We start from the raw sequence: 56,703 nt of genomic DNA, 5'->3' as shown, positions 1-56,703 counted from the left end.
CGGCGGAGGGCTTCAAAGGCGGTATCGAGTTTGGGGATCATGCCTTCGTTGATGACTCCCTGATCTTTGAGCCGGTCATATTTTTCCCGGTCGATCTGCCGAATCCAGGAGTCGTCATCCTCAACATCCAGCAGAACCCCGGGCTTCTCAAAGCAGTAGGTCAGGTGTGTGTGGTAGTATTTGGTCAGGGCGATGGTCAGCGCAGAGGCGATGGTATCGGCATTGGTGTTTAACAGCTGTCCCTTACCGTCATGCGTGATTGCCGGGAAAACGGGAACCACCTGCTCATCCAGAAGTCGCCTGATAAAGTAGGTGTTGATGTCCTCGGGCTGTACGTCCCCCACAAAGCCATAGTCTACCCGCGGATGCTGTCGCTTTTGTGCCGGAATCATATTGAGGTCAGCCCCCGAAAGTCCGAGTGCATTGCAGGAAAGACTCTGAAGCTTGGCCACGATTGTCTTGTTAATGAGTCCCGCATAGACCATAACGGCCACATCCAGCGCCGGTTTGTCGGTGATACGGCGTCCTTCTTTCATTCGGACCGGAATGCCGAGCTTATTGCACAGGTCAGTAGCCGCTGTCCCCCCTCCGTGAACGACGATTTTGGGCGTGTCCATACCTGAAAAGTTTTTGAGGAAGGTGGTTAAACGGCGGTCGCTGTTCGCAATACTTCCACCGATTTTAATGATATGTAACGTCTGCATTATAAAGTCTCCATTAGGTTGTGCAGCACGGCTTGTGCTGCAAATTCACGATTCTTGGCTTGCCGGTAGACCAGCGAGCGGTCAATGACGCTGTCCGACGCCACGACATTGCGCCGGATCGGAAGGCAGTGCATAAACTGCGCCCGGTTGGTAAGCTCCATCTTCCCGGCCGTGATGGTCCAGTCCCCGTCTACAGCAGGGGTCTCTCCGTAGGAGGTGTAACTGGACCAGTTTTTGGCATAAATAAAATCGGCACCGGCGAAGGCTTCTTCCTGGTTGTGGGTGACTGAAATGTTCCCGGCAAACGTATCGGAAAGCTCGTACCCCTCGGGATGGGCCAGCACCACATCGGCATCGATTGCGGGGGTCCACTGCAAAAAAGAATTGGCCACGGCCTGGGGCAGGGCTTTGGGGTGCGGGGCCCAGCTAAGAACAACTTTGGGCCTTGTAATGCCTGATGCGGCGATCGTCGCCATATCGGTAAGGGATTGCAGCGGGTGCAGGGTCGCCGATTCCAGGCTGATGACCGGTACCGACGAGTAGGTCAGGAAATTGTTTAACACGCGCTCTTCATAATCTTCCCGCCGGTCTTTCAGGGTTGCAAAGGAGCGTACGCCCAGGATATCGCAGTAGCTGCTGATGACTTTGACCGTATCTTTGATATGTTCCTGCGTGTCGCCATTCATGACCGTCCCGTCCTCGAACTCGACTTTCCAGGAATCCTTGTTGATATTGAGCACGATAACGTCCATTCCCAGGTTCAGCGCGGCTTTCTGCGTACTGAGCCGGGTTCGCAGGCTGGGATTGAAGAATATGAGTCCCACGGTCTTCTGTTTTCCTCTTTCAGAGAACAGCGGATTATTTTTCAGCTCAATAACCTGCCGGATCAGTTTCTGCGGATGTTCGACATCCTCGAATGAAGTAAAATGGTTCATGATACTTTGCTAAGTGAGAGTGCGCTTTTAAGTGCGTTTATAAAGATCGTTACTTCCTTGCTCGTGATGGTCAGTGGAGGAAGCAGTCGCAGGACGTTGGGGTCGGAAGATACACCCGTCAAAATATGTTCCTCCTCAATGAGGACCCGGCGAAGCTCTTTTACGGCAAACGGAAATTCCATGCCGATCATCAATCCCCTTCCCCGCACTTCCCGGGGTTCGGGAAGCGTCGACAGGCTGTTCAGCAGGGTGTTGCCCAGCTGTGTTGCCCGGTCCATCAGGTTTTCGCTTTCGATAACGTCCAGCACCGCTGATGCTGCGGCACTGGCCAGATGATTGCCCCCGAAGGTAGACCCGAGCTGCCCGTAAAAAGGTTCGATGTCCGGGTGTATGATCGTACCCGCCACCGGAAAGCCGTTGCCCATGCCTTTCGCGACCGTAACGATATCCGCCTTGATGCCGGCATGCTGGTGGGCGAAAAAGGCCCCCGTTCGGCCGTAGCCCGATTGAATTTCGTCACATATCAGCAGGGTACCGGTTTCGGTGCAGCGTTCTCGGACGAGCCGCAGGAATTCATCATCGGGAATATTGATGCCCCCGATGCCTTGTATGCCTTCGATCACAACGGCACAGACGTCGTCCTGCTCTAATTCTTGTTCCAGCCCGTCACTGTCATTTAGCTCGAGAAAGGTGACTTCACTTCCCTTGTTGATCGGGGCGGAGTATTTATCGCCGTCGGTGATGCTGAGCGCCGCTGACGTTCGCCCGTGAAAACTGCCTTTGAACGCAATGACTTTCGACTTTTTAGTATGGAAGGAGGCTACCTTTAAAGCGTTCTCGATGGCTTCGGCACCGGAATTACTCAGGAACAGCTGATAATCATCGTAACCGGAGATCCGCCCCAGTTTTTCAGCCAGCTTTTGTTGCAGGGGATTTTTAACAGAATTCGAATAAAAGCCGATATCGCGAAGCTGGTTATTTACCTCATTGATATAATGGGGATGGGAGTGCCCGATGGATATGACCCCGTGTCCGCTGTAAAAGTCGAGATACTTGGTCCCGTCTGCCGTAAAGACATAGTGGTCCTGTGCTTTTACCGGTTCCAGATCAAGCAGGGGATAGACGTCAAAGAGTTCCATATATCATATTCTATATTAAAAGTTTGAGGGTTTGAGCTGGAGGCCCATGGTTTCGTCGAAGCCGAACATCAGGTTCATATTTTCTACCGCCTGTCCGGAGGCTCCTTTAAGCAGGTTGTCGATGATACAGGTGACAAGCAGCTTGTCTTCCTCCTTTTCCAGGTGAAGCAGGGCCTTGTTCGTATTGACCGCTTGCTTCAGGTGCAGGGGCGCATCGCTGAGGTGCACAAAGGAGGAGTGCTGGTAATAATTTTTATAGAGCGACTGTGCTTTTGCCAGTGAAGGGTCCCATTTGGTATAGGCCGAAATAAAAATGCCCCGGGTAAAATTTCCCCGCACGGGAATGAAATTCAGCTCCCTGTCAAAATCAGGGAATACCTGCTGCAGCTTTTGGCGGACTTCACCGGCATGCTGGTGACGCAGCGCCTTGTAGATAGAGACATTGTTGTTTCTCCAGCTGAAATGCGTTGTTGCGCTTGGTGAACTTCCTGCACCCGTGGATCCGGTGATGCCGTGGATATGCACATCGTGCTGCAGGTTCCCGCTGTGAGCAAGCGGCAGCAGGGCCAGCTGTATGGCAGTGGCAAAGCAGCCGGGATTTGCGACATTCCCGGCGTTTTTGATGGCCTCCTTCTGCAGCTCCGGGAACCCATAAATAAAGGAACGCTCGCCATACGTCTGATCGGGCGCGAGACGAAAGTCGCGACTCAGATCGATAATACGGGTTTCGTCCGCAATATCATGAGCCTCCAAAAAAGCATGTGAGTTACCGTGTCCCATGCACAGGAACAGCAGGTCGATATCGGGATCCGGTTCATGGCTGAACGCCATCTCCGTTTCCCCGATCAGATCCTGGTGCACCGAGGTAACCGGTTCGCCCGCTTTGCTGGTGCTGTATACGAAGCGGATTGCTGTTTTGGGATGATGAAGCAGAATACGCAGCAGTTCGCCTGCTGCATATCCCGTACCCCCGACAATACCTGCGTTAATCATAATTATTCACGGATTGATGGATATTAATCTGGTTGGATAATATTTTGGAAAACCCTTTCACGTCCTCCCCGCTCCAGGCCTTGTTCATCTCTCCATAGTCGCCGAATTTGGCGTTCATCAGGTCATTGGGAGAGGATATGCCCTCGATGTCGAACCGGTAGGGCGAGAGCTTGAGAAAGACGCTCCCGTTAACCGTCGATTGGGTATCCGAAAGAAAGGCTTCGATATTGCGCATGACCGGGTCCAGGTACTGTCCCTCATGGAGCATCATACCGTACCAGTCGGAGAGTTGATCCTTCCAGTAAAGCTGCCATTTGGTCAGCACGTGTTTTTCCAACTGCTCATGCGCCTTGATGATGAGCATGGCTGCCGCCGCCTCAAAGCCCACCCGGCCTTTGATGCCGATAATCGTATCGCCCACATGAATATCACGGCCGATGGCGTAAGCCGAGCCGGTCTCATCCAGCGTTCGAATCAGTTCGACGGGATCATACTCCTTCCCGTCGATGCTAACCGGTTCTCCCTCTTCAAACGCAAGGCTGATGGTTCTCGGCTCTTCCTCACGGAGGGGACTTGGCCAGGCTTCATCGGGCAGCGGCTGGTCGGACGTCAGGGTTTCCGCTCCCCCCACGCTGGTGCCCCACAGGCCCTTGTTGACGGAGTATTTAGCCTCGCTCCAGTTCATGTCGACGTTGTGTTCTTTCAGGAAAGCGACCTCTTCTTCGCGCGTCAGCTGCTGATCGCGGATGGGGGTAATAATCTCCAAATCGGGAGCTATGACATTAAAAATAAGGTCAAACCGGACCTGGTCGTTTCCCGCTCCCGTACTGCCGTGGGCGAGAGCGTCGGCCCCGGCCTCCAGCGCATATTTGGCAATGGCAACCGCCTGAAACACCCGCTCGGAGCTTACAGACAGGGGATAGGTATTGTTTTTCAGGACATTTCCGAAGATCATAAAACGAACAATCTTTTCATAATAGTCGTCTGTCTTATGAAGGGTCTGGTGCGTATCACTGCCCAGGCTGTAAGCGTGCTGCTCGATATCCGCCAGTTCCTGTCGGTCAAACCCGCCGGTATTCACCAGCACCGTATGGATTTCAGCCTGATGCTGCTCCTTAAGGTAAGGCACGCAATAGGAGGTATCGAGTCCCCCGCTAAAGGCGAGGACAATTTTCTTTTTCTCAGTCATTATTTTTGCTTGTTAGATTTAAAAGCTGTTTGGTTTTTCGTTGGAGGTTTCTCTGGTGCAGCCGGAGAAATCGCTTGAATCGCTTCCACCGGGTGCGTTTATCCGCCGTTTCCTTGTTCTTTTCCTGTTCGGGGTCGTACAGCATTCCCGTACAAAGACAATCCTTGCGATTTTCATTGGTAAGGATATCGTAATTGGGACAGCTTTGACAGCCTTTCCAGAACTCCTCATCTTTCGTCAGCTCCGAAAAGGTAACCGGCTTGTACCCCATATCCGAGTTAATCTTCATGACGGCCATACTTGTCGTGATGCCAAAAATTTTGGCGTTTGGGTACTTGGACCGCGAAAGCTTGAAGATCCTTTTCTTGATGCGCCTGCCGAGCCCCATTTTGCGGTAGTGCGGGTGGACAATCAGTCCCGAGTTGGCAATATATTTCTTGTCGTCCCAGCTTTCAATATAACTGAACCCGGCAAGATGATTGCCTTCGGTGTCGATCGCTATGACCGCCTTGCCCTCTTCCATTTTGGCCTTGATATACTCAGGCTTGCGCTTGGCGATACCGGTGCCGCGCTGTTTGGCCGCTTCTTCCATCAGTTTGCAGATCTCCTCTGCGTGAGCAACATGCTGTGAGCCAGCGACGGTTATGCGAATATTCATACTACTATAAAAGTTAGTGTTATATCAGACAGCAGCAAACAAAGAATAGTTGCTGTTAAAAGTGAGTTGTTAATCGGTAAGGTGAGATTGCGGATGAGTAAAGACATGATGCACCCTCCGCAAAGAAGATGTTTATGAGCCCGGAAGGGCCCGCGGCCGCCGCCGAATCGGAAACACAGGAAAGGCATCAACAGGTGGCCTGTCGAAGAATGAAGGGGTATATGTTCCGCTTGCTTTCATAGAGGGTAATAATAATGTCTTATAGAAGAAAAAACAAGATTTTTTTAATCTTTTAAAAAATAGCAGATGAAGTGCTGGGTTATAATCCGGCATGGATTATTCATGAATAATATGGAATGATTCGTTATCCTGTTATTTTCTAAAACCCTGGCATTTAATAAGGTCTTTTTATGAACTATTGAAATAATGGCTGCGAAATTTGCTCCTGTGCTGCGTTGTAATGAAAAGGGGGTACTCAAGGCAGGAAAGTATCTCTCCGCATCCATTTTTATTCCGCCTTGCCCAAAATCAGATTTCTTTGTGAATAATCCAGGCCGGACTTTTCAGGGTACTTATTTTAAACGTAAAGTATTCAACGGTATTTGATGAGCAGTGAACAGATGGCGAAAGCCCGACATATCCTGCAGCAAAAATGGGGCTACCCCACCTTCCGAGAAGGGCAGGATGTGGTTATTAATGCTGTCCTGGAGCGAAAAAATACCCTGGTGCTCTTCCCCACCGGGGGGGGCAAGTCGCTTTGTTACCAACTGCCGGCCGTTGTCTTGGAGGGATTGACGATCGTCATTTCACCCCTGATAGCGTTAATGCAGGACCAGGTTCAGCAGCTCCTGGAACGGGGCATCCAGGCAACATTTATCAATAGTACGATCTCTTCGCGGGAGATCGAACAGCGTCTTGCGAATGCGCGAAACGGGATGTACGACCTGCTCTACTGTTCGCCGGAACGGCTGGGGACCCCGATCTGGGAAGCCGAGCTATCCCGGCTGGATATCGATCTGATTGCTATTGACGAGGCGCACTGTATTTCGGAATGGGGACATGATTTTCGTCCAGCTTACCGTGAGATTCGTCCAGCTTTTGAATCCATTGCCGATTCGGTGACCTGGATTGCACTGACGGCCACCGCCACCCCGGAAGTGCGCAGGGATATCCGGGAAACCCTCGGTTTTGAGGATCCGGTTATTGTGTCAAAAGGATTTGAACGGCCTAACTTCAAGTGGTGGGTGACGCCCACCGACCAGAAGGAAAAAAAGTTGCTTGAGGCTGTAAAACGGGCGGGAGATATGGGGTCCGGACTTATCTATGGGGGTACGCGAAGAAACTGTGAAACACTGTCTCAAAAGATTGAGCAAAGGGTGGGCATTCGGACCAGGCCCTATCATGCGGGCATCGAAGCGGGGGCAAGGCAGCGCATTCAGGAGCAGTGGATCGGGGGAGAGCTGCCCCTCGTCGTCGCCACGAGTGCCTTCGGGATGGGCATTGACAAGGCCGATTGCCGCTACGTCATCCATTATGTGATGCCTTATACGCTTGAGGCGTATTACCAGCAGGCGGGAAGAGCGGGCCGGGATGGCATAGAAAGTTACCCGCTGCTTCTGTTCAAACCGTCCGATTTGACGGTTGCCGGGCAGCGCATTAAAGAATCGTATCCCGGAAGAAAGCAGCTGCAGCATCTGTACGATGTGCTCTGTGACAGTTTTGAATTGGCTGTCGGGGCGGAAATGGAGAAGATGCGGGAAATTTCGGTAAAAGCACTGGCGAAGCGTTCAGGCTTTTCACCCCGTATCTGCCGCTCGGCGCTGAACGTGCTCAACCAGCTGGGGATCCTCCGGATGGTCGAGCATGTGACACCACAGATCGGGATTCGATTTATAGCAAGCCGCGATTATATCCGGGAGAGGATCAAGTCCCCGGGTAACCAGCGAAAAGCACTTTTTTTAGATACGCTGCTCCGCCAGTACGGGGCCGAAGCTTTTGGGGAGATGAAATTTTTAGATTTCGATTATCTGCGGAAGAAGCTGGATATCTCACCCAATGCCGTCAAAAAAGGCTTGCAGGTACTGCAGGATCACGACCAGATGTTGAACTACACCTTTATCGGCGAATCGCCGCTGGTTAAACTGGTGGACGAGCGGCAGTCGTCCCTGCGATTAAGCAGAGAGCAGCTGGAAGGGCACCGGAATACCCTGTTGAAGAAACTGGATTATATGCGGGGATATATCCGGACTGAAAACTGCCGGGAAGCCTATATCCGACGTTATTTCGGTGAAGAGAGAGTGTCAGCTTGTGGTCATTGCGATAACTGCCTGAGCAGGGAGAAGCCGGTCCGGTACCTGGAGGATTCTGACCTGCTGACGATCAAGCAGTCCCTGAAAAAAGGGGGGAAGACACTGGGACATCTTTGCCGTCAATTCGGCTGGAGTAAAGACCGCGTCAAGAAGTCGCTCAGTCACCTGATTCGCGAGCAAAAGGTGATAACGGATGCTGAAAAGTATGTCTGGATAGAGGAGGCCAGCGATTAATCCTGTTCTTCCGACGGGCGCCCCGGTTCTTCCATGCGATCTTTTCGGAGCCGCTCGATAGCCTCTTCCACCCGTTTTTTTTGATCCGCTGGAAATTGCTGGTAATATTTATGGCTTTCCCAGAAAGCGCTGTCGGGAACACCGTATTCCCGGAATATTGTATCGCGAAGCGAATCCGCCGCCGCTTCATCCATGCGATCCGTTTCAGAATAGGTGCGGACCAGCTGGAGCTCAACCAGCAAAGAGATATAGGTATCTTCATCGATAAGCATTTCAGGCTTTTCCGGCGATTCGCTGCACCCCGCAACGAGGCCTGATAACAGGATGACAAGGCAGTACCATCTGACCATAGGTTATTGCTCTGTCGGGTGTTTGGGGTTTAGCGGACGCATGGTGATGTCGTTGATCAGAAAATTATCCGGTGTTTCCAGCACATTGATAAGCACCCCGGCCACATCCCCGGGCTGCATCATATTTGCGTGCGATTCGGAATTATTGGCGTCACTAAAAAAATCGGTTTGTATGGAGCCCGGATAAAAGCAGGTTACCTTGATGCCGTCGTAGCGCAGTTCCTGAAACAGCGCCTCGCTGAATCCCCGCACCCCGAATTTGGAAGCATTGTACCCCGACATTTGCGGATTACTCACCTTCCCCGCGATAGACGCGATATTGATAATATGGCAGCTGTTTTCGTTGTCCTTCATGAGAGGTACCACCTGGCGGCACATATAGAAGATGCCGGAGAGGTTGGTGTTGATCATGGCCTCCCAATCCTCGAGGGGCAGGGAGTCCACATCACCGAAGCGCCCCAGTCCCGCATTATTGATCAGTACATCGGGCAGAAGGTCATCGTCAAACGTCTGTTGAATCCAGCGGTCAATGGACTCGTGGTCGGTGATATCCAGTGTTACGGGAACAAACTGATCGCCCAGTTCCTGCTGACGCTGTCCCAGTTTATCAGCGCTGCGGGCCAGGCCGTATACGGTAGCGCCTTTGTTAATCAATGCCTGGCTGAAGGCGGCTCCAATGCCGCCGCTTGCTCCTGTTACAACTGCAGTCTTTGATGTTAAATCCATATAAATAAATTATTGGCTTGGATGTTCCAATGCTAATATTTAACCCTTTGCAAATTAATATAAGGCGAGTAAAGCAAAAAACATACCCTTCGGTTAATTCAGGTGATCCTGGATAAGGGCATTGACCATATCCAGCGCCACTTTATTTTGTCCCCCGCGCGGGATGATAATATCGGCATATCGTTTGCTGGGTTCCACAAATTCGAGGTGCATGGGTCGCACAAACTTTTTGTACTGGTGGAGGACGTTCTCCAGTTCGCGGTCGCGCTCCACAATGTCACGCTGAATGCGCCTGAGCAGGCGGATATCGTCGTCGGTGTCCACATACAGCTTAATATCCATTAGCTCGCGGAGCTCTTTTTCATTAAAAATGAGAATTCCGTCGATGAGGATAATATCCCTTGGTTCGACCAGCCTTGTCTCATCTTTCCGGATATGGTTGGTGAAATCATAGATAGGGATTTCGACCTGATAACCTTCTTTTAGTGCCTTGATATGGCGAATCATAAGCTCCGTTTCCAGGGCAGAAGGGTGATCAAAGTTTTGTTGGGTCCGCTCACTGAACGGAAGATGTTTCAGGTCCCGGTAGTAGGAGTCGTGCTGCAGCAGGAGGATACATTCTTCTCTGAAGGTGTCGATAATATGGCGGACAACCGTCGTTTTACCGGCTCCGCTTCCACCTGCCACGCCGATAATTAATGGTTCCAAAAGAGATGCTTATTTTGTCTGCAGTTGATAATTTCGCTCGTACTGCTGCTTGTAATTCCGGATCGCTCTGAAAATGGCCGAAGCGATGATGTTTTGTCCGTATTCCGAGGTAAGGTACTGTGCTTCATTGGGGTTGCTGATAAATCCTGTTTCAATCAGAACCGCAGGCATGGAAGCATGATATAGCACGACAAATCGAGCCTGTTTGACCCCCCGTGACCGGCGCTGGGCGCGTTCACTGAACTGGTGCTCAAGCATTCCGGCGATGCGTTCACTGGTCGATATATACCCGCTGTTGGCCAGTTCGTAGATCAGCAGTTCTTCCTGGCTGAGCTGTTTCTGTTCAACATTGCTGTTGGCGCGTACCACTTTGTTTTCGCGTTTCATCACTTCAAGGGCTGTTTGACTTCGTTCCAGCCCGAGAAAATAGACCTCCGAGCCGTAGGGTTGTCGCGAGTGGTTGGAATTGCAGTGAATGGAGACGAAAAGATCCCCCTCCTGGCGATTGGCTATGCGTCCGCGTTCTTCAAGCTCGATGAAACGGTCATCATCACGCGTATAAATTACCTCCACATCCGGCAGATGTTCATTGATGTAGCCGCCCACTTTTTTGGCAATCTGCAGCACAACCTTTTTTTCCAGCACATTATTATAGCCGATGGCACCGGTATCATGTCCGCCGTGTCCCGGATCAAGGACAACCACGTCAAACTTCATCTTATCTTTCACTTTGTCGTAATTGGTGTTTTGCGGCAAAGGTTCCTCTTCCGGTTGCAGGCTGTCGGGAGGAAAGGGAGACTCCGACCATCGAATGGCTGCCAACCCCTGTGTCTGCTGTTCCAAAGCCTGGCGATCGGTATGGGTGAGTCCCAGCAACAAATCATCACTTTTCGCATCCGGATAGAACTGGCTGTCGTAATAGTTATCCGGGTTAAGCCGTATATCCACGCCGATACCGTTGGGGATGTCGTAAAACCGGACATCTTCCAAGAGAGACGACTCGCCCGGGGCGGCAATATTATCCGAATTTATCTTATCGTTAAAAATGGCAAGCTGGATAAGATGGGGTTCGGGCTGGTATACCCGAAAGGAATCGGCCGGCTGCTGCATATTAAATCGTACGACCTGCCCCTTCCCGTCGCTGCGAACGGCCGTGGAAATGCGGGTTAGTGAATTGTCAGCATTCTTCTGGGCTTGTGAAAGCGTGTTGCAGCCTGTTAAAAAAAGACAACTTAGTATAACTACTAAAAAAAATCGGCCATAAAGACAGCCATCATTTCCGGAGCCAGTAGCTTGTAGAGTCACCGTACCTCGTATTGGTTATAGAATGATAATCCTTAAGGCTTGAAATTAAGTAATATTTACACAAGAAAAAAAGAGAGAAGCACAAGGGACCGTATGGCAAGGCTATGGCTGTTGGGCTGCATGGTTGGGCCGGTGGATTCCCGGAAACAGGACCTTTGGGGCTCGTGGAGCTATTGAAACCGGTGGCTTGCCGGATTCCGGTTGCAGCTGGAGGGGACCTTTTTTCCATTCCTGCCAAAAAATCCAAATACTCCCTTCAAAAAGTTGATTATGGCTATTTTATCAATTACAATAACACTACATCCTACCTACTAAACTATAGAAACGGAGGTTTATTTATGGAAGAAAACGCCTTTCTGGAAGCTGCGGAAAATGGAGATATTGAAGCAGTAAAGAGACACCTCTCGGAGGGAACAGATGTTGACACCAGTGATGAGCATAAACGAACGGCTCTCATGAAAGCAGCCAAGCACGGACATACTGAAATCGTGAAATGCCTGCTTGATGAGGGAGCGGATGTGAACGTGCGTGATAACCGGGGAACCAGCGCTCTTTACTGGGCGTCAAGTAACGGTCATCATGAAATTGTGCAGCTTCTGATCAAGCATCGCAGTGATGTGGAAGTGCATGACGACCGGGGATGGTCGGCTAAAGACCAGGCCAGCTATCACCAGCATGATGACATTGTGCATATGTTGGAAGAGGCCGGCGCCCGGTAAAACGTTTCATTTTTTCAATCCTGAAAATACGGAACCCAAAAAATGATGAGAACAACCAATCCGATGACGGGAGGCTTAAGAAGATAAGAGAAAAATCGTCGGTTCTTTATGTATAGCGGGAATCGACCCCTGCTTCCAGTGACGGACAGGCTGAGAGATGATACGCTCGTCGGGCAGCGTCAGGTTCGTAGCCGTACAGAAACGGGTGTCGTCTCTGCAGTGGGCGATAATATTTTTAACGATCGCATCATTGCGATGGGGCGCTTCCATAAAAATTTGGGTCTGCGCACTGTTTCGGGCTTTTTGTTCCAGCTTCAGCAGGGCCTGACGCCGTTTATTCCGGTCGATAGGCAGATAGCCGTGAAAGGCAAACTCCTGGCCGTTAAAGCCCGATCCCATCAATGCCAGCAGGATCGAAGAGGGACCCACCAGCGGTGATACGTGAATATCTTGCGCATGAGCCATCTTTACCAGCTCTGAGCCGGGATCGGCAATCACGGGACACCCCGCTTCGGATAACAGTCCGGCATCGCGTCCCTGTTTCAGCGGATCCAAAAAGGAGGCGATTTCATGCACCGGCGTCTTTTTATTTAGCAGCAGGAAGTCAATTTCATAGTCGGGGATGGTGTCTCCCACCCACTGCAGGTAACGCGAGGCCGTCTGGATATTTTCCACAATCAGGACATCCAGCCGGCGTATGATATTAAGCACGTATTCGGGAATGGTGTTGTTCTCGGGTGTTTTACCAAGTGTATTGGGGACGAGGTAGAGGGTCCCCCGAGCGGAAGAAGAGCGGTTGTTCTTCATGGGAGTCAGTGATCGATTCTTTCTATTTCAAGTTGTTCTGACCCTTCCCGTGCCTTTTTGCCGGCATAGCGATGCACTACCACGGCAATGATCAGGGTAATGATCAGGGCTACGACCGCCATGGCCAGATTGGTCAGTACCAATCCCTTCTGGGTTCCATAGGTAGGCATAATTACAATTTCCTGGAAGGCACCGGCTTGATAACGGATGGGTACCACCCTGATCTGCTGCAACTGTCCCGCCATTTCCACCGGCAACGACAGTTTTTTCTGTATTAAACGGTCCTGTTGATCCTCAAAGCGCAATACGATATAACCGTTGGTTTGAGCGGCTATCTGTTTCAGTTCATAGTCGACGACTTCCGCAGTGTAGCTGTTGCCGTTTTCGTAGGTATCAATGATACCGTACCAGACCATGCTCTGGTGAAGGCACAGGAAGATAAAGGCGGCTGGAATCAGCCATACAAGGTAAAGATATTTATAAGAGTCCATGCGTGTGCAATCCGGTGCATTAGTAAAAAAGGGCGTAATAGAGAACATAGAACCAGCTCAGTAAGCCGTGTATAATCGCCCAGAGAATGGACTCATTGACCGACCACGATATAGCAATGGCCAGTGCCGAACCGAGAGTGATGCCCCCGCGAACAGATTCCGTTACTTTATTGGTTGAGTTTGCCATAGCAGTTGTTAGTTGATATTAGGAAGAACAGGAAACCTAAAGATAGCCAAAATTCAGTTATCAATATTAGAGCGCTTTGCAAAACTATTCTTTTGGCAAATCACTGAATTTTCACGGATTCAACATCCTCACATATGTATGTTTATATATCATATATGCTGTGTTTTCAATAAGCTCAGGCTTTGATATTGACTAAAATTCCTGGTTTTTCAAAATTTCCTGTTAAGCTGCCGCAGGGTGGTCTCGCGCAGGGCCGGATCCCACATCAGGCGCTGCTGGTAATCCTGGTGCATCAGGTTACTGCTCATATGAAACCAGAGGCCAACCTGTAGGGAATCGAAGAAGACGGCCTGACCGAACGGCTCCTGCGAGTAGGTCGAAGCGCCGTAATCCAGTCCATTAAGCAGTCCCATCCGGTTATCGTAAATGGCCCCGTAGAATTCAAAGTCGTTGTTCAAGCTCTGCCGCTCCAGGGGCCAATCCATAATATCCCTGATTCGCTTTGAAACGGCCGGTGAAAGGAGCTGGTCTTGTTGCAGCCTGATCATCAACCCGGAGAGCTCGCCCGCGGTTGACTGGGGGAAAAAGGTCAAGGCATCCCGGCGGTCGGTAAATTGCATCGCAAGTCCCTGCGAAGCATTGAAGAGTTCATCAATACGGTTGCGGAAAGCAGTATCCGACTGGTATTTTTGAGCATTGGTCAATACCATGTCCCGGAACTCCTGGCCTGACAACCTGTCGAGATACTGCAGGTGAGCCTGGGCTGTGGTGTCGTGCGTGGCCGGATTGATGGTTATGTAAAGCCCGGAGAAGGGGAGGGGCCGGTCGGTATGCCGGAGCTTCAGTTGTTCATAGGTATGGCTGATGGCCTCTTCTCCCAACCGGTAATACAGGTAATCGGAAATCGCCAGATCATTAAAAATGATGCCCGCCTGAATAAGGTCCCCCAACGCAACTTCGCTGTCGGAAGTGACAGCGCCTTCGCTGCGGAGCGCTGTTTTGGCATCCTCGTGATTGGTGGCATCGATATAGGGAAGCTGGTAGGCATCCACCTCTTTCAGGGGAATAGGCTCACCGGGATCGAGGGAATCGTTTTCCACCAGGCGGGCGTAGGTTGTAATCAGGAGAAAATTCGAGAGCGTGCCCATGGTATGCGGCTGACCAGCCCCGTATGAGATGACGGTGTCCGGGTTGGTTGCGGAACGCGAGACCACAGCGGCAATACGGGGATGTTCGCCAATATATTCGGTGAGTCCTTTCAGCGAGGTGGTCTTCGATACCCATTCCTGTCCCTCTTGCAGGTCATCACTGTTCTCAAAAAGGGTAAAGAGGGCATTCGGGTTAAAGCCAAAGACGATCAGGAAGACCAGCAGCAGGGTACCGACGGCGACGCCGATAAATTTCAGGATGCGCATGAATAAAATAAATGAAGCTTTAAATATGAGAGAGGTCTGTGAAACCGCTCTTGTAGCCAATCTGTGTATTTTCTTTGCGCATTCAAAACCTCCGCATATGCCTTATGTGTATGCGGAGGTTTTGAATGCGCTCAGGCTTTTGATATTCAGGCTTTGATAGGGACCAAAATTCCAGGTTTCCCAAAGCCTTTTTATGAATACGAAAGATAAAGATCCTGGAAATGGAAATCAGGCCTAAATAGTAAATAGTAGAAAGTAAAAAGTAGTAGGTGGAAAGCATCGATATATCTTCGAGTCGTTCCTCTGTGATTATTCGTCGACATAATGTATATATTTTTTGTCAACCTATTTTAGGGTGAGTCCAAGCCCGTGAATTTAATACTTTTACTTTCTACTTATTACTCATTACTCAGCTTAGCTCACAAACTGCATCATCAGCGCGCAGAGGTAGGCTGCATAGGTGCCGAGGGCATAGCCCAGCACCGCCAGGAGAACGCCTACCGGCGCCAGGGCGGGATGGAAGGCCGAGGCCACAATAGGCGCCGAGGCGGCACCGCCCACGTTGGCCTGGCTGCCTACGGCAATAAAAAAGAAGGGAGCATTGATAAGCTTGGCGACCAGGAACAGAATGAGCACATGGATCAGGATCCACATCAGCCCGATCAGGAAAAAACCCGGGCTCTCTAAGATCGCCAGCACATTCATTTTCATCCCGATCGTAGCGACCAGTACATACAGAAAAAGGCTTCCCACCTTGGAAGCCCCGGCCCCCTCCAGCTTCCGCGCCCGGGTGAAAGAGAGCAGCAGTCCCCCGGTGGTGGCAATGACGATAATCCAGAAAAAGCGTGAATCGAGGCTCAGCTGACTGAGTTGCGGGGCATTCTCGGCAATCCAGGGGGCAATAGCATCGCCTCCGAGATGCCCGATGGCCGTAACCACAAAAGCAACGGCCACAATACTGGTCAGGTCGGCCAGCGTGGGTATTTTGGCAATACTCGCCTTATAGTTCTCGATTTTTTTTCGCAGCTCGGTGATGGGCGTGGCATCCGCATTAAACCAGCGGTCGATACGCTCGGAAATGCCGGCTCCATAGAGCAGGAAACCGAGCCAGATGTTGGCCACGATGATATCCACTGTAACCATGGCTGAAAACAGGTTGTCGCTGGGATCGAAAACTTCGTACATGGCCGTCTGGTTGGCTCCGCCCCCGATCCAGCTGCCGGCAACCGTTGAGAGTCCGCGCCACAGGGCATCCGGGCCTTCCCCGCCCACCAGTTCCGGCGAAAAATAACCGGCCGTCAACACGGCCAGGGGTCCCCCTGCAACGATACCCAGCGTTCCGGCCAAAAACATGATAATGGCCTTGGGACCCAGACCGATGATGCCTTTGAAATCTATGCTCAGCGTTAACAGCACGAGGCTTGCCGGCAGCAGGTAGCGTGAGGCCACAAAATAGAGATTGGACTCTTCACCGGAAATCAGTCCCAGGGAATTAAAGATGGAAGGAATAAAATAGCAGAGCAGCAGGGAGGGGACAAACGTATAAAATTTTTGCCATTTGGGGTTGTCGCTGCTGGAAGTAATGAAAATTAAAGCCAGTATAAGCAGCAGGATACCTAAAACCACTGCATCGTTGGTAAAGACCGGAGCAGCAAAAAATGTATGCATAGTTTCTTTTATTTAAATAAAATAGTTAGCCCGTATGTCTCCTGGCGAGGCCCTCGAACTCTCGAACGGCGAACCGTTCTTTTGGCCAATGTCGCCGTTACCGGCCGGTTGAAATCCTTACATATGGCAATATGTTGCAACGGCAATCCCCCGTTGGCCCTGGCTTTGAACAAAGGCCCTGGTATTCAAAAGCCTCTTAAATAAGTTAACTTTACAAATTAAAAAAATGGAATATCGTGAACTTTCTGAATGAAAAGAGTTAAAATAAAAATTATTGGTAAAAATGATATCTTACCCTCGCTGCCGGTCCCTGACCTGCGTTACCCTCTCGGGATGCTGGTACGCCACAGGCTTCGCAGCTCAGATGTAGATGTGCGAAACGTCCGCCCATTCTTCGCATGCAGAAAACATTCGTAATATGGAGGCCTTGGCCCGTACTCCCCGGAACTTTGGGAGTGAGAAATCTGGATTAGGCCCTGAATCTACATTATATTTGGGGTTTTGCGCAAATGGTATGAAAATAGAGTTTGAAAAGGTTATACTTACCACTCTATTTTTATTTTAATCGAACATTTTTTGGGGAATGACAAAATTTGCTGTTATTGGAACCGGAAGGACCGGTGGAAAAGTTCTTGATATATTAGATGACGAGCAGGTGGTCGGACCTTTTAACTCTTCGGAGAAGCCGACGGCCGAGGCACTGCAACAAGCTGATGTCGCTATTCTTTTTGTGCCGGGTGCCGCCGTCGAGGATCTGGTTGAGCCGCTGATGAGCTCGGGTATTCCTTCGGCGTGGGGGACCACCGGCTATGAATGGCCGGAAGATCTGGACAAGCGCCTGCGAATACAGGGTATAAAATGGTTGCAGGCTTCGAACTTCAGCCTGGGCATGAGCATCGTACGCCGCTGCCTCAATGTCATTGGACAGAGTTCTTCGGTGTTGACGGAGCCCTCATTCCATATTCATGAGATCCATCACATTCATAAACAGGATGCACCCAGCGGTACGGCCCTGTCGTGGCAGGAGTGGCTGGGCCGCGAGGCGGAGATTACCTCCGAGCGGAAGGGGGATATCAAAGGCATCCACCGGCTTGAAGTGAAGACGGATACCGAATCCATCCGGCTGGAGCACCGGGCCCGCGACCGTGAGATCTTTGCCCGGGGCGCCGTCTGGGCAGCGGAACAGCTGGTAAAACCGGAGATTGAGCCCGGGTTTCACGATTTTTCCACTATTTTTGATTTTATAATGCAACAGTCATGAAGATTACAGATACACAAACCTGGACCGCGGTAGTCACACCGATGCACGAAAATGGCGAACTTAACCTGGAGGATTTGGCGTCGCTGATCTATAAACAGGATGAGGCCGGTAATGGCGTGCTGGTGTTAGGAAGTACCGGAGAGGGACTGGCCCTGGGCCTGGAAGATAAAAAGCAGGTCGTCAAGACCGCCTCGAGCCTGAATATTGAGATCCCTGTGATGGCCGGTGTGGGGGGCTTTAATCTCCGCCATCAGCTGGAGTGGATAGAATATTGTCACCAGTTTGAGATCGACGCCTTTCTGCTGGTCACACCATTGTATGCCAAACCGGGTGCAAAGGGACAGGTCCAGTGGTTCAAGTCGCTTTTGGACGCCGCTGACAAGCCCTGCATGGTGTATAACGTCCCCTCTCGAACCGGTGTCAAAATGAGTGTTGAAATGCTGATGGAGCTGAAGGGACATCCGAATTTTGAGGTGGTGAAAGAGGCCAGCGGAAGCATAACCGATTTTCAGAGATACCGCGCAAGTGCGCCGGAGCTGGCTTTCTACAGCGGCGATGATGCCCTGACGCCCTTCTTTGCGATGGCCGGTTGCACGGGGCTGGTCTCCGTAGCCTCGAACGTGTGGCCGAAGGCCGTACACCGCTATGTACAGTGGTGTATGGAGGGACGCGGGCCGGAACTGCTCCCGCTCTGGCAGGAGTGTGCGGATGCGTTGTTTGAAGCACCCAACCCTGTGCCGGTCAAGCTGCTGCTCAAAGAGAAAGGATGGATTTCTTCCTCTGCGTTGCGTCCCCCTCTGACTGAAGATGAACTGGCCGATATCAGTTTGTTGAAAAATGCAGATCAAATGATCCGGGACTGGTACGAGGAAACCGGCAGCGACTGACCGAATCGATGCAGCAGCGTGTCATACGTCTAAGGCAGACATCATCACTGGCTTTATTTATTTGAAAAAAATATCTAACTGACAAATAAAATAGTACAACACCATGAGTGACAGTAACTGGGAAATCATTTTAGATCAGCTTGAAGAGGGCGAAGTCCGCGCCGCAGAACCCAGAGGAGACGGATGGGAGGCTAATGTAGAAGTAAAAGAAGCCATCCTGGCTTCCTTTGGCGCCGGCGAAAACACCGAATATTCCGGCATTTACGATGGTTTTGTTGATAAGCAGAACCTCCCCCCCCGGCGGTTTACCGTGGCCGACAACGTGCGGCTGGTTCCCGGTGGATCGTCCGTTCGCCGCGGCGCCTATGTCGCTCCGGGCGTTATCATCATGCCCCCGGCCTATGTGAATGTGGGCGCTTATGTGGATGAAGGGTCGATGATCGACAGCCATGCTCTGGTAGGCTCCTGTGCCCAGGTGGGAAAGAACGTTCATCTTTCCGCCGGCGTGCAGCTGGGAGGCGTGCTTGAGCCTGTGGGACTCAGTCCCGTGGTGATCGAAGATGATTGTTTTGTCGGGGCGGGGGCCGTCATTGTGGAGGGCATCCTCGTTAAAAGGGGAGCGGTTATCGCTCCGGGGGTCACCTTGTCCAAATCGATCCCCGTGTACGACTGCGTAAACGAAGAGATACTTAAAAAGGGAGCCGCCATCCCCGAAAGGGCCGTGGTCATCCCCGGTACGCGTCCCATGAGCGGCAGCTGGGCCACCGAACAGGGACTCAGCATGGCCTGCCCGATGATTGTCAAATATCGTGATGCTCAAAGCGATGCCTCGCTTGAGTTGGAAGACGCACTGCGCTGATGGAATACATGAGCACGACTGACTTGTTCATAATGCAGTCTACAGCCTGAATCAATAGATATATTTTATATTTAAATTAACGAAATGCGCATTTTAAAGTTCGGCGGTACTTCTGTGGGATCAGAAGATGCCATCAGAAAAGTTCTAAAACTTATTGCCAGGAAACGGGAAGAAGGCCGCATACAGGTGGTTGTGTCCGCTTTCGGGGGGGTGACCAACACATTGCAGCAGATGGTGGAGGATGCTTCTGCCGGCAACCAGTCCTACCGGGAACAGCTCAAGGCTATTGAAGACCGCCATATTGATATCGTACGCAAGCTTATCGGTGTGAAACAGCAGAGCACGGTATTGACCGAACTCAAAGTGCTGCTTAATGAGCTCGATGATGTGCTGCATGGCGTCTCTCTCACGCACGAGCTTACCGACCGCACCCGTGATTTTGTGCTGGGCTTCGGGGAACGCCTCTCGGCCTATATCCTCAGTAAAGCATTGGCGAGCAGCGGCATAGAGGCGGAATATATTGATGCCCGGGAGCTGATAAAGACCAACGACGATTTCGGAAACGCCCGGGTGCTGGTTCCCACAACTTACGAAAATATCCGGGAACGGCTCCAGGAAAGTGAGTTTGTGGGTATTGTTACCGGTTATATCTCATCCACGGTAAACGGCGAAACGACGACTCTCGGTCGGGGCGGGTCGGATTATACCGCCTCGCTCATCGGGGCCGCCCTGAATGCGGAAGCTATCGAAATATGGACGGATGTCGAGGGGATCATGACGGCCGATCCCCGCAAAGTAGGGCGTCATCTGCCGATCGGAAGGCTCTCCTACGAAGAGGCTATGGAGCTCTCTCATTTCGGGGCCGAGGTCATCTACCCGCCGACCATCCACCCGGCGATGGAGCAGGCAATCCCCATCTTTATTAAAAATACGTTCAAGCCCGAAGCCAAGGGCACGGTCATTACCCGGGAGGTGCAGGATGACAAGTCGAGTGTCAAGGGGATCTCCTCCATTGACCATATCACCCTTATCACCCTGAAGGGAAGCGGCATGGTGGGCGTCAGCGGATTCGCCGCGCGTATTTTTTCGGCGCTGGCCGATGCCGGAGTCAACATTATCATGATTACCCAGGCGTCGTCGGAGCATACGGTGTGTTTCGCCGTTCTGCCCGGCCAGGCCGCTCTGGCCATGCAGGCGCTGGAACGTCATTTCAAGCGGGAGCTTGAGGAAGGGATTATTGATGAGATAAAAGAGGAGCCGGATTGTTCCATCGTGGCCGCGGTCGGCGAAGGAATGAAACGGACACCGGGGATATCGGGACGCTTTTTCCGATCGCTGGGACGCAATGGCATTAATGTGCGCGCTATCGCCCAGGGCTCTTCGGAGCGGAATATCTCAATCGTCGTCCAGGAGGATGACCTGGCTAAGACGCTCAACACCATCCACGATGCTTTTTTCCTGAGTGAGATAAAATCCGTCAACCTGTTCTTGATCGGCATCGGGCTGATCGGAAGCAAGCTGCTCGACCTGTTTGACAAGCAGGCCAGTCTCCTTTTTGAGAAGCATAATATAGAGCTCAAGCTATGCGGTATTGCCAATTCAAGATATTACAAGATCCGTGAAGAGGGAATGCCGTTTACGGGCTGGCCGGATCGTCTCGAAGAGGAAGGAGAACCGATGAGCCTTCAACAGTTTTTGGAGGAGGCTGACAGGCTGAACCTTCCCAACAGCCTGTTTATCGACTGTACGGCCAGCGAGGAGGTATCCGATTTTTATCCCGAAGTAATGAAGGCCAATTTTTCACTGGTTACTGCCAACAAGAAAGCTAACTCGGGTACGCTGAAGCGTTACCAGGAGCTGCAGGAGCTGGCGCTCGAACATAATGTAATGTATCTCTATGAGACGAATGTGGGAGCGGGATTGCCGGTCGTAAAAACGCTGAAGGAGCAGGTGCTGGCGGGCGATGAAATTACCAAAATAGAGGGCGTGCTCTCGGGAACGCTGAGCTATATATTTAACACTTATGACGGAAAAACGCCCTTCAGCCAGGTCGTCAGGAATGCATTGGAGAAAGGATATACCGAGCCCGATCCGCGGGAGGACCTGAACGGCAGGGATGTGGCCCGCAAGCTGCTCATTTTGGCGCGCGAGGCCGGCATTGAAGTGGAAATGGGGGACCTGGAGGTACAAAACCTGGTTCCCGGTCCGGCCCGGGAGGCGGACAGTATCGAGGACTTTTTTGAGAAGCTGGCGGAATTTGACGACGATTTTCGGCAGCAGTATGAGCAGGCGGCCTCCAAAGGGCACCGCCTCTGTTATATTGCCCGGTACGAACAGGGCGATGCCACAGTGGCACTGGAGGAGATCGGTTCCGATCATCCTTTCAGCGGACTCTCGGGCAGCGATAATATCATCGCTTTCCATACCAAACATTACCGGGACACCCCATTGGTGGTAAAAGGTCCCGGCGCCGGTGCAGAGGTCACGGCCGGCGGCATACTGGCCGATATCCTGAGGATCAGTAATGTACCCTCCTTCAGCAATAAAATCGTATAGCTAATGAAATCAACATATGAACACAAGGAAGTCCGTGTATTTGCCCCGGCCAGCGTAGCCAATGTAAGCTGCGGTTTTGATGTCATGGGGTTTACCCTCGAAGCCCCCGGCGACGAGATTGTTGTTAGGCCTGCAGACGAGGGGCAGGTTGTGATCAAATCCATTACCGGTGACGATGGATTACTGCCCAGTAATGCCCTTAAAAATACGGCCAGCGTGGCTGTTCAGACGCTGCTCGACCACCTGGGATTTGAAAACGGCATCGAAATTGAGGTGCACAAGCAGATGCCGCTGGGGAGTGGACTGGGTTCCAGTGCAGCCAGTTCGGCGGGTGCGGTATTGGCGGTCAACCGGCTGTTGGGCGAGCCGCTGGGCCGCAAGGAGCTGCTGCCCTTTGCCGCGGAAGGCGAGCGCGTGGCCTGCGGGACCGCCCATTACGATAATGTGGGCCCCTCCCTGCTGGGTGGTTTTGTGTTTATCCGCAGTTCCGACCCGCTTGATATCTTTAATCTCCCTTTTCCCGAGTCACTCTATGCGGTTATCGTACACCCGCAGATAGAGATCAAAACCGAGGATACCCGCCGGATCCTCCGGAACGATATCTCACTCGGCCAGGCGGTCAGGCAGTGGGGCAATGTAGGGGGACTGGTGGCCGGGTTGATCAACAAGGATCTGGATCTGATTGCCCGTTCCATGGAAGACGTTATTATTGAGCCGATCCGGTCGGTCCTCATCCCGGGCTACGATGCCGTCAAGGAGGCTGCTCTCGAGGGTGGGGCAGTGGGAGCGGGAATCGCCGGTTCGGGTCCCTCTATTTTTGCCCTGACGCCCGACCGCGAGACGGCGCTGAACGTCAGCAATGCCATGAAATCGGAACTGGACCGGATCGGCCTGCCCTCGGACGAATATATATCCCGCATCAATACCAAAGGAGCAAAAGTAATCGATGTCAAAGACTGAAACCATAGCATTCATCAGCACCCGGGAAAAGACCCGGCCGGTCAGTTTTTTAGAGGCCATGGAGAAGGGACTGGCGCCGGACGGGGGGTTGTATGTCCCCGACCGGTGGCCGGACCTGACGGACCCGTTCTGGAAGAATATCCAGGGAAAGTCCCTGCAGGAAATCGGCCTGCTGCTGTCCCGCACCTTTATCCCCGAAGTCGCTGCCCGCGAGCTGCAGCCGCTGGTCGAGGATGCCCTCTCTTTTGAAGCCCCGCTTGTTCACCTGCATGACGACAGGTATATTTTGGAACTGTTTCACGGCCCCACCCTGGCGTTCAAAGACTTCGGTGCGCGCTTTATGGCCCGGATGATGAGTTACCAGGCCCGCCGGAAGGGAGAGCAGATGGTGATCCTGGTGGCGACCTCCGGGGATACGGGCAGCGCCGTGGGGCGTGCTTTTGAAGGGGTGGAAGGAGTGGACGTATGCCTGCTGTATCCCAGCGGCAAGGTGAGCAAGCTGCAGGAACAGCAGCTGACGACTATCGGGGGCAATGTCACGGCACTCGAGGTTGAGGGAACGTTTGACGACTGCCAGAAGATGGTTAAAGAGGCCTTTTTGGACGAGGAGCTGCGAAAGGATATAACCCTCAGCTCGGCCAATTCCATTAACATCGCCCGGCTGCTGCCCCAGATGTTTTATTACGCGGCCGCGCTGGCGCAGCTCGAAGAAAAAAGCCCCGTACATTTTTGCGTACCCAGCGGTAATTTTGGCAACCTCACGGCGGGAATGATGGCGGGGAAAACCGGCATGCCGGCAGGACAGTTTGTGGCGGGAACCAACGTCAATGATGTCGTCCCGCTCTTTTTGGAGGAGGGAGACTTTGTGCCCAGGCCCTCCCGGGCTACCATTTCCAGCGCCATGGATGTCGGTAACCCCAGTAACCTGGAGCGCATCCGAGCCCTTTACCCGGGAATGGCGACGCTGAAACAGCATCTCTGGGCCGCCTCCTTCGACGATGATCAGACCAGGGATGCGATCCGGGAAGTCTACAGCAACTACGATTACCTCCTCGACCCGCATACGGCTGTTGGTTACCTGGCGGCCCGGCAGTACAAGGACGAGCGGAAAGGGGATCGGGATCCCGTCATTATCTTGTCAACCGCCCACCCCGCCAAATTCGGCGACATTATCGAGCCGGTTATCGGCCGGCCCGTTACCATGCCCGATCGCCTGGCCGAAAGTCTCCGCAGAGAGAAGAAAAGTATCGGGATGAAAGCGGAATACCCGGCTTTTGAAGCGTTTTTGAAGGAGAGTTATGGGTCTTGAACCCAACTCAGCAGGAATCTCATTCTTTTAGTGCAGTAGTTTTATTTGACGAAGAGACAGGGGAAGTTTGCCCGACCAAGTTTCACTGTCTCGGGATTTTGATAAAATTCATTTTCACTGACCTCATCCAGGTATTCTTCATAGCCTCATCGTGTGCCTGTTCTTGATGATCAAATATCTTCTCTAAAAATAAAAAAGCAGCCACATCAAATCTTGGAAGTTCAATGAAAATGAATTCATCTATATCATGAAAAAAATGGAAGTCAGGATTCTTAGTTTTAAAAACCAGTAAAGAGTTTCTTTGAGAGTGTTAATAAAAGCAGAACAATTTTCGGTATTATTACAGGTTAACAACAGGTTGAAAACATTAAACGTTATGGAAATATACACTTCATATCAGGACCGGCCGAATGTTCTAAAAAACCATCAAACAAAATTGTACGACTACTACGGTGAGTCTAAACTGACAACAAAATCGGGCAGCGGTCTCTATTCATACCGGTTTAAAACGAAGGATCACCGTATGTTAAAGGTAGATTACGATTCACGCTTTTATAAATTAGTATTTTGTTTTGACGGCTATTCAGAATCGTTTCTGGGAAAGAAAAAAAGGTATTCCTTTCAAAAGGGAAAAGCTGTTTTTTACCATACGTTGCCAAAGACCCATTGTTCAAAGCTAGAGGCCAATGCACACTTTAAAATTGTTCATCTGCATCTACCTGATGTGATGGTGGAAGAACTACAGATTCTTTTTCCTGACCTGTTCCGGAATGAAGTTATCGAAATCCCGTTACCACCTCAAAGTTATTCCCTGTTGCAGTTGGATCAAAATACACCGCAACAATCACAGGAACTTCGCGAGCTTTTTTTGGAGAAAACGATACTTGAGCAGGTTTACGGTTTTTTTGAAACAGTCATTGGACGACAGAACGGCCTGAAAAACATACAGCGATCGGATGCAAAAAAGCTTGCTGAGGTGATAGACCTGATAGAAAATTCACAACACTACTTGACAATCAACGAGTTATCCAGGAAAGTAGGAATCAACTCCTTTAAGCTAAAAACTCTTTTTAGGAGAGAACTTAACAAATCAGTATTTGAATACCAGGCGGAAAAAAATCTTTCGAAGGCCTATCAACTGCTTCTTGAAACGCAGAATTCTGTAAGCAAAGTAGGCTTGCTGTGTGGTTATCAAAGCGTGGGAAGCTTTTCTAATGCCTTTAAAAGACAGTTTGGAATTCGCCCGTCGGATCTAAGAAAATCCTGATTGGATAAAAAAGATTACCGATTGGATAACGACGGAAGATATATTGGTCCATATATTTTCTTTAAAAAATCATGAAAGCAAATGTAATAACTTCACATGGCAAGCCTTCAGAGGTCTTTGCTATGATCGATACCGATACTCCGAAGATTAATCAAGACGATGTACTGGTAAACGTACATTATACCAGTGTAAATCCTGTGGACTGCCGAATCAGAAATCACTCTCAAGCGAAACGGGATTTCCCGCTGATTGCAGGATACGATCTGTACGGCGAAGTGGTAGACGTGGGCGGGGAGGTCAAAGATTTAACCATTGGCGATCGTATTATCGCTTCTCCTTCTCCATTCAGGCCCGGAGCCAATGCCGAATATATTGCCGTAAAAGCGGCGACATGCCTGAAAGTTAATGACTTGGATCCTGTCATTGGGGCTGCTATTCCGCTTACCGGTATCACCGCTTATGAGGGGCTTTTTGACCGACTTCAGTTAAAAGAAGGCAACACGGTCATGATTCAGGCCGGGGCCGGTGGCGTGGGGCATCTTGCCATACAGTTGGCGAAAAGCGCTGGCTGTACCGTTATCACTACAGCCAGCCGCCCGCAATCCATAGCATATTGCCGGGAAACATTGGGTGCCGATCTAGTCATAAACTATAAAACCTCATCTGTGGAGGAATCCGTAAAGGAGTTCACCGGGGGGAAAGGACTTCCCTTCATTTTTGATACTGTTGGAGGAAAAACTTTTGTTGAATCACTCAATTATTTGAGGCCTGGGGGACATATTTGTACCATCCTTCCTGTAAGTTTTGATTCTTCTGTAGGAAATTCAAATTTGATAAGGAATATTACTATAAGTTATGAATTTATGGGAGCTTCTGCGGTTTATGGACTGGCTCCAAACAGACACCGGGAGATACTCAATCAGTTGGTTGCATCCATTGATCAGGAGAAACTGGTTCCTTATATATCAAAGGTCTTTACGTTTGGTCAAATAGCTGAAGCTCACGAATTAATCGAACGAAAGCATACTACTGGTAAAATCGTTATTTCGGTCAAAACCTGATAAAGGTCTTACCGAGAGCTATCCGGAGTCTTTATCGAATTACGGCTAAGTTGCATCACTGATGAAGCGCTTGATCTTGTTAGGCTAATTTTGCCCCATTCTCAATTATTTTATCTGGAATAGCCAGAACTACATTGCCATTATTGTCATAAAAGCCAGTGACCAAACACTCAGACATAATGGGACCAATTTGTTTAGGCGGGAAATTTACTACAGCGATTATCATCTTATTGATTAAATCTTCCTTACTGTACAGATCGGTAATTTGGGCACTTGATTTCTTAATGCCGATCTCTTCACCAAAATCAATCTTTAAAATATAGGCAGGCTTTCTTGCCTCGGGGAAATCATTGGCTTCAATAATTGTGCCTACTCGCAATTCTACCTTTTTAAAATCACTCCATTCTATTTTATTCAACATAGAATTTTATGTTCATGAAAATTAAAGTGGGCCTAACGACCCTTTAAAAATAAAAAATCACTGATGCAAATTCGTAACACGGAATGTTCGTCAAAAGAAGCAAAAACCGAATAGTCAGGTAAAAGACTAGGATATCAGTCTTGGTTAGCCAGGCTTCTTACAAATAACGCCCTTTCTGGTTAATCTTTCGAATAAATAATAGATAAGGAGCCTTAAAACAAGTATTGCTTAGGGCCTGCAAGAAATGCGATCCCCCTCCGTAACTGCATTGATAATGGATATTCGTTATTACGGTATTAGTAATAGTACACGACCAATCGTGTATAAATCCTGTTCTATCTTAAACATTTTTGGATACGTATTCAAATTAGGGTATACCCTAAATCACCACGCTTTTCCGGATTTCCAAAAGGGGCCCGCGGGCCTCTTTTGTGGTTTTGAATACAATACCCTGATTACGATACGGCCAGGACCAAATATATCGACGGAATTATAAAAATTACCCGGGTGGGGCTTCCCGCAAATGTTATTTGTCCCCTATTTATCCGCCCGTTCAAGTCACACGTGAGAGCCTTTCATTGCGATAGCCAGTCCCTTGGTAAAGGCCTGGATCACCGCTTCGAGGGTGTCCGGCGAGGCTCCTTTTGAGACCCACTGCTGCTCGCCGTTTCTCAGGGTTAGCGTAACGGTTACCAGCGAATCCGTATCGGGACTGAGGATATCGATTTCGTGATTTTCCACGACCAGGGGAAAGACGTTGTCTGTCTCCGTACGAATAGCCGTGAGAACGGCATCGATGGGGCCCACGCCTTTGGACTCGGAGACCACTTCGCGGCCTTCCAGGCTCAGTTTTACGGTGGCCTGGACCAGCCCGTGTTTGCGCATAATCAGTTTGTAGTCCAACACTTCCACCGGGTATTTCAGATCTGTATCCTCATCAAAGATGAGCGACTGCAGGACCTCTATTTCATTGTTGCTGAGCGTTTTGCCTTTTTTGTTGATCTTGGATACGTAATCATTGTACAGCTGTTCGTGCTCCTTGTCCATCTTGAGATTCGCCATGAAAGTATCGCGCGATTTGCCCCAGGACTTTTTCTGCATCCCGATGAAGCCGGAATTGACGTAGCTGATCACCTTCTTGAGGTCCGCTGAAAGCACCGGTGAATTGAGGGAATGTTTAGTAACAACCTGGGTATCTTTAAAACCCGTTCCGGTGGCCACAAAGAGGCATTTTTTCCCGCTGAATTGCTCATTATGCTTCTTAAAGGCGGCCAGCGGCAGTGCGCCCGCCGGTTCCACAAAATCACCCTCTGTTACCGCCAGCTCTTTGAGGGCATCCAGGATTTCATCTTCCGAGACGGTAAAAGCCATGCCCTCCGACTGGTCGATGCCCTCGAGCACTTTGTAAAAATCCACCGGGTCCGGCACCGCTACCGAACTGGCCATGGTCTGCACCTGTTCTTTGACAATCTTCTCTTTTTTGAAAATCCCTTCGACCACCGGTGAGCTCTGGTCCGGCTGAATAGCGACCAGCTTTGGAATACGATCGATCAGTCCCCCCTCCCGCATTTCTTTATACCCCTTGAAGATGGCACTGAAATTGGTACCGCATCCTACAGGAATAAAAATATAATCCATATCACTGCCCCCCTGGTCGACTAATTCATAAGTAAACGATTTTTGTCCCTCTTCCCGAAAAACGAAGTCCCCGGCCAGGTAATAATTGCCTGACTTGGCAAACTCCCGGCAGAGCTGCTCGCAGGTGCTGAAGGACCCTTTGATACGGATAATATTCGCATCGAAAATCGTGGCCTGTGCCAGCTTGGCTTCGGTGGTTTTTTCGGGGACAAAAACAAAGCAGGGGATGTTAAAGTAGCACGCATAAGCCGCTACCGAGGCCGCCATGTTGCCGGTGGAGGCCAGGCAGATGGCATCGGCTTCCAGTTCCCGTGCTTTCTGGACTTCGATGTAGCTTCCGCGATCCTTGAAGCAGCCGGTCGGATGCTCGAATTCCAGCTTGGTCCACAAGTCGGCCCCGTACGTTTCGGAAAGCCTGCCCAGTCGCTTTAGCGCAGTGGGATGGGTCTTTAAGGGATCGGGCAGAATATTTTTTAAAGGATATTGCAAGTCTTCGGAGGGCTGGTCGTAGTCAACCCGAAGCACGCTTCCGCATTCCGTGCAGTAGGTGGTGGTCTCCTCCTCGGAATTGGGATGGCCGTTGGGCACACATTTGAGGGTATATCCGGTTGTTGCAGTGGCCATAATAGCGTAATGAAGTTCGTTTGTTATCTATCTTTTGAAAGGTAATACAGCTCTGCATGAATATTCAATAAGAGGCGTGTTTCTACCCCCTATCCATAACCTGTACCTATAAGATAGTACTCATGCTTGCCATATTGCTTTCAGAACATTTTAAAAGGATCTATTCGATTCCTTGCGGATGAAAGATAGATTATTCTGAACAGGAATGACATCAATTTTTCAGGGGCAGGAGGGAAACTTCATCGAAGTCCATATCCAGTTCATCGAGGACCGGTTCGGCGACTTCTGAGATCTCTTCCGCACTCAGTGCATCAAGTCCCTCTATTTCAATAAAAAGGGCATTCTGATGGCCGACAATGTTATAGCGTGCCTTTTCTGCGTTGAAGCACTGGCGAAGGGTATCCACCAGGAGTTTGATATCCTGCTCGTAAGCCTCGTAATCGGATTCATGGAGTTCATCCATAATAATAAATAACTATTGCGTATTTCAAAGTTCGTGTTATTTTTCAGCTGAACAATACATAATCCTGTATAGGCAATCAATTAATGAATTCTGTAATGACATCGTTGACGACCGTCGCGCAAAAGGAGGTGAAATTAGTGCTCGGATTGATGTCGGGCACCTCGATGGACGGGCTCGATCTGGCGCTGTGCCGCATTACAGGCAGTGGGGTGGACACCGGGCTGGAGCTGCTGGAGTTCAGCACACAGAGCTATTCCCGCGGGTTGCAGGAAAAGCTAAAAGAAATCGTATCCGTCCCCCAGTGCCGGCTGGAGGATGTCTGTCTTATGAATAGCTATCTCGCCGACTATACGGGAGATACGATTCTGGAGACCCTCAAGGAGTGGGGACGGGGCCCGGATGAAATTGACTGTATCGCCAGCCACGGACAGACGGTCTACCACGCTCCCGTATCGAAGCACCGGAAGCCCGGATTCCCCCATGCGACGCTGCAGATCGGGGATGGAGATCATCTTGCGCATCGAACGGGTATTCTTACGCTCAGCGATTTTCGCCAAAAACATACGGCTGCAGGCGGAGAGGGGGCCCCGATGGCGGCACTGGTGGACCGGCTGCTATTCGGTCATCCCGAGAAAGACCGGCTGCTGCTGAATATCGGCGGCATTGCCAATTTTACGTATCTTCCCGCGGCCTGCACGGGGGGGGAGCCGGTAAGCGGCGATACCGGTCCCGGCAATACTTTGCTGGATAAGACAGCGCGTCGCCTGTTCGGCAAACCGTTTGACGAGGAGGGAAAAGCTGCGCGCAGGGGAAGCGTGAACCAGCCGCTGCTGAAAGCGCTGAAAGCGGATCCGTACTTTGATTTGGACCTTCCCAAGACAACCGGTCCCGAACTTTTCAATGGAGCGTATGTGCACAGGGCCCGGCAGGCGTCGGGAGTGAAGGATATCCGGCCGGAAGACCTGCTGGCTACGCTTACAACTTTTACGGCCGAGACCATTTCTGATGCCGTTAAAGAGGTTGTCCCTCCATCCCCTGCCTTGGAGGTATTGGTGAGCGGCGGGGGCATCCACAACGCGTATCTAATGGAAACGCTGAAGCGGTCTCTCACGGGGGCGACGTTCGTAGCTTTCGGGGAGACCTATTTCAATGCCGATGCCAAAGAGGCGGCCTGTTTTGCCGTTTTAGCCAACGAGACGCTCTCAGGAGAAGGGTTTAGTGTCGATCCGTATGCAAACAGAGGACAACAGATGATTCACCTGGGGAAGATTTCTTTCCCGGATTGACTGTCACCGTCAATCGTGTGAAAGCAGATCGATCTCTGCCAGCAGATAGAGCTGTCCGTCCTCAAGAATGATCTCACAATCTGTGACTTCGAAAATCTCCTTCTCATGCAGGGGCAGGTCGGGATGTGATACCGGAATTGGGTTTTCGGACGACAATCCCCCCTCGTTTTCCCACCGGCTGATTTCTTCAGGGTCAATATCGGCGACCATATTGTGTTCTATTTTAACTTTCACACGGTGATTGGATGAGGATGACTTCATATTGGTTGCGATTTTATTTTTAGAGGGTCCATTTGTTTCTCTTTTTGGTTCACAGCAGCGATTAATTATTGTTTGTTTTACCGGGTAAAACCAGGAGGGGAGCCTGGATGTAGTAGCTCATATCCCTGGATTGTTTTTTGGGTCCGATCAAGGACAGCGGTTTAACATAACGTATCATAACAACCAATGATATCGGGTATCTTTCTATTTGGTTGGCCACCCCTTCAAAAAAAGTGATGGATTTTTCCTCCTCGAAATCAATAGGTTCGTATGATATTTTTTCTTTAACCAGCTCCCGGAACCCATAGAACATACATTCCGTTTTGAGATTGCTCTCGAGTGTCGTATGAAATACTTTTATTCTTGCCTTGTAGCGTTTAGCCAGCTCAACCACATATTGCAGCGCTTTTAGGTCTCCGTCGTGGTAATCGGTCGTAAATAAAATCTGGTTGAAGTCGGTTATGGGAGCGTTTTCAGGGATGGCCAATACAGGTATCGCCGAGGCTTCCACAACGTCTGCGGTGGTGCTTCCAATAAATATTCTTTTTAACCCGCTTCGGCCTTTGGTACCCATTACGATAAGGTCAGCCCCAAAAGACTGATCGGTCTCTAAAATAGCATTTATTGCGCGTCCTGTCCGGATGTGAGTTTCAACCGGTATATCGGAATATATACCCTCCTTTTCTATTTCCCGTATTATCTTGTCAAACAGTCTTCTTACTTTTTTGGTTACTCCTTCCTTTATTTCCTCATCCATGGGAGCGAAGTCATAGGGCTCTTCAATAGCGTGAAGAATATGGACCGTAGCGCCGATCCGTTTGGCGATTTTCAGAGCGAAAGGCAGCGCATGCCGGGCGTTGTCAGAAAAATCGGTGGGGAATAAAATATTGTTGATGGTTGCGTCCATGGATCAGTCAATTACTTGGAATTAGGTTTTCTTTAATACTATTCAAAAGCAGGCAAAATTGCTGTAATGAAATCCATGCTGCTCGCGTGGGGTTGTTTATTAATAAGTTAACTCACAGGTCCCGCTGCCAGAATACCCGGATCAGATGCTCGTCGTCATAGTTATAGCTCAGATCTCCCGCGTAGGATTTGACCAGGGAATCCCCGATTCTCCGGGCCAGGTGGATGCCGGTAGTAGTAATGGTGGTCTTTTCTTTTTTTTCGCTGATACGAATAAATCGCTCCAGGGGATGTTCGGAAATTTCCAGGTCTTTGATATGTTGGACCCTGTTCATGATCTCGGTTCGATGAATGTCGAAAAAAGATCCCCGTAGCTCAATAATTCCTGCAGGATAGTTATCCCTGGTTCGCCGGCAGGCCGGGCAGATTACCCGGGATGCTTCTTCCGGAAGATCCTCCCAGGTCCACCGCCCATTGGTATATAGCGCTCCGCAAACAGGGCAAATGGTGGGGTCAGGATGCTTTTTTGTTGTCCGGTAGGCATTGTGTTTCTGGTCATCGTAAATCCGGCTTCGCTCTTGTTTAAAATGGCTGTCGATATTTTTCATTAGGGATCATGTTAGTTATAGAGTAAGGGATCCTTTGCAATAAGCGAACGTACGTTTACGCCATGGTGTGATCATTTATTCACCTGCAGATTAGCGCTATCAATGATATTATGACGTAGGTATTGTTTGTTTGGATCTGTGAGGGAAAATACTGCATGGATCAGCCTGTCATGGTTTTCCCTACAGGCAAACGTGCCGGTGAACTACAAAAGGCCGGGGGAGAAAAACCACATCTTGATTGCCGGTAATAACCGAAATTCTATTGTGTATTTTTAATCTCAATAAAATAGAATTGGTGTAACGTACTATGAAGATGCTAAATGGATTACTTGGCCTGATTGTCGGAGTAGTGATGCTGGGAAACACAGCTTTGGCCCAGCAGCATGCTCAGCAGAAAATGATGCAGCAACAGATGAATGAGATGCGGGATATGAATCAGCGTATGAACCAGATGAATGAACGTGTTCATATGATGAATCAGGAGATGTCACGCATGATGGAAAAGACGCAAAACGAACAGATGCAGAACCAGTACCGGATGATGAACCGCATGGGTGAGCAGCTTGGGCTGATGCTTGGCAATATGAAAAATGCAGCCGAACGCTGTAGCCTTATGCTTCAGGATCGTCAAATGATGCAGGACGGCGAGATGAGAAAGGATATGGATCAGGTCCGCCAGCATATGCAGGGTATGACCGGTCAGCTTGAAGAAACGGTCCAAACGATGGAGCGAATGACCAAAAGATTGCGTGAGCATCAACCGGATCAAAATTAAACATCCCATTCCCGGAAAAACTATTGCTTTGACATGATGAATCTCAAAAGATGGATCCTGTTTCTGGGCTTTATTATAGCAGGTGGACTATCGGGAGCCGGTCAGGTACGGGGACAATCGTTGCATTACAACGGCAGTATGCAGCTGGCGACCGGCTCCTATTACTTCGAAGAAAATACCCGGAGTTTTTATCTGACCAATGGCCTGGGTATAAGGAATGCGCGATACGGAATTTCCGCTGACGTTCCCTTTGTTATACAAAGTTCCCCGTGGATCTCGTACAGCCGCTATGGAGGGATACCTACCGGAGGGCCTCAACACGGGTCGGTGGGCCGGCATTACGGGCAGGGTCCGGGTATGGGAATGGGAGGTCGCAGACAGCCTGTCGATCTGGCGGACACGGCTTCGTATACACAGTCCGGCTTCAGTGATCCATCGCTCTCTTTACAGTATCAGGTCCTGGGATTTGAGACCGCGGCAACTGCTTTGTACTTCAATACCTCGATTAAATTTCCTTTGGCTGATCCTTCAAACGGATTTGGGACCGGTGCCTGGGATATGGGCATCGGAGGTTCCGTATCCAGGCGTTTTGATACATGGTTTACGACAGCCAATTTCATGTACTGGCATTTTGGAGACATGCCCGACCTGGAACTGAAATCTTCGCTGACCTACGGAGCGGGCATCGGTAAATCTTTTTCCGGTGGACACTGGCTGGTACTCGGATCTTTTAACGGGATGACAGAAATTATTGATGGGGTTATCCCTCCTATGTCGGCCGCGCTGGGGATAGGTTATCAGGTGGGTGCACGGACCAGTCTGAATATCAGCACCTCTTTCGGCTTGTCAGAGTCTTCTGCAGATGTTGCGTTTGGGGGAGGATGGCAGGTTAAACTAAACTAATTGGATTCAACAAATGAACATTCTGTAGTCTGACATCAAATGGATAGTAGGATGAAAGCTTCAGCTAACGTAGCAGGCACAGTGAAGAGTAGCCCGACAAAGACTCAATTTATGACTATGCGGTTTTAAATTTCAAGGGGATTTCAAATATGAGATCATATGTAAGAATATTCCCTACATAATTGAGATAGCTATTAATTACATAACAATCAGGTTACTCGTCTGAGTACGAGAGACATTGAATTTTTATTATGTATTAAACATTAATTCAATCCAGAACATCATGGCTGCGCAACCGCATATTCTCGTATTGGGATGCAACTTCGCCGGACTTACGACTGCTCGTTATCTTCGGGAGTTTGCAGGTGAGGGGGTAAAGATTACCTGTATCGATCGCAAACCTTATTTGTCGTTTATTCCCAATATTCCCATTGAGGTGTGGAACAACAATAATCCCGCCACGGAACTCCACCTTCCCTTCATGAAATTTCTCGACCGGGATCACATCCGGTTTATCCAGGGGGACATCCGGAATATTGATGTGGACCAAAAAAATATTGCCTATATACCAACTGAGCGGTCCGGTTCTGCGAGCGAAAATATAGCTTACGATTATCTGGTTATTGCCCTGGGGAATCATTTGGCTTTTGACAAGATCGAAGGTTTTGCAGAACATGGTCATACGTTTACGGATACGTTTTACGGGGATGAAATTCGAAGGTATCTTCACGAAGGAGGATATAAAGGGGGACCGGTTGCCATCGGTTCGGACCGTTTTATACAAGGTAAAAGCGATAAGCTTCCGGAAGGGTTGCCCGTGGCCGAGGCAGCTTGTGAGGGTCCCCCGGTAGAAGTGGCCTTCTCAATGGCCGACTGGCTTGAGAGGCGGGACCTGGGCGGAGCTGAAAAAATAACGCTGTTCACCCCCGCCGAAGTCATTGCCGAAGATGCAGGAGAACAGATTCTCGATCAGCTGTTGCCCATGGTGGAAGAGATGGGATACGGGTATAAGGCCAATACCAGGGGAATCAGCAGAATTCATAAAGATGGCATTGAATTCAAGGACGGCAGCAGCGTTGAGGCCGAACTAAAGATTATTTTTCCGAACTGGGAAGCCCACGCGTTCCTGAAAGAATTACCTATCTCAGATGATCAGGGGTTTATTGTTACCGACAGGTACATGCGCAATCCCGATTACCCGGAGGTTTTTGCGGTTGGGGATGCGGCTTCCATTACGGTTCCGAAGCTGGGATCACTGGGACATATGGAAGCGGAAGTGTTGGCCCGTGTGGTCGGAAAGGAGGTGGGGAATTATCAACCCGAGGGAGAAATAGATCCGATGGAATTCATGCTTATATGTATGGGCGACATGGGAAGCCACAAGGGCTTTTACATGCATACCGATGAATGGTGGGGTGGAGATACCAGTATCCTGAAAATGGGATACACGCCCCATATGCTCAAAATGGGTTTTAAATCCATGTACTATACAACGGGTGGAAAAATACCTACATGGGGTTTGCCGCTGTCTGAATTTATCGCTGACCGCACCGTCATTTAATATATAAAAAGTGAGTGGTTAATTATGGATCTGAATACAAAAGAAGTGATAAGAAATTTGCAATTATGGGGCGGAGGTCTGGTTTTGTTGGCAATAGGGGGAATTGTCCATTCGATTTCCAAAGGAGTCATGCGTTATAAAAAATACCACCGGCAATTTGATCCGGATAATGTCAAAGAATTTGACGGCCATATCCTGGAAATTATTACTGAAGGCAGCCAGAATGATGAGAAGCAAGGTGTTATTCTAATTCTGGAAACAGAAAACAAAAAAATTATTCCCATCCACCTGGGGCCGGAGTGGTATATCAGTCACCAGCAAGATAGACTCAAAGATGGTCAAAAGGTTAGAGTTGTTGGATCGCGCGTTAATTATGAAGATAATCCTGCCATAATAGCCGCCCGAATTGAACACGGCGACAGCACGCTGATTTTGAGAGATGAAAACGGGCGGCCCAGGTGGCAAAGCTGGGTAAATTAAAATTTCAAATATAGCAATACTCACACTCACACGAAGAATAGTTACCTATCATGAATAAAAAAGTATCCACAACCAAACGCGAGAAATACATCGATAAATTGTCGACTCAGCTGAAAAAATGGGATCGCGAGCTGGAAGCATTTGAAGAGGAGAATGAAAAACGGCTTTCCGAATTAAAACAGGATTTGGCTAAAAGATTAAATAATTTAAAAACCAAAAGAAGCAAGTTGGACCAAAAAATGGATCAGCTTGAAGAAGTGGGGGAAACGACCTACCAGAGTATCAGAAAGGATGCCGAAAAGTTGTGGAAAGATCTTAAGAATGGATTTTCATCTTTGCGAAAAGAGATGAAGAAATAGAGCAGCTGTTCTCCGGGCATAGGTGAAGGCATTTTAAGCACGTCTGGGAAAAAACAGTCGGATGATGTATCTGTTTGATATTATCCAACATGATCATTTTTAGCATTAGTCAGTTTTTGACCCGGCAGCACCAGCAGGGGAGCCTCTGAATAATAGCTCATTTCCTGTGAAAGCCGTTTGGGAAGGGGCGGGAACGATTCCTCATAGTGCACCATTACAAGCAGTGAAATACTGTGCCGGGCCATTTTTTGCGTTACTGCTTCAAAGAAGCGTGTGGACGGGGTTGTTTCAAATTCAATGTTATCATAAGATATTTTTTCTGTTACAAGATCCCTGAACCCCCTGGACATGATTTCGGTTTTGAGATTGTTTTTAAGCGAGGAATGAAAGATATTGATTTTTGAGTTGAACAATTTCGCCAGTTTGACCACGAATTGCAGCGCTTCGAGATCGCCATCCTGATAGTCAGTGGCGAAGATGATCTGTTTGAATCCCTCGTACGAAGCTTCTTTGGGTACGGCCAAAACCGGTACTTCGGCGCGACGTATAACTTCTGCGGTGGTGCTGCCGAAGAGAATTTTTTTCAACCCGGTCCGCCCTTTGGCCCCGACAACCACCAGGTCAGCATTTCGATTCCCGGCTTCTTCGAGAATGTTATATACGGCCCGTCCGGTTTGAATGCTGGTTTCAATATTCAGCTCACCGTAGGTGTCATTTTTCCGGATTTCATCCTCCAGAGTATTAAACAGTTTTTTTACGGTCTGGCTGATACTTCGCTTGACTTCTGTAGTGATAGGGGCTTCATCCATCATGGCAAAATTATAGGGTTCCTCGATGGAATGCATGAGATGCACTTTTGCATCGCTGGCGCGGGCTATTTCCAGGGCAAAGGTGAGCGCATTGGACGTATTCTCGGAAAAGTCAGTCGGGAATAAAATGTTATTGATATCAGCCATGACGGATCGTTAAATTATGTTAGTTATCTGTTTTTTAAAAATATACCTTTTGAAGAAAAATGATGTAGTGATTTGGTATCTAAATACTGTAGGGATTAACTGGTATCACAAAAAATTCAGTATCCTTTACTCTTGCGGTTTGCCGGTTATTCGGAACCACTCCTTACACCATTGTCTTCGTATCCCTGCCGGGCAAGTAATCGAGTTCTCATTGGCCAGGCACTTGGTTCATTTCGCAGATCCAGTTCATTGATAGTATGGCGATATGCCGCTCCCGGCGCCGAAAAGATGCTGAATTTTTTTATGTTTAAAAAGCCGGGATGAGTTGCAATGTAATATTTAACGTGATGTATAAGTATAGCTATGGAATCCAATTCAACCTCACCGTTGCCGGGGCACAGACATGAGAAAAGAAATATCGGTCCCTGGGTATTCTGGCTGATACCCTTGCTGGTGATCCCGCTTTGGCTAACGGCCTATCCGGAGACAACGGTCAGGCACAGCGCAAAAAGATTTTTCATCTATTCAAGTCAGCTGTCCGCTCTTGTCGGCTTCTCTCTATTTGCAGTTACTTTTGTATTATCCGCACGGATTAAATGGCTGGAATCCTGTTTCGGCGGATTGGATAAAATGTATCATACCCATCACCGGATGGCCAATGCTACTTTTGTCCTGCTGTTGTTTCATCCGATTTTACTGGCAACCAGGTGGGTACCACAGGATATTGCCAAGGTATTTTGGTATTTCCTTCCGGTGCACCGTCGATTGGCAGTCGATTTCGGCAGCTGGTCTTTTTGGGGCCTGATTATACTGATGCTGCTGACCCTGGTGGTCAAGCTCCCTTATGACAAGTGGAAACTGACACATAAGTTTATGGGGGTTGTATTTATATTCGGGGCTATCCATCTGTTTTTTCTGGATAATCTGGCAATCGCCAGTCCTTTATTGTTTCTGTATCTGCTCATTTTATCTGTTGCGGCCGTCGCAGCGTGGATTTATAAATCATTCCTGCTGGAACACATACTCCAGAAGCCCCGGCTTGAGGTTACAACTGTTGAACGGTTGAGTGACCGGGTTGTGGAAATCGAGCTGCAGGCAGAAGAAGCTATAACGTTTCGTCCCGGACAGTTTTATTTTTTTAGTTTTCTCGCCCCGGATATTACTCGCGAAGCTCACCCGTTTACAGTTTGCAGTGCTCCCGGACGGAAAGAGGTCAGAATAATGGTAAAAGCTCTTGGGGATTATACCCGGACCCTTTACAGAAATTTAGAAACCGGCACAACAGCATTATTTGAAGGTCCATACGGTTGTTTCGATTACAGGCGGGAATCAAAAAGCCAGGTGTGGATGGCCGGCGGCGTGGGTATTGCTCCCTTTTTGAGCTGGGTCAGAAATCTGAAAGAGGAAAAATCGAATGTTATGGCAGATTTGTACTACTGTGTAAACGCTGAAAAAGAGGCTGTATATCTGAATGAGTTTAAAGCATTCCAGAAGCAATCCACCGGGTTCAATATTCATTTGGTTTGTGCCGACAGGGAAGGTTTTTTAGATGCCCGTGATATTCCTGATCTGGCAAAGAAAGTCATTTATATCTGTGGCCCTCGGCAGATGAGAAAAAAATTGTTAAGCGAGTTAAAAAAAATGAATGTGCCGGAGAAAAATATTCATTACGAAGATTTTGATTTCTTTTAGTTTGAGTATAAGGTTATCTATTTTGTGGATTCCATATATATTGATTATTCCAATACATCAAGAGTTATTGAATCTTTGATTTATCATTATGCAAAAAGCTCGTAATTCCAACATCGTACGTATTGCCGCCCTCTTACTGGCGGGAGTGCTGCTGGTACATATCATGTCGGAAGCTCAACTGATATTACTTCCATTGGCCTGGGCGCTGTTTATTTCGTTGCTTATTTTACCGGTAACACAATGGCTTGAAAAGAAAGTCCCTCGTCCCGCAGCTATAATCTCTGTATTGATAATAGTCACTGCTTTAATAGGCCTTGTGTTGTATATTCTTTCTTTTCAGATTGTTGGTTTGTTGAGGGATGCCCCTGCAGTTACCAATAAACTAAATGATTGGATTTTGTCATTTCAAGAGATAGGCGAGGAAACCCTTGGTGTTACAAATGAAACGATAGCCCAACAGGTTTCCAGTTCCCTGTCAGGTATATTCAGTAACTCCCTGATTATGCTGCGGAATTCCCTTTTCTCGGCATTTCAAACATTAACACTGATCAGTGTTATCCCCCTGTATATTTTCTTTATGCTTTATTACAGGGATCTTTTCTATGATGGGTTCCTTGGATTGGCTAAAAATTACCGGACAAAGGCTTCTGATATCATCAGCAAGGTAAATGATGTGGTACAGCAATATATGGTCGGGCTGATGGGGGTGACCGTAATAATTGGAATTCTTTTCTATATAGTGTTGACTTTGCTGGGAATTAATTATGCTTTGTTTTTTGCGGTATTACTGGCTGTTTTCAATCTCGTACCCTATATCGGGGTAATCGTTGCTTCCCTTGTTGTTATTTTATATACGATTGCTACCACGGATACGCTGTTTTATCCTGTTGCTGTGCTTGTTGCTCTCTGGTTTATTCAGTTGGTGGAAAATAATCTAATAACCCCATACATCCTGGGATCCCAGGTTAGATTAAATCCTATGGCAGCACTCATTGCTATATTTGTCGGTGGAAATATCTGGGGTGTGTCGGGAATGATTTTATTTATCCCTTTACTGGGGGTCTTGAAAGTGGTGTTTGATGAATTTGAGGAATTGAAGCCCATTGCTTTGCTCCTGGGTGATTATCGGAATCAACAAGAGGTGAAGGGGAAAGAACCAACGGAAGAGTTATAACTGTTTTTTCTTGATTTGAGTATATAAATAGTGTTAGAGAAAAGGAAGAATACTCAGGACTCCGGTTGCTGAGATCAGGAGGATAAGCCATAACAACGTCTTGCTCTTATTGAAGCCTGTCCAGAATGTGAAAAGTGCCCCTTTGACTAAGGTATTGGAGATTACAGATATGACAATACCGGAAACTGCTACATCCGAACCGATTTCGTTCAGGGCCATTCGGGAAAGGGAAAGCGTAATGGCATCCACATCCATAAGCCCGGAAAGCAATGCCAGCAGATAAATGCCCTCGTCCCCGTACCAGTGTTCCATGGCGGTAGCAAGGACGAGTATAACAGCCAGCAACAAACCGAACTGGAGGGCCGTAAAAAACTGAAGTGGGTTTTTAAGGTCGATTTCGGGCTGTTTATCTGCCGGATTCCGGGATTTCCTCCAAAGCCATATTGCGGCAATGCCCGTTGACCCCATCATTACGGTCAGCGGTACCCACAGGGGATGCCACAGGCTGGGATTTACAATCAATACCTCGATGGCAACTCGAACAAACATGATGGATGAAGCGACAAGCACCCCCGCCATAAAAAGATAGCTGGGAACCTGTTTTTGTTGTCGTGCGAGCTGTGCAAGGCTGAGCGTTACGGCGGTTGATGAAGCCAGTCCGCCGGTCACTGCTGTCAGCAGGGTACCTTGCCGTCTGCCCAAATATTTGATAAGAATGTACCCTGTAAAAGAAAGACCGGATATGAGCACGACCATCCACCATATCCAGTAGGGATTCAGGCTCTGCCAGGGCCCAAAGCCTTCATTGGGCAGCAGAGGCAAGAGAATAACCGAGATAACCAGCAGCTTGATTCCTGCATAAATCTCTTTGACTTCAATTTCCTGCAGCCATCGATGGAGTACCGGTTTCAGACTTAGCAGTGAGATGACGATAACCGTCACGGCCAATGCATACAACTGATATCCCAGGGTCGCCCACGCCCCGAGGGAAAAGGTGAGCAGCAGGGCTATCTCCGTAGTGATACCCAGATCGTGATCTTCTCTGGTATCTATGATATAGGAAGTAATGACCAGCGCGGTGAGAGAAAGGAAGATGACCGCTACCATCCACTCGCCCGCAAAACGACTCAATTCGCCCCATACTCCTCCGAGCAGTCCCACCAGGCTAAAGGTGCGAATACCTGCTACACGATCTCCTTCGTCCTCTTCGCGGCCGGACCAGCCCCGTTCGATACCGATGAGCAACCCGATTCCCAGGGCCGACAGGATATTCCAAATGATTTGCAGCTGTAAATCCATTTATTGGCTGTATTACTATGTTACTTGTCTAAAGAGGAAAATTCAAGCTAACGGATTTTATGGCCAAAAACCATATTTCAGCATGGTAGAAAACAAGAATAGTTGATTTAACAGGTTTTAAATGTTTTTGTATTTGATATCCCAACTATGTTCTGAGCAAACGCAATCCGTTTAAAACTACCAGCAGGGTACTGCCCTCGTGTCCCACTACGCCGATAGGAAGGGGCAAGGCAAAGAGAAACACCGAGGCTACCAGTACGGCAATGACTGCCAGGCTAAAGATGATATTTTGCCAGACAATTTTCCGGGATTTGCGTGCAAGCTGAATCAGATAGGGTAGTTTATTAAGATCGTCTCCCATCAATACCACATCGGCCGTCTCCAAAGCCACATCGGTACCTGCCGTACCCATGGCAATGCCCATGTGGCTGGCTGCCAGTGCCGGGGCATCGTTGACACCGTCACCCACCATGGCCGTAGAACCTTCTTTGACCAGCTGTTTGATAAATTCAACCTTTTCGTCGGGCAGCAGTTCTGCGTGAAATTCATCGATAGTAATCTCATCAGCAATAGAACGAGCGACCCCTGTAGTGTCCCCGGTCAGCATCAGCAGCCGGTTGATTTGCAGGCTCTTTAATTTCTTTATCGCCGCCGGCGCCTGCTCTCGAATTTCATCAGCCACAGCAATTATTCCGGCTGGTTTACCATCAATAACAACATAAATCACCGTTTTGGCCTGTAGTTTTAATTTATCGGCTTCTTCCCGTATCCCGTTTTTCCAGTCTTCGCTGGTGGTATCAAAGAGTTTTTCGTTGCCCACCTGGATGGTTTTATTTTTTAATTGTGCGGAAATACCTTTTCCGGCCTCAGACTGTACTTGGTTTGCAGAGCCATATGCTACCTTCTGTTCGCCCGCTTTTTTTAGAATGGCGGCTGCCAGATGATGCTCAGAATGTTCTTCGGCCGAAGCGGCCATTGAAAGCAGTTCGGATTCTGAAATTTGACCGGCTTTACCGTTGTTGTAAGGGATAATATCGGTTACCGCCAGATTACCTTTTGTCAGCGTTCCCGTTTTGTCAAAGGCAATGATGTCAATTGAGGCTGCCTGTTCAAGATAGGCCCCGCCTTTAAATAGAATACCATTTTTTGCCGCATTGGCGATAGCCGAAAGTACGGAAGCCGGCGTGCTGATCACCAACGCGCAGGGAGAAGCTACCACCAGTACCGTCATGGCCCGGTAAAATATGTCGTCGAAAGGCTGGCCCGAAAAAAACCAGGGAAATAGGATGAGCAGAACAACCGCTGAAATTACTCCCACTGCATACCAGGGTTCAAAATCATCTAAAAACCGCTGGGTGGCGGCTTTACTGCCTTGCGCCTGTTCAACCATTCTAATGATTTTGGCCAGGGTTGTTTCCTTGGCCAGCTTGGTAACCCGTACAGAAATAACTCCGTTTTCATTGAGACTGGCAGCAAATACCTCATCTCCCGGTTTTTTTTTAACGGGTACGCTTTCTCCCGTAATTGCTGCCTGATTCACCGATGTAATTCCGTCTGTTATTTCTCCGTCGATGGGGATACGTTCTCCGGGCCTGACAATTACTATATCACCTTTTGAAAGCTCTTCAACGGGCCGTTTTATTTCCGAGCCATCGGAATTGCGAACCAAAGCCTCATCAGGACGAAGTTTCATCAGCGATTTTATTTCACGCCGGCTTTTACCAAGGGCATAGTCCTGAAGGGTATTGCTCAATGAAAATAGAAAAAGCAAGATAGCTCCTTCCATCCATTCACCAATGCTGGCCGCTCCAAGGGCCGCCAGGATCATGAGCACATCCACATTGATTTTGAACTTCGTCAGAGCCCGGATACTCTCAACCGTTCCTGCGTATCCACCGCTGAGATAAGCGATAATATAGAAAACAACTGTGAGTTGCTTCTGCAGCCATCCCGTCCATTCGCCTATAGCTCCGATGAGCAAGGCAATAGCACAGATTACCGTCAACCATGCCTTAAATTTGCCAGCCGTTAAGATTTTTTTCACAAACTATAATTTGATATGAATAAAGTTTGTACTGAACGTACAGGAGCGTACTGCAACAGCACATGAACCTACCGTTTTATACTCATGAAGTCGATTCCTTTTCCGACTTTTTGACAATAGCCGTCCATTTTGCGTGCGGATTGATTTGATCCTGGGCGAGGTCGCTTAATCCCATGTCGGCCCTTTTTTCTTCTCTCAGCGTATCGAGCAAACGTTCGGCAATATCGTGTTGCTCATGGGCCTTGGCATAGGAGATGGCGGTGCCGTATCCGGCAATTTCATAGTGGTTGATATGCTGGATGGCGGTTACCAGTGCAGCATCCCGCACTTCCGGATTTTTGCAGCGATCACTCAGCTTCACCGCTTCCTCAATGATCCCCCTGATGCCATCGCACGATTCACCGGCCGGTTCTTCATGGAGTATGTCAAACACTTCTTCTATTCGCTCCAGCTGATTTTTGGTTTCCCTGCGATGCATCTGTATGATTTCGTCCAGCTCAAATGAATCTGCCTGCTCTTCGGCTTTACGAAGATAATCAAGCTGCTGGCGCTCCCCGTCGTACAGATCACGCAGCTGCTCAAGCATTAAATCGTAGAGATCTATGATATCCTGTTCTTGATCTTTCATATCGGGTATTTTTAATTGTATAATTACTGGTATATTTAGAATTATTTTGATCAGGTGAACATCTTGAATTATATATAACCATATTTTGTGGATTCCGAAAAGAGGGGAACAGCTGATCGGGAAGTAGGGGGGAACCTGACAATAGGATGTAGGGGAATTTGCCATGTATTAAAATTTTAGATTTAAATTAAGGAGAAGTCCGATAACTTTTTAACTTGGGTGTTTGTGCGTATCCGCAATTAAAATTTCTTATGAGTCTCTTAAAAGAAGAATATTTAAATAACCCGGTTGACGAAAAAGATCTGCGAAAGATGATGGATCACCTTCCCCGGCTGGTGATGCTGTTGGATCTGGAGGGGACGATCCTGTACTGGAATGGGGGCGGTGAAAAAGTGTTTGGCTATAAAGCCGGGGAGATCATAGGCAAGCCGGTCTGGCGACTTTATCCGGGGCGGGAGTCGGACAATTTTAAGGATGAGCTGGAGTTTTTAAAAAAAGGGAAGGAGCTTTCCCTTGAGATGGAGGGACGCCATAAGGACGGTTCCCGTATCTGGCTGGATGTAAAGAGAACTATGATCGAAAATAGCCGGGGAGAGCCGGTTATCCTGGGTAATGCCAGTGACATCAGCTTGCAGAAAAAAGCGGAGTTAGAGCTGGCCGAGAGCCAGGCCCGGACCGAAGCGATTCTGGAAACGGCTGTTGAAGGGATTATCACCATTGACAGAGAGGGAATCATTCAGAACTTTAACCAGGCAGCCGAGAAGATGTTTGGCTACCGACCCGCAGAAGTAATCGGGGAAAATATAAGCATGCTTATGCCGTCTCCCTACCATGAGGAGCATGATGAGTACCTGGACAATTATCTGGAGACGGGCGAACGCAAAATTATCGGCATTGGCAGAGAAGTAAGAGGCAAGCGAAAGGACGGGAGCGTATTTCCCATTGAGCTGGCTGTAAGCGAGGTTAACGTCGGGGATGAAGTAATTTTTACCGGATTAATCAAAGATATCAGTAACCGGCGCAAGCTGGAAAATGAAATCCTTGAGATAGCCGAGGATGAGCGCCGCCGTATCGCACATGAACTACACGACGGACTGGGACAGATGCTTTCAGGCATAAGCCTGATCAGCAGGAATCTGGCCCGCAAGCTGGAAGCCAACGGGCTGCCGGCGGCAGATGAAGTGCTGGAAATTTCCAATATGATCAGGGAAGCGGATGAGCAAGCTCGTGAACTGGCGCATGGACTGGCGCATATTGAGCTGGAAAATGAAGGACTGCAGGCTGCCATGAGTCGACTTTGTGAGCGGATTGAAATACTTACGGATACGCCATGCACCTTTAAATGTCCCAGTGATTTTAAAATTGAAAAGCCGACGGTTGCCCTGCACCTGTACCGCATTGCACAGGAAGCCATTAATAATGCAGTCAAACATGGTCAGGCTACAAAGATATTCGTCCGTCTGGAAGCCAATAACAGTAAAAAAAGATTACAGCTTGTTGTCGAAGATAATGGCACAGGATTTCCCGCTACAAGTGAAAAAAAAGATAAAGGCATGGGCATCAATACGATGAAATACCGCTCCCATATATTAGGGGGCAACTTGAATATTACCGAAACTCCTGAAGGATGGACCCGGGTAATATGCAGCATCCCGTTGTACAATATTGAAATGGTAAATAAAATATAACTATCTTTTATTATGGGTAAAGATTCCAAGACAAAAATCATAGTAGTGGACGACCATCCGATGATGCGCAAAGGATTATCCATGACGCTGGATTCGGAACTTGGGTTTGAAGTCATAGCACAGTTCGAGCGCGCTGAAGAGGTCGTGGAAAAATACGATGAACTTGCGCCTGATCTGGCCGTTATAGATATCTCCCTGCCCGGCATGAGCGGCCTGGAACTGGTAAAGCATCTTGCTGCACAGGATCCCGATCTGAAGATACTGGTCGTATCGCGACATGAGGAAAATTTATACGCGGAACGAGTATTGCGTGCCGGGGCCAAGGGATACGTTATGAAGCAGGAAGCCGGGGATGTTTTAATTAAAGCGGTGAGAAAAATACTCAATGGCCGAATCTACGTTAGTGATGCCATCAATGAAAAGTTACTGCTGGGCATGGCAAGCGGGCAAAAAGATCTCAATAAATCACCCCTCGATCTTTTAAGCGATCGTGAGCTGGAGGTCTTCGAACTTACCGGCAAAGGGAATAACACCCGGGAAATAGCCGAAAAGCTACATCTTGCTGTAAAAACAGTGGAATCGTACCGGGCCCGGATTAAAACCAAACTTAATCTTGAAAACGCCACGGAGCTCATGATGCATGCGGTGAAATGGGTGGAGACGGAAGGCGCCAACCTGGAGTAGCCCTTCCCATTTTTCAGGGTCATCAGGAAGGATTTTGCAAACCCCGGCTGTCATCACATGAGTCATCAAAGTTACTCTTTTAGAAGCCACAACCGTTAGTTTGAGATTCGTTGGCAGGCTCAGAATGACACGTTCGATGGTTTTGTGAAGCATCCCGAAGAGTGTCCCCGGACAGTCGGTTTGCAGCAGAGAGAGTTCATCATAGCACGACAAACCGGTTTCATTTCTGGATAAATGATAAGAGGCCTTTGAAAAACCAGAGGGTTTTTGTTCAATACCAACTCCTGAGTGATTTTAAAACCGTAGTGTATAGACTAAAGATGAGGATATTGAAATAGCGAAAATATAGAGATTGGGCAAAACATAGGTTTTAAAAAGTATAGAAAAATGAATAATAGCCAGGAGAGAGAAAAAAGCGGCCTGTCATATCCTGACATAATACCTGCCGGCAACTAAAAGTCAGCAGTACTTCAAAGTTCAGTTATTGCATGTAGGGAAATCCCCTATCACTACAATTACTGCTTTCCTACACGTTTCGATAAGATCGTACTGCATACCTGTGTCCATATAATTCCTTACTTATATATGAGAAATAAGCAGAACCGGATTTTTACGGAAAAATGCTTATAGAATTTCAATACAAATAAGGAGGAGTAATTATGAAAGCAATACAAAAGAAATCCGAGTTGTCTCCGATTGAATCTATTCGGCGGGAGATGGATCGTTTTTTCGATGATATCGTACCTTTTTCGCGCAGAGAGGGCGGCGATGGAATGCGAATGGAACTATGGGCCCCGGATACGGATGTCAGTGAAACGGATGAAGAATATATCGTATCAGTGGACCTGCCGGGCATCTCCAAAGAAGATGTGGAAGTCAGTTATAAGGATAACAGATTGACCATCAGTGGCGAGCGTCAGCACGAGGAAAAAGAGGAGAAAGAGGACTTTCTTCGCAAGGAGCGGTATCATGGTAGTTTTACGCGTTCGTTTACGCTTCCCTCGGCAGGCAAGGATGACAAAATCAAAGCTCGATTTAAGGATGGCGTCTTAAAAGTAACTGTTCCGAAAGCCGAGGTGCAAAAACCTAAAACCGTGCCGATAGATTGAGAATTAACAAACATACATGTAATAGGGCCGGCAAAAGGGCCATGACCATTTGCCGGTTCGTTAATTTTAATGAAAAGAGGCTATCATGAAAACCAATGTAGGAAGGACAGACACCATAGTACGAGTGATACTTGCAGTAGTAATATTTTTTCTCGGCTTCTATTATCAAAGCTGGTGGGGAGTCGTAGGACTGATTCCGTTGATTACGGGCATCGTCGGAGTATGTCCCCTGTATGCGCTGTTGGGCGTATCGACCTGTCAAGCGGCCCCAAAAAAATTATAACTAATCAGAGTATGCACTGGTTGTTTAATACGGACTATTATGGATAATAAAGTTGCTTTAATTACAGGTGCAGCTACGGGTATCGGCAGGGAAACGGCCATCGCCTTCGCAAGAAAGGGAGCCGATATCGTAATTTCCGATATCAAAGGCGAAGACCTTAAGGAAACAGAGAAAAAGATCAAGGAAGAAGGAGCCGAGGTTCTCTCTGTCAAAGCGGATATATCCCGGGAGGATGACGTTCGCAATATGGTTAATGAAGCAATAGAAAAATTCGGACGCCTGGATATGGCCTGTAACAATGCCGGTATAGGCGGAGAGTCCGCAACCAGCGGTGAATACAGCACCGCGGGGTGGGATAAGGTGCTCAATATTAACCTGAGGGGACAATTTTTGTGTATGAAATATGAAATTGAAGCCATGCTTGAGAATGGGAGCGGCTCGATTGTTAATATTTCCTCCATACTCGGACATGTGGGTTTTGCCGAGGCACCTGCTTATGTTGCCTCCAAACACGGTCTGCTGGGACTTACCAAAACTGCTGCTATTGAATATGCACAGAAAGGTATACGTATCAATGCTGTATGTCCGGGCTTTATTGAAACACCGATGCTGGAAGATGCCGGTATTACCACCGATGAAGAAACCAAACAATATATCATTTCACTTCATCCTGCAGGACGGTTGGGCAAGCCACGTGAGGTAGCTGATGCCGTTGTGTGGCTGGCTTCCGATGAAGCTTCTTTTGTTACCGGGCACCCGCTGTTGGTGGACGGAGGCTATGTGGCACGCTGAGGACCAAATTTCCTGGTGAAAAATCCGGGATAGTTCATTTTTCAGCTTTTAAAGAATACAACCGGGGCATTCCTTTATTACAATTAAATTATGGACAAACAATCATCACCCTATATACGTTGGTTTGAAGAGGTCGGAATAGACGATGTTGGCCTGGTCGGCGGTAAAAATGCCTCCCTTGGTGAAATGATCAAACACCTGGAACCGATGGGCGTCCGTGTTCCCAACGGCTTTGCCACCACCGCGGAGGCCTATTGGGCTTTTATGAAAGAAAACAGCCTGGAGGCTCCTGTCGAAGAAGAGATAGGCAGATTCCGGCGCGGGGATATATCTCTGGAAGAGGCCGGCCGTTCAATCCGGCAGATGATCAACAAGGGCGTATTCCCGATTCCACTGGCTGAGAAAATACGAGCAGCTTATTCGGAGTTATCCGGGCAGTACGATACCGGGGACGTAGATGTGGCTGTCCGAAGCAGCGCAACCGCTGAGGACCTCCCCGATGCCAGCTTTGCGGGCCAACAGGAAACGTACCTGAACATTCGCGGGGGCGATGAACTGGTGGGGATCTGTAAGAAATGTTTTGCCTCCCTTTTTACCGATCGGGCCATCTCCTACCGCGAGGAAAAGGGGTTCGATCACATGAAGGTGGCGCTTTCCATCGGAATCCAGAAAATGGTCAGAGCCGACAAGGCTTGTTCCGGGGTCATGTTTACGGTGGATACGGAGTCGGGCTTCCCCAATGTGGTGCTTATCAACGGTTCGTGGGGACTCGGGGAAAATGTGGTGCAGGGTACGGTGAACCCGGACCAGTTTTTTGTCTTCAAGCCTTTTTTGAATGCTGAGGAAAAGCGTCCCATTATTGAGAAAATAAAAGGCAGCAAAGAGCTTAAAATGGTGTATGCCTCGGAGGGGGAAAACAAAACGAAAAATTTGCCTACTTCCATGATGGAGCGGCAGTCGTTTGTACTCGGGGATGAGGAGATACTCCGGCTGGCCCGCTGGGCGGCCGATATTGAAAAGCATTACGGGAAACCGATGGATATCGAATGGGTGAAAGAAGACTCGACCGGTGAGCTTTATATCGTGCAGGCTCGTCCCGAGACGATTCACTCTCAGCAGGCTGGCGGGAGTTTTAAAACCTATCGCCTGCACGAAGACGGAGCGCCGGTGTTGATCAGGGGATTAAGTATCGGAAACAATATCGTTCATGGTATTATAAAGCATGTGCATGATATCACTGATCTTCAAAATCTGCAGCCCGATCACATACTCGTTACGGAAATGACGGAGCCCGACTGGGTACCGTCCCTGAAAAACGTAGCCGGTATTATTACGGATTTCGGGGGACGAACGTGTCATGCGGCCATTGTCAGTCGCGAGCTGGGCATCTCGGCTGTGGTGGGTACCGGCGAAGGGACAAAAATACTTGAAGAGGGACAGGAGGTAACCCTTTCGAGCGGGGAGGGGGAGGAGGGCAAGATCTATGAGGGCAAGATTGATTTTGAGGTCAATGAGGTTGATCTGGACGATCTTCCCGAGCCCCAAACGGATATCATGTTAAATCTGGCCACCCCTGAATCGGCCTTTAAATGGTGGCGGCTTCCCGTTCGTGGGGTGGGACTGGCCCGCATGGAATTCATTATCAGTCAGCATATTCGCATCCATCCGATGGCGCTGGCCCATCCCGAACGAATTATCAATGAGGATGAGTTTGCCAAAATAAGAAAACTGACCAGGGGGTATAGTGACCTTGAGCAGTATTTTGTGGATAAGCTGTCCAGCGGCATCGCCAAAATAGCCGCCTCACAACACCCGGATCCCGTCATCGTGCGAACCAGTGACTTCAAAACCAACGAGTATGCCGATCTGATCGGTGGCAATGAATTCGAACCGGATGAACAGAACCCGATGCTGGGGTGGCGGGGTGCCTCGCGCTATTACAGCGATGGCTACCGGGATGGATTTGCCCTGGAGTGCCGGGCCCTCAAGAAAGTCCGTGCAGAAATAGGACTTGACAATGTGATCATTATGATCCCCTTTTGCAGGACGTTGACGGAGGCGCGCAAAGTGTTGGAGCAGATGGAGACCTTCGGTTTGCGGCGCGGTGAAAATGATCTTCAAATCTATATGATGTGTGAAATTCCGAGCAACTATATTCTGACGGAAGAATATGCAGAACTGTTTGACGGATTTTCCATCGGATCCAACGACCTGACGCAGCTTATCCTGGGGGTGGATCGGGACTCCGCGGATCTGGCCTACCTATTTGATGAAAATGATCCGGCCGTTAAAAAAGCGATCCGCGAGGTAATAAGCCGCGGCCACCAGGCGGGAATCAGGATCGGTTTCTGTGGACAGGCTCCCAGTGATAATACCGATTACGCGGCTTTCCTGGTGGAGTGCGGCATTGACTCCATATCGCTGAACCCGGACAGTGTCGTAAGTGTGATTAAAAAAGTATACCAGGCCGAACACAAACACTCCACGTGATTTTCCACCATGCCTTTAACAGAAGATATAACAGGCGCTAATCGCAGCAGTACCGGTACCAATGCGGCCGAACCGTCCCCGTGCACCGGCCGGGTGCGATCGGTGCGGGGCAGTGTTATTGATGTTGTGTTTGAGCGTGATCTTCCCGTACTGCAAACCCGGCTTGTGATTGAATCGGATCCGCAGATTATTGCCGAAGTGTCCGCCCATATTGATGATCGAACGGTGCGGGCGCTGGCGCTGAATTCCACCCAGGGATTGAGCCGCGGGACGAACGTTATAAATTCCGGATCCCCACTGACGGTCCCGGTGGGGGATGCCTTGTTGGGACGTGTTGTGAATGTATTCGGGGATCCGATCGACCAGCAGGGAGCGGTGGATCAGGAGACTATGCGCAGTATTTTTCAGCCGAAAGTTACCCTGTCAGAACAGGAAACCGGCCGGGAGGTATTGACGACCGGCATCAAGGCGATGGATTTGCTCTCTCCGCTTGAGCGGGGGGGGAAAGCGGGACTTTTCGGCGGCGCCGGGGTGGGGAAAACGGTACTCATTATGGAGATGATCCGCAACATGGTGGCCCGCCACGAGGGCATAAGCCTCTTTTGCGGCATCGGTGAGCGCTGCCGGGAAGCGGAAGAACTGTACCGGGAAATCCGGGAAGCGGGTGTCCTCGAAAATACGACGATGGTGTTCGGACAGATGAACGAACCGCCGGGCGCTCGCTTTCGCGTGGGACAGACGGCGCTTACCATTGCCGAATATTTTCGCGATGTGCGGCGCCGCGACGTACTGCTTCTGATCGACAATATTTTTCGCTTTGTCCAGGCCGGGTCGGAAGTATCCGCGCTGATGGGGAAGGTTAATTCCCGTCTCGGTTATCAACCCACCCTGGGGAGCGACCTGGCCGACCTGCAGGAGCGTATCTGTAATACAAAGAATGGTGCCATAACATCGATACAGGCTGTTTATGTACCCGCTGATGATTTTACCGATCCGGCCGTCACCCATACCTTCTCACACCTGTCCTCATTTATTGTACTTTCACGGGAGCGGGCGGGACAGGGGCTGTACCCGGCAATTGATTTGCTGAAGTCGGGCTCTAAAATGCTGTCTCGCCACATTGTCGGTGACCGTCATTACCGGGTGGCGCAGCAGGTGAAGGAGACGCTGGCCCAGTACGAAGAACTAAAGGATATTATCTCCATGCTCGGCATGGAGGAGCTATCGGCCGAAGACCGGCAGACAGTGAGCCGCGCCCGGCGCCTGGAGCGTTTTTTTACGCAGCCGTTTTATGTTACGGAACAGTTTACGGGTATAGAAGGGAAAAATGTAAGCATTGAAGACGCTATCAGTGGATGTGAGCGTATTCTGGATGGCGAATTCGATGACGTCCCTGAAAAAGAATTGTTTATGATAGGTACGATTGATGAGGTAGACAAATGATAAAGCCCGAACTCATGCAGCTCAAGGTGATGGAACCGGAGCGCGTGCTGGTTGACCGTGAGGCTGACAAAATCATAGCGGAGGGGACGAACGGTTCGTTTTGCCTCAAGCCGCGACATGTTGATTTTGTGTCCGCGCTGAAGACCGGCATCCTGATGTACGAATCGGGTGGTGAGGAATATTACATAGCGGTGGATGAAGGAATTTTGGTAAAGATCGGCCAACGGGTGCTCGTTTCGGTCCTCAATGGAATCATGGGCAGTGATCTTTCAAAACTTGAGCAGGCCGTACGAGAGCGATTTAAGAAAACCGAAGCAATGAACAAGGCAGCAGGTATTGCTCAAAAAAGCATGGAAGCGGACCTCCTGCTGCACTTTCTGGAACTTGAGGAAACCTGATAAACAGGGCAGATATGGCTGAAGAATCAGAGAATAACAACAAGAATACCTTCGCCGATACGGTCCGAAAAAAATCAGCGCGCAGGATTCGTTCCCGTGAAGAGGGGGATAAAGGACTGTGGTATGGACTGGGTATGTTCGGCCTGGTGGGCTGGTCGGTGTCGATACCCACCATCTTATTCCTGTTGCTGGGTATCTGGATCGACAGCAGCTACAAGAGTACGTATTCATGGACGCTCATGATGCTGGTTGCAGGAATTTTTACAGGATGTATGAACGCCTGGTACTGGGTAAAAAATGAATCTAAAGGAGAATAACATGACGTATCTGCAAATACTTTTTTATGTGACCGCGGCAGGGGGAGGAGCCGTACTCGGGCTGATTTATTTCGGGGGACTCTGGATCACCGTTAATAAAGTAAGCGAGGTGCGACGGCCGTACCTGCTACTTACGGGCAGTTTTCTATTGCGAACAGCCCTGGTACTGGCGGGTTTCTACCTGCTGCTGCTCTACAACTGGATATACCTGGTGTTGGCCATGATTACCTTTATGGTTACCCGTCACCTGGTGATTCGGCGCAAAGGCAAACCTTCTGATGAATTGATATACGGCTGATACCATGGAAATTGACATCGATCAAATAATCTACTGGGAATGGGGCTTTCTGAAGCTGAATGCCACCCTTCTGTTTTCGTGGCTGGTGATGCTGTTTATGGTCGGTATATCGATTATGATTACCCGCAAGCTGACATCCAAAACAGGCATGTCGCGCGGGCAGGCCCTGCTGGAGTCTCTGGTGGTTCTTATTGAAGATCAGATCGAGGAGGCCACCGGCGAAAAAGCGGAGAAATATCTGCCGTTTATCAGTACGCTTTTTTTGTTTATCGTGGTTTCAAATACCATTAGTGTTATTCCGGGTTTTCACGCCCCGACCGCTTCTCTGTCCACCACAGCGGCTTTCGCCCTGTGTGTTTTTGTGGCGGTGCCTGTGTATGGAATTAGTTCGGCGGGACTCAAAAACTATTTGCGCTTTTACATCGAGCCTACCCCCCTGATGCTGCCGTTCAATATTATCGGGGAGCTCTCGCGTACGCTTGCCCTGGCTATCCGCCTGTTCGGCAACATTATGAGCGGGAGCCTCATCGTAGCGATATTGCTTAGTCTGACGCCCCTCTTTTTCCCGGTTGTCATGCAGGCTTTTGGACTGCTGATCGGGGTCATACAAGCGTATGTGTTTGCCATTTTAGCACTGGTCTATGTGGCTTCGGCCGGACGGATTCGCGAACAAAAGGATCAGTCTGAATCCAATAATAACTCTTACAACCATCAAACAACCTGACATCATGGAAAGTATAAGCATCATCGGAATGGTATCCATCATTACGGCCGGCTTTACGATAGCCGTTGGCTCTATTGCTCCCGCACTTGGGGAAGGGCGCGCGCTGGCGCAGGCCCTGCTGGCTATAGCGCAACAGCCGGATGAAAGTCCGACCATAACGCGCACCCTGTTTGTGGGACTGGCAATGATCGAGTCGACAGCTATATACTGCTTTGTCGTTGCCCTCATTATAATGTTCGCCAATCCCTTCTGGGATTTTGTAGCCGGAGGATAACGTGCAAATCGACTGGTTTACATTTTCTGCCCAGATTATAAATTTTCTGATCCTGCTATGGCTCCTGCGGAAATTCCTGTACGGCCCGCTGCTCAATGTCATGAAAGACCGGGAGGAGAAAATCTCATCCCGGCTGGAGGAGGCGCGCAGTAAGCTCGAAGAAGCAGAGGATAAGTCGACGGAGTATCAAAAAAAGTTAAATGAGCTGGAGAAGCAGAAGTCAGCCTGGCGTGAAGAAGCCAAAGAAGAAGCTGAGTCCTTTAAGCTGGAACTCATGCAGGAAGCCCGGAATGAAGTGGAGCAGGTTCGCAGTAAATGGACGAAGTCGGTAGAGAGAGAAAAAAAGATGTTCCTGGAGGAACTTGAGGAGCAGTCCTTTGAGAAGATCATGGGTATCGTTGAGCATATGGTATCGGACCTGGCCGACAGGTCGCTCGAAAAACAGGCGATAAACCGGTTTATTAATCGTATCAAAGAGATGAAGGATGACGAAAGAAAGCAGATGATCGATGCCGTGGATACGAACCACCTTGAGGTCGCAACGGCCTTTCCGACCGAAGAGAAGGATCGCGAAGAAATTGACGCCGCCATTCGCCGGCTGCTGGACAGTGAAAAGGAGTGCCGGTATATCCATGACCCGGAGCTGGGATTCGGTATCGAAGTGCGCAGTAATGGCTGGAAAATAGGCTGGAATATGAAAGGCTACCTCGAGGAGCTGAGGTCAGAGGTAAATACGACTTTCAGCCAGCTGGAAACCGAAACCTGAGACGATACCGATGTATGGGAAAATGGATTTACATAATCATCAACATAACCGGTCAACCTGATGAGGGAAAGTAAAGCTGTGGTATATTTATGCAAAGCCAGTGATAGCAATCAACCTTATTCAGGAAAGGACAATGCAACGAGTTGTAATAACCAATATCCAGGAAGCAGATGAGATCGTGCCATGACTGACCGAATACTTGATTCAGTACTTGAAAAGTCCGGAGCCCGGCTGGATCGGGCGCTTCAGCGGAGCCCGGATATGCGGCTTCGCGAATACGGAGTGGTCATGTCGGTGGGAGAGGGATTCATCAGGGTGCGCGGATTACCGCATATGGGAATCGATGAGCTGGTATACATAGACACGCGCGAACGCCGGGTGCCGGGACTTGTTTACAACCTGGATTCCGGGGAAGCGGGTATTATTTTGCTGGATGAGGAGCAGTATGTAGAAGCCGGTGATGAAGTTCACCGGACATCTGATATATTGAGCGTTCCTGTCGGAGAACAGCTTCTGGGCAGGGTGGTAGACAGCATCGGTCGTCCGCTTGACGGGAAAAAGCCGCTGGCTGCAAACGAAACCCTGCCGGTAGAACGTCCGGCCCCGCCCATCATGCACCGAAGTCCCGTCGAAACCCCGCTGCAGACAGGTATCAAAGTGAT

The 56,703-nt window shown here is 49.2% G+C and carries 58 protein-coding genes (2 of these 58 running past the window's edge); 33 read left to right on the top strand and 25 right to left on the bottom strand.

Going from position 1 to position 56,703, the window contains the following annotated elements; translation table 11 throughout:
- The 6 genes in view from argB to BUB16_RS04950 are tightly spaced (at most 15 nt apart) and all read right to left on the bottom strand, a layout consistent with a single transcriptional unit that may run on beyond the window.
- On the bottom strand, nt 1-704 hold the 5' portion of the coding sequence (gene argB, locus BUB16_RS04975) for an acetylglutamate kinase (protein ID WP_073060155.1). Its footprint begins 73 nt before the window's first position; only the first 704 of its 777 coding nucleotides appear in the window; it begins with the start codon at nt 702-704; its stop codon lies beyond the left edge, outside the window.
- Entirely contained in the window at nt 704-1,639 is a 936-nt protein-coding gene (locus tag BUB16_RS04970) for an N-acetylornithine carbamoyltransferase (protein ID WP_073060151.1), read from the bottom strand. The genes argB and BUB16_RS04970 overlap by 1 nt, the downstream gene beginning before the upstream one ends.
- Nucleotides 1,636-2,778 (bottom strand): aspartate aminotransferase family protein, encoded by a 1,143-nt coding sequence (locus BUB16_RS04965; protein ID WP_073060148.1) that lies wholly within the window; start codon nt 2,776-2,778, stop codon nt 1,636-1,638. The genes BUB16_RS04970 and BUB16_RS04965 overlap by 4 nt, the downstream gene beginning before the upstream one ends.
- 15 nt (nt 2,779-2,793) lie before the next feature.
- A complete protein-coding gene (argC, locus tag BUB16_RS04960) occupies nt 2,794-3,771 on the bottom strand; it encodes an N-acetyl-gamma-glutamyl-phosphate reductase (protein WP_073060145.1) in 978 nt (325 codons plus the stop codon).
- On the bottom strand, nt 3,764-4,960 hold the full coding sequence (locus tag BUB16_RS04955; RefSeq protein ID WP_073060142.1) for an argininosuccinate synthase: 1,197 nt from the start codon (nt 4,958-4,960) through the stop codon (nt 3,764-3,766). The genes argC and BUB16_RS04955 overlap by 8 nt, the downstream gene beginning before the upstream one ends.
- On the bottom strand, nt 4,953-5,618 hold the full coding sequence (locus BUB16_RS04950; protein ID WP_073060139.1) for a GNAT family N-acetyltransferase: 666 nt from the start codon (nt 5,616-5,618) through the stop codon (nt 4,953-4,955). The genes BUB16_RS04955 and BUB16_RS04950 overlap by 8 nt, the downstream gene beginning before the upstream one ends.
- Nucleotides 5,619-6,044: 426 nt before the next feature.
- Here BUB16_RS04950 and BUB16_RS21390 point away from each other — a divergent pair, with 426 nt between their 5' ends.
- Both BUB16_RS21390 and BUB16_RS04945 read left to right on the top strand, forming a co-directional pair.
- Nucleotides 6,045-6,224 (top strand): hypothetical protein, encoded by a 180-nt coding sequence (locus tag BUB16_RS21390; RefSeq protein WP_170864285.1) that lies wholly within the window; start codon nt 6,045-6,047, stop codon nt 6,222-6,224.
- The gene (locus BUB16_RS04945; protein ID WP_244545640.1) at nt 6,224-8,161 is read left to right on the top strand and encodes a RecQ family ATP-dependent DNA helicase; all 1,938 of its coding nucleotides are present in this window, start codon (nt 6,224-6,226) and stop codon (nt 8,159-8,161) included. Before BUB16_RS21390 ends, BUB16_RS04945 begins: the two co-directional genes overlap by 1 nt.
- On the opposite strand, the gene BUB16_RS04940 is transcribed toward BUB16_RS04945, so the two are convergent.
- The 4 genes from BUB16_RS04940 to BUB16_RS21720 form a co-directional block, all read right to left on the bottom strand.
- Nucleotides 8,158-8,511: a DUF4296 domain-containing protein gene (locus BUB16_RS04940; RefSeq protein ID WP_073060135.1), complete on the bottom strand. Its 354-nt coding sequence runs from the start codon at nt 8,509-8,511 to the stop codon at nt 8,158-8,160. The two genes, BUB16_RS04945 and BUB16_RS04940, sit on opposite strands and share 4 nt — an antisense overlap.
- A gap of 3 nt (nt 8,512-8,514) precedes the next feature.
- On the bottom strand, nt 8,515-9,237 hold the full coding sequence (locus BUB16_RS04935; protein ID WP_073060132.1) for an SDR family oxidoreductase: 723 nt from the start codon (nt 9,235-9,237) through the stop codon (nt 8,515-8,517).
- A 93-nt stretch (nt 9,238-9,330) separates the two neighbouring features.
- Nucleotides 9,331-9,945: a uridine kinase gene (gene udk, locus BUB16_RS04930; protein ID WP_073060129.1), complete on the bottom strand. Its 615-nt coding sequence runs from the start codon at nt 9,943-9,945 to the stop codon at nt 9,331-9,333.
- Nucleotides 9,946-9,954: 9 nt separating this feature from the next.
- Nucleotides 9,955-11,250, bottom strand: coding sequence for an N-acetylmuramoyl-L-alanine amidase family protein (locus BUB16_RS21720; protein WP_211483095.1), 1,296 nt, complete (start codon nt 11,248-11,250; stop codon nt 9,955-9,957).
- A 338-nt stretch (nt 11,251-11,588) separates the two neighbouring features.
- Here BUB16_RS21720 and BUB16_RS22155 point away from each other — a divergent pair, with 338 nt between their 5' ends.
- Nucleotides 11,589-11,969: an ankyrin repeat domain-containing protein gene (locus tag BUB16_RS22155; RefSeq protein WP_244545639.1), complete on the top strand. Its 381-nt coding sequence runs from the start codon at nt 11,589-11,591 to the stop codon at nt 11,967-11,969.
- 75 nt (nt 11,970-12,044) lie between these two features.
- Here the strand turns inward: BUB16_RS22155 and BUB16_RS04915 are convergent, their stop codons facing one another.
- The 5 genes from BUB16_RS04915 to BUB16_RS04900 form a co-directional block, all read right to left on the bottom strand.
- Complete coding sequence (locus BUB16_RS04915) at nt 12,045-12,776, bottom strand: SAM-dependent methyltransferase (RefSeq protein ID WP_073060124.1); 732 nt, start codon at nt 12,774-12,776, stop codon at nt 12,045-12,047.
- A 5-nt stretch (nt 12,777-12,781) separates the two neighbouring features.
- Nucleotides 12,782-13,267: a hypothetical protein gene (locus tag BUB16_RS04910; RefSeq protein WP_073060121.1), complete on the bottom strand. Its 486-nt coding sequence runs from the start codon at nt 13,265-13,267 to the stop codon at nt 12,782-12,784.
- Nucleotides 13,268-13,286: 19 nt separating this feature from the next.
- Nucleotides 13,287-13,454, bottom strand: a complete 168-nt coding sequence (locus BUB16_RS21385) for a hypothetical protein (RefSeq protein ID WP_170864284.1) — start codon at nt 13,452-13,454, stop codon at nt 13,287-13,289.
- 209 nt (nt 13,455-13,663) lie between these two features.
- Entirely contained in the window at nt 13,664-14,869 is a 1,206-nt protein-coding gene (locus tag BUB16_RS04905; RefSeq protein ID WP_073060118.1) for a serine hydrolase, read from the bottom strand.
- 414 nt (nt 14,870-15,283) lie between these two features.
- The gene (locus BUB16_RS04900) at nt 15,284-16,537 is read right to left on the bottom strand and encodes a DUF819 family protein (RefSeq protein WP_073060115.1); all 1,254 of its coding nucleotides are present in this window, start codon (nt 16,535-16,537) and stop codon (nt 15,284-15,286) included.
- 583 nt (nt 16,538-17,120) lie between these two features.
- Between BUB16_RS04900 and BUB16_RS04895 the strand changes: the two genes are divergently transcribed.
- From BUB16_RS04895 to BUB16_RS04860, 8 genes are all read left to right on the top strand, one after another.
- Nucleotides 17,121-17,798, top strand: a complete 678-nt coding sequence (locus BUB16_RS04895; protein ID WP_073060111.1) for a dihydrodipicolinate reductase C-terminal domain-containing protein — start codon at nt 17,121-17,123, stop codon at nt 17,796-17,798.
- Nucleotides 17,795-18,685, top strand: a complete 891-nt coding sequence (gene dapA, locus BUB16_RS04890; RefSeq protein ID WP_073060107.1) for a 4-hydroxy-tetrahydrodipicolinate synthase — start codon at nt 17,795-17,797, stop codon at nt 18,683-18,685. The genes BUB16_RS04895 and dapA overlap by 4 nt, the downstream gene beginning before the upstream one ends.
- A gap of 103 nt (nt 18,686-18,788) precedes the next feature.
- Nucleotides 18,789-19,544 carry a 2,3,4,5-tetrahydropyridine-2,6-dicarboxylate N-succinyltransferase gene (locus BUB16_RS04885; RefSeq protein ID WP_073060104.1) on the top strand — a complete coding sequence of 252 codons (756 nt, stop codon included), beginning with the start codon at nt 18,789-18,791 and terminating at the stop codon, nt 19,542-19,544.
- Between the two features lie 84 nt (nt 19,545-19,628).
- The gene (gene thrA / locus BUB16_RS04880) at nt 19,629-22,100 is read left to right on the top strand and encodes a bifunctional aspartate kinase/homoserine dehydrogenase I (protein WP_073060101.1); all 2,472 of its coding nucleotides are present in this window, start codon (nt 19,629-19,631) and stop codon (nt 22,098-22,100) included.
- Nucleotides 22,101-22,103: 3 nt separating this feature from the next.
- Nucleotides 22,104-23,060, top strand: coding sequence for a homoserine kinase (locus BUB16_RS04875; protein ID WP_073060098.1), 957 nt, complete (start codon nt 22,104-22,106; stop codon nt 23,058-23,060).
- Entirely contained in the window at nt 23,047-24,369 is a 1,323-nt protein-coding gene (thrC, locus tag BUB16_RS04870; RefSeq protein WP_139240193.1) for a threonine synthase, read from the top strand. Before BUB16_RS04875 ends, thrC (BUB16_RS04870) begins: the two co-directional genes overlap by 14 nt.
- Nucleotides 24,370-24,892: 523 nt before the next feature.
- Nucleotides 24,893-25,636, top strand: a complete 744-nt coding sequence (locus BUB16_RS04865) for a helix-turn-helix domain-containing protein (protein ID WP_170864283.1) — start codon at nt 24,893-24,895, stop codon at nt 25,634-25,636.
- Between the two features lie 71 nt (nt 25,637-25,707).
- Nucleotides 25,708-26,697, top strand: a complete 990-nt coding sequence (locus BUB16_RS04860; RefSeq protein WP_073060092.1) for a quinone oxidoreductase family protein — start codon at nt 25,708-25,710, stop codon at nt 26,695-26,697.
- 79 nt (nt 26,698-26,776) lie between these two features.
- On the opposite strand, the gene BUB16_RS04855 is transcribed toward BUB16_RS04860, so the two are convergent.
- The 3 genes from BUB16_RS04855 to BUB16_RS04845 form a co-directional block, all read right to left on the bottom strand.
- Complete coding sequence (locus BUB16_RS04855; protein ID WP_073060532.1) at nt 26,777-27,115, bottom strand: tRNA-binding protein; 339 nt, start codon at nt 27,113-27,115, stop codon at nt 26,777-26,779.
- 561 nt (nt 27,116-27,676) lie between these two features.
- The gene (gene thrC / locus BUB16_RS04850) at nt 27,677-29,380 is read right to left on the bottom strand and encodes a threonine synthase (RefSeq protein ID WP_073060089.1); all 1,704 of its coding nucleotides are present in this window, start codon (nt 29,378-29,380) and stop codon (nt 27,677-27,679) included.
- Nucleotides 29,381-29,591: 211 nt separating this feature from the next.
- A complete protein-coding gene (locus BUB16_RS04845; RefSeq protein WP_073060084.1) occupies nt 29,592-29,843 on the bottom strand; it encodes a hypothetical protein in 252 nt (83 codons plus the stop codon).
- A 95-nt stretch (nt 29,844-29,938) separates the two neighbouring features.
- On the opposite strand from BUB16_RS04845, the gene BUB16_RS04840 reads away from it, so the two are divergent.
- A complete protein-coding gene (locus BUB16_RS04840) occupies nt 29,939-31,129 on the top strand; it encodes an anhydro-N-acetylmuramic acid kinase (RefSeq protein ID WP_211483094.1) in 1,191 nt (396 codons plus the stop codon).
- A gap of 9 nt (nt 31,130-31,138) precedes the next feature.
- Here the strand turns inward: BUB16_RS04840 and BUB16_RS04835 are convergent, their stop codons facing one another.
- The 3 genes from BUB16_RS04835 to BUB16_RS04825 form a co-directional block, all read right to left on the bottom strand.
- Nucleotides 31,139-31,390 carry a hypothetical protein gene (locus BUB16_RS04835; protein ID WP_073060079.1) on the bottom strand — a complete coding sequence of 84 codons (252 nt, stop codon included), beginning with the start codon at nt 31,388-31,390 and terminating at the stop codon, nt 31,139-31,141.
- Nucleotides 31,391-31,451: 61 nt separating this feature from the next.
- On the bottom strand, nt 31,452-32,297 hold the full coding sequence (locus BUB16_RS04830) for a universal stress protein (protein ID WP_073060076.1): 846 nt from the start codon (nt 32,295-32,297) through the stop codon (nt 31,452-31,454).
- 112 nt (nt 32,298-32,409) lie between these two features.
- On the bottom strand, nt 32,410-32,904 hold the full coding sequence (locus BUB16_RS04825; RefSeq protein WP_073060072.1) for a BCAM0308 family protein: 495 nt from the start codon (nt 32,902-32,904) through the stop codon (nt 32,410-32,412).
- Between the two features lie 307 nt (nt 32,905-33,211).
- Between BUB16_RS04825 and BUB16_RS04820 the strand changes: the two genes are divergently transcribed.
- From BUB16_RS04820 to BUB16_RS04800, 5 genes are all read left to right on the top strand, one after another.
- Nucleotides 33,212-33,679, top strand: coding sequence for a hypothetical protein (locus BUB16_RS04820; protein ID WP_073060069.1), 468 nt, complete (start codon nt 33,212-33,214; stop codon nt 33,677-33,679).
- A 33-nt stretch (nt 33,680-33,712) separates the two neighbouring features.
- Complete coding sequence (locus BUB16_RS04815; protein ID WP_073060066.1) at nt 33,713-34,582, top strand: hypothetical protein; 870 nt, start codon at nt 33,713-33,715, stop codon at nt 34,580-34,582.
- A 283-nt stretch (nt 34,583-34,865) separates the two neighbouring features.
- Nucleotides 34,866-36,143, top strand: coding sequence for an NAD(P)/FAD-dependent oxidoreductase (locus BUB16_RS04810; RefSeq protein ID WP_073060529.1), 1,278 nt, complete (start codon nt 34,866-34,868; stop codon nt 36,141-36,143).
- Nucleotides 36,144-36,167: 24 nt separating this feature from the next.
- Nucleotides 36,168-36,623 carry a MamS/MamX family magnetosome protein gene (locus tag BUB16_RS04805; RefSeq protein WP_073060063.1) on the top strand — a complete coding sequence of 152 codons (456 nt, stop codon included), beginning with the start codon at nt 36,168-36,170 and terminating at the stop codon, nt 36,621-36,623.
- Nucleotides 36,624-36,673: 50 nt separating this feature from the next.
- Nucleotides 36,674-36,982, top strand: a complete 309-nt coding sequence (locus BUB16_RS04800) for a sll1863 family stress response protein (protein ID WP_073060058.1) — start codon at nt 36,674-36,676, stop codon at nt 36,980-36,982.
- Between the two features lie 80 nt (nt 36,983-37,062).
- Here the strand turns inward: BUB16_RS04800 and BUB16_RS04795 are convergent, their stop codons facing one another.
- The gene (locus BUB16_RS04795) at nt 37,063-37,938 is read right to left on the bottom strand and encodes a universal stress protein (protein WP_073060055.1); all 876 of its coding nucleotides are present in this window, start codon (nt 37,936-37,938) and stop codon (nt 37,063-37,065) included.
- Nucleotides 37,939-38,301: 363 nt separating this feature from the next.
- On the opposite strand from BUB16_RS04795, the gene BUB16_RS04790 reads away from it, so the two are divergent.
- The gene (locus BUB16_RS04790) at nt 38,302-39,630 is read left to right on the top strand and encodes a ferredoxin reductase family protein (protein ID WP_084088040.1); all 1,329 of its coding nucleotides are present in this window, start codon (nt 38,302-38,304) and stop codon (nt 39,628-39,630) included.
- A gap of 88 nt (nt 39,631-39,718) precedes the next feature.
- On the top strand, nt 39,719-40,804 hold the full coding sequence (locus BUB16_RS04785; RefSeq protein WP_073060050.1) for an AI-2E family transporter: 1,086 nt from the start codon (nt 39,719-39,721) through the stop codon (nt 40,802-40,804).
- A 33-nt stretch (nt 40,805-40,837) separates the two neighbouring features.
- Here the strand turns inward: BUB16_RS04785 and BUB16_RS04780 are convergent, their stop codons facing one another.
- From BUB16_RS04780 to BUB16_RS04770, 3 genes are all read right to left on the bottom strand, one after another.
- Complete coding sequence (locus tag BUB16_RS04780; RefSeq protein WP_073060048.1) at nt 40,838-42,103, bottom strand: MgtC/SapB family protein; 1,266 nt, start codon at nt 42,101-42,103, stop codon at nt 40,838-40,840.
- Between the two features lie 145 nt (nt 42,104-42,248).
- On the bottom strand, nt 42,249-44,147 hold the full coding sequence (locus tag BUB16_RS04775) for a heavy metal translocating P-type ATPase (protein WP_139240191.1): 1,899 nt from the start codon (nt 44,145-44,147) through the stop codon (nt 42,249-42,251).
- Nucleotides 44,148-44,229: 82 nt separating this feature from the next.
- The gene (locus tag BUB16_RS04770; RefSeq protein WP_073060045.1) at nt 44,230-44,775 is read right to left on the bottom strand and encodes a YciE/YciF ferroxidase family protein; all 546 of its coding nucleotides are present in this window, start codon (nt 44,773-44,775) and stop codon (nt 44,230-44,232) included.
- Between the two features lie 251 nt (nt 44,776-45,026).
- Here BUB16_RS04770 and BUB16_RS04765 point away from each other — a divergent pair, with 251 nt between their 5' ends.
- From BUB16_RS04765 to BUB16_RS04700, 14 genes are all read left to right on the top strand, one after another.
- Entirely contained in the window at nt 45,027-46,463 is a 1,437-nt protein-coding gene (locus BUB16_RS04765; RefSeq protein WP_073060043.1) for a PAS domain-containing sensor histidine kinase, read from the top strand.
- Between the two features lie 12 nt (nt 46,464-46,475).
- Complete coding sequence (locus tag BUB16_RS04760) at nt 46,476-47,147, top strand: response regulator (protein WP_073060041.1); 672 nt, start codon at nt 46,476-46,478, stop codon at nt 47,145-47,147.
- Nucleotides 47,148-47,806: 659 nt separating this feature from the next.
- Complete coding sequence (locus tag BUB16_RS04755; protein ID WP_073060038.1) at nt 47,807-48,256, top strand: Hsp20/alpha crystallin family protein; 450 nt, start codon at nt 47,807-47,809, stop codon at nt 48,254-48,256.
- Between the two features lie 85 nt (nt 48,257-48,341).
- Entirely contained in the window at nt 48,342-48,539 is a 198-nt protein-coding gene (locus BUB16_RS04750; protein ID WP_073060036.1) for a YgaP family membrane protein, read from the top strand.
- A 39-nt stretch (nt 48,540-48,578) separates the two neighbouring features.
- Nucleotides 48,579-49,331, top strand: coding sequence for a glucose 1-dehydrogenase (locus BUB16_RS04745; protein ID WP_073060034.1), 753 nt, complete (start codon nt 48,579-48,581; stop codon nt 49,329-49,331).
- Nucleotides 49,332-49,421: 90 nt separating this feature from the next.
- Complete coding sequence (ppsA, locus tag BUB16_RS04740; protein WP_073060032.1) at nt 49,422-51,821, top strand: phosphoenolpyruvate synthase; 2,400 nt, start codon at nt 49,422-49,424, stop codon at nt 51,819-51,821.
- 9 nt (nt 51,822-51,830) lie between these two features.
- Nucleotides 51,831-53,264, top strand: a complete 1,434-nt coding sequence (gene atpD / locus BUB16_RS04735; protein WP_084088038.1) for a F0F1 ATP synthase subunit beta — start codon at nt 51,831-51,833, stop codon at nt 53,262-53,264.
- Nucleotides 53,261-53,662: a hypothetical protein gene (locus tag BUB16_RS04730; protein ID WP_211483093.1), complete on the top strand. Its 402-nt coding sequence runs from the start codon at nt 53,261-53,263 to the stop codon at nt 53,660-53,662. Before atpD ends, BUB16_RS04730 begins: the two co-directional genes overlap by 4 nt.
- A gap of 14 nt (nt 53,663-53,676) precedes the next feature.
- Nucleotides 53,677-53,979 carry an AtpZ/AtpI family protein gene (locus BUB16_RS04725; RefSeq protein ID WP_073060029.1) on the top strand — a complete coding sequence of 101 codons (303 nt, stop codon included), beginning with the start codon at nt 53,677-53,679 and terminating at the stop codon, nt 53,977-53,979.
- Between the two features lies 1 nt (nt 53,980).
- On the top strand, nt 53,981-54,277 hold the full coding sequence (locus BUB16_RS04720) for an ATP synthase subunit I (protein WP_073060027.1): 297 nt from the start codon (nt 53,981-53,983) through the stop codon (nt 54,275-54,277).
- Nucleotides 54,278-54,281: 4 nt separating this feature from the next.
- Nucleotides 54,282-55,001, top strand: a complete 720-nt coding sequence (locus BUB16_RS04715) for a F0F1 ATP synthase subunit A (protein WP_073060025.1) — start codon at nt 54,282-54,284, stop codon at nt 54,999-55,001.
- A gap of 4 nt (nt 55,002-55,005) precedes the next feature.
- Nucleotides 55,006-55,275: a F0F1 ATP synthase subunit C gene (locus BUB16_RS04710; protein ID WP_073060023.1), complete on the top strand. Its 270-nt coding sequence runs from the start codon at nt 55,006-55,008 to the stop codon at nt 55,273-55,275.
- A gap of 1 nt (nt 55,276) precedes the next feature.
- Nucleotides 55,277-56,041, top strand: coding sequence for a F0F1 ATP synthase subunit B (gene atpF / locus BUB16_RS04705; RefSeq protein ID WP_073060021.1), 765 nt, complete (start codon nt 55,277-55,279; stop codon nt 56,039-56,041).
- Between the two features lie 183 nt (nt 56,042-56,224).
- Nucleotides 56,225-56,703, top strand: partial view of an alternate F1F0 ATPase, F1 subunit alpha gene (locus tag BUB16_RS04700; protein WP_073060019.1) — the start only. 1,072 nt of this gene lie beyond the right edge of the window; only the first 479 of its 1,551 coding nucleotides appear in the window; it begins with the start codon at nt 56,225-56,227; the stop codon falls past the right edge of the window.

This window comes from Fodinibius roseus, assembly GCF_900129315.1.
Lineage (GTDB): Bacteria > Bacteroidota > Rhodothermia > Balneolales > Balneolaceae > Fodinibius > Fodinibius roseus.
This window is presented reverse-complemented; position numbering and strand designations above follow the sequence as displayed.

What these genes read in the sequence shown, in the direction of transcription:
- BUB16_RS04805 (WP_073060063.1), top strand. Translation starts at nt 36,168, where the DNA reads ATGGATCTGAATACAAAAGAAGTGATAAGAAATTTGCAATTATGGGGC.
- argC (WP_073060145.1), bottom strand. Translation starts at nt 3,771, where the DNA reads ATGATTAACGCAGGTATTGTCGGGGGTACGGGATATGCAGCAGGCGAA.
- thrC (WP_139240193.1), top strand. Translation starts at nt 23,047, where the DNA reads ATGTCAAAGACTGAAACCATAGCATTCATCAGCACCCGGGAAAAGACC.
- BUB16_RS04730 (WP_211483093.1), top strand. Translation starts at nt 53,261, where the DNA reads ATGATAAAGCCCGAACTCATGCAGCTCAAGGTGATGGAACCGGAGCGC.
- BUB16_RS04935 (WP_073060132.1), bottom strand. Translation starts at nt 9,237, where the DNA reads ATGGATTTAACATCAAAGACTGCAGTTGTAACAGGAGCAAGCGGCGGC.
- BUB16_RS04915 (WP_073060124.1), bottom strand. Translation starts at nt 12,776, where the DNA reads ATGAAGAACAACCGCTCTTCTTCCGCTCGGGGGACCCTCTACCTCGTC.
- BUB16_RS04825 (WP_073060072.1), bottom strand. Translation starts at nt 32,904, where the DNA reads ATGAAAAATATCGACAGCCATTTTAAACAAGAGCGAAGCCGGATTTAC.
- BUB16_RS04865 (WP_170864283.1), top strand. Translation starts at nt 24,893, where the DNA reads ATGTTAAAGGTAGATTACGATTCACGCTTTTATAAATTAGTATTTTGT.
- BUB16_RS04885 (WP_073060104.1), top strand. Translation starts at nt 18,789, where the DNA reads ATGAGTGACAGTAACTGGGAAATCATTTTAGATCAGCTTGAAGAGGGC.
- BUB16_RS04945 (WP_244545640.1), top strand. Translation starts at nt 6,224, where the DNA reads ATGAGCAGTGAACAGATGGCGAAAGCCCGACATATCCTGCAGCAAAAA.
- atpD (WP_084088038.1), top strand. Translation starts at nt 51,831, where the DNA reads ATGCCTTTAACAGAAGATATAACAGGCGCTAATCGCAGCAGTACCGGT.
- BUB16_RS04905 (WP_073060118.1), bottom strand. Translation starts at nt 14,869, where the DNA reads ATGCGCATCCTGAAATTTATCGGCGTCGCCGTCGGTACCCTGCTGCTG.
- thrC (WP_073060089.1), bottom strand. Translation starts at nt 29,380, where the DNA reads ATGGCCACTGCAACAACCGGATATACCCTCAAATGTGTGCCCAACGGC.
- BUB16_RS04900 (WP_073060115.1), bottom strand. Translation starts at nt 16,537, where the DNA reads ATGCATACATTTTTTGCTGCTCCGGTCTTTACCAACGATGCAGTGGTT.
- BUB16_RS04910 (WP_073060121.1), bottom strand. Translation starts at nt 13,267, where the DNA reads ATGGACTCTTATAAATATCTTTACCTTGTATGGCTGATTCCAGCCGCC.
- BUB16_RS04800 (WP_073060058.1), top strand. Translation starts at nt 36,674, where the DNA reads ATGAATAAAAAAGTATCCACAACCAAACGCGAGAAATACATCGATAAA.
- BUB16_RS04815 (WP_073060066.1), top strand. Translation starts at nt 33,713, where the DNA reads ATGATGAATCTCAAAAGATGGATCCTGTTTCTGGGCTTTATTATAGCA.
- BUB16_RS04720 (WP_073060027.1), top strand. Translation starts at nt 53,981, where the DNA reads ATGACGTATCTGCAAATACTTTTTTATGTGACCGCGGCAGGGGGAGGA.
- BUB16_RS04895 (WP_073060111.1), top strand. Translation starts at nt 17,121, where the DNA reads ATGACAAAATTTGCTGTTATTGGAACCGGAAGGACCGGTGGAAAAGTT.
- BUB16_RS04970 (WP_073060151.1), bottom strand. Translation starts at nt 1,639, where the DNA reads ATGAACCATTTTACTTCATTCGAGGATGTCGAACATCCGCAGAAACTG.
- BUB16_RS04950 (WP_073060139.1), bottom strand. Translation starts at nt 5,618, where the DNA reads ATGAATATTCGCATAACCGTCGCTGGCTCACAGCATGTTGCTCACGCA.
- BUB16_RS04940 (WP_073060135.1), bottom strand. Translation starts at nt 8,511, where the DNA reads ATGGTCAGATGGTACTGCCTTGTCATCCTGTTATCAGGCCTCGTTGCG.
- BUB16_RS21385 (WP_170864284.1), bottom strand. Translation starts at nt 13,454, where the DNA reads ATGGCAAACTCAACCAATAAAGTAACGGAATCTGTTCGCGGGGGCATC.
- BUB16_RS04765 (WP_073060043.1), top strand. Translation starts at nt 45,027, where the DNA reads ATGAGTCTCTTAAAAGAAGAATATTTAAATAACCCGGTTGACGAAAAA.
- BUB16_RS04795 (WP_073060055.1), bottom strand. Translation starts at nt 37,938, where the DNA reads ATGGCTGATATCAATAACATTTTATTCCCGACTGACTTTTCCGAGAAT.
- BUB16_RS04750 (WP_073060036.1), top strand. Translation starts at nt 48,342, where the DNA reads ATGAAAACCAATGTAGGAAGGACAGACACCATAGTACGAGTGATACTT.
- BUB16_RS04790 (WP_084088040.1), top strand. Translation starts at nt 38,302, where the DNA reads ATGGAATCCAATTCAACCTCACCGTTGCCGGGGCACAGACATGAGAAA.
- dapA (WP_073060107.1), top strand. Translation starts at nt 17,795, where the DNA reads ATGAAGATTACAGATACACAAACCTGGACCGCGGTAGTCACACCGATG.
- BUB16_RS04715 (WP_073060025.1), top strand. Translation starts at nt 54,282, where the DNA reads ATGGAAATTGACATCGATCAAATAATCTACTGGGAATGGGGCTTTCTG.
- BUB16_RS22155 (WP_244545639.1), top strand. Translation starts at nt 11,589, where the DNA reads ATGGAAGAAAACGCCTTTCTGGAAGCTGCGGAAAATGGAGATATTGAA.
- BUB16_RS04810 (WP_073060529.1), top strand. Translation starts at nt 34,866, where the DNA reads ATGGCTGCGCAACCGCATATTCTCGTATTGGGATGCAACTTCGCCGGA.
- BUB16_RS21390 (WP_170864285.1), top strand. Translation starts at nt 6,045, where the DNA reads ATGGCTGCGAAATTTGCTCCTGTGCTGCGTTGTAATGAAAAGGGGGTA.
- BUB16_RS04840 (WP_211483094.1), top strand. Translation starts at nt 29,939, where the DNA reads ATGACATCGTTGACGACCGTCGCGCAAAAGGAGGTGAAATTAGTGCTC.
- BUB16_RS04875 (WP_073060098.1), top strand. Translation starts at nt 22,104, where the DNA reads ATGAAATCAACATATGAACACAAGGAAGTCCGTGTATTTGCCCCGGCC.
- BUB16_RS04835 (WP_073060079.1), bottom strand. Translation starts at nt 31,390, where the DNA reads ATGAAGTCATCCTCATCCAATCACCGTGTGAAAGTTAAAATAGAACAC.
- thrA (WP_073060101.1), top strand. Translation starts at nt 19,629, where the DNA reads ATGCGCATTTTAAAGTTCGGCGGTACTTCTGTGGGATCAGAAGATGCC.
- BUB16_RS04845 (WP_073060084.1), bottom strand. Translation starts at nt 29,843, where the DNA reads ATGGATGAACTCCATGAATCCGATTACGAGGCTTACGAGCAGGATATC.
- BUB16_RS04830 (WP_073060076.1), bottom strand. Translation starts at nt 32,297, where the DNA reads ATGGACGCAACCATCAACAATATTTTATTCCCCACCGATTTTTCTGAC.
- ppsA (WP_073060032.1), top strand. Translation starts at nt 49,422, where the DNA reads ATGGACAAACAATCATCACCCTATATACGTTGGTTTGAAGAGGTCGGA.
- BUB16_RS04760 (WP_073060041.1), top strand. Translation starts at nt 46,476, where the DNA reads ATGGGTAAAGATTCCAAGACAAAAATCATAGTAGTGGACGACCATCCG.
- BUB16_RS04860 (WP_073060092.1), top strand. Translation starts at nt 25,708, where the DNA reads ATGAAAGCAAATGTAATAACTTCACATGGCAAGCCTTCAGAGGTCTTT.
- BUB16_RS04820 (WP_073060069.1), top strand. Translation starts at nt 33,212, where the DNA reads ATGAAGATGCTAAATGGATTACTTGGCCTGATTGTCGGAGTAGTGATG.
- BUB16_RS04785 (WP_073060050.1), top strand. Translation starts at nt 39,719, where the DNA reads ATGCAAAAAGCTCGTAATTCCAACATCGTACGTATTGCCGCCCTCTTA.
- BUB16_RS04780 (WP_073060048.1), bottom strand. Translation starts at nt 42,103, where the DNA reads ATGGATTTACAGCTGCAAATCATTTGGAATATCCTGTCGGCCCTGGGA.
- BUB16_RS04770 (WP_073060045.1), bottom strand. Translation starts at nt 44,775, where the DNA reads ATGAAAGATCAAGAACAGGATATCATAGATCTCTACGATTTAATGCTT.
- BUB16_RS04725 (WP_073060029.1), top strand. Translation starts at nt 53,677, where the DNA reads ATGGCTGAAGAATCAGAGAATAACAACAAGAATACCTTCGCCGATACG.
- BUB16_RS04745 (WP_073060034.1), top strand. Translation starts at nt 48,579, where the DNA reads ATGGATAATAAAGTTGCTTTAATTACAGGTGCAGCTACGGGTATCGGC.
- BUB16_RS04755 (WP_073060038.1), top strand. Translation starts at nt 47,807, where the DNA reads ATGAAAGCAATACAAAAGAAATCCGAGTTGTCTCCGATTGAATCTATT.
- BUB16_RS04955 (WP_073060142.1), bottom strand. Translation starts at nt 4,960, where the DNA reads ATGACTGAGAAAAAGAAAATTGTCCTCGCCTTTAGCGGGGGACTCGAT.
- BUB16_RS04710 (WP_073060023.1), top strand. Translation starts at nt 55,006, where the DNA reads ATGGAAAGTATAAGCATCATCGGAATGGTATCCATCATTACGGCCGGC.
- BUB16_RS04965 (WP_073060148.1), bottom strand. Translation starts at nt 2,778, where the DNA reads ATGGAACTCTTTGACGTCTATCCCCTGCTTGATCTGGAACCGGTAAAA.